At 62.1% G+C, this 56451-nt stretch carries 53 protein-coding genes (1 of these 53 running past the window's edge); 26 read left to right on the plus strand and 27 right to left on the minus strand.

Annotation, left to right across the window (positions count from 1 at the left end; translation table 11 throughout):
• The first annotated feature begins 147 nt into the window (after nucleotides 1-147).
• Nucleotides 148-1839, plus strand: a complete 1692-nt coding sequence (gene dauA / locus CYR32_RS02835; RefSeq protein WP_101822382.1) for a C4-dicarboxylic acid transporter DauA — start codon at nucleotides 148-150, stop codon at nucleotides 1837-1839.
• Between the two features lie 81 nt (nucleotides 1840-1920).
• On the opposite strand, the gene kdsA is transcribed toward dauA, so the two are convergent.
• Genes kdsA through hemA form a run of 6 tightly spaced genes read right to left on the minus strand, consistent with a single transcriptional unit; the run spans nucleotide 1921 to nucleotide 7295 of the window.
• A complete protein-coding gene (gene kdsA, locus CYR32_RS02840; protein WP_101822386.1) occupies nucleotides 1921-2775 on the minus strand; it encodes a 3-deoxy-8-phosphooctulonate synthase in 855 nt (284 codons plus the stop codon).
• Between the two features lie 50 nt (nucleotides 2776-2825).
• Nucleotides 2826-3635, minus strand: coding sequence for an invasion regulator SirB1 (gene sirB1 / locus CYR32_RS02845; RefSeq protein WP_101822389.1), 810 nt, complete (start codon nucleotides 3633-3635; stop codon nucleotides 2826-2828).
• Nucleotides 3636-3638: 3 nt separating this feature from the next.
• The gene (locus tag CYR32_RS02850; RefSeq protein WP_101822392.1) at nucleotides 3639-4031 is read right to left on the minus strand and encodes a SirB2 family protein; all 393 of its coding nucleotides are present in this window, start codon (nucleotides 4029-4031) and stop codon (nucleotides 3639-3641) included.
• Between the two features lie 30 nt (nucleotides 4032-4061).
• Complete coding sequence (gene prmC / locus CYR32_RS02855) at nucleotides 4062-4895, minus strand: peptide chain release factor N(5)-glutamine methyltransferase (RefSeq protein ID WP_101822395.1); 834 nt, start codon at nucleotides 4893-4895, stop codon at nucleotides 4062-4064.
• Nucleotides 4895-5977, minus strand: coding sequence for a peptide chain release factor 1 (gene prfA, locus CYR32_RS02860; RefSeq protein ID WP_101822398.1), 1083 nt, complete (start codon nucleotides 5975-5977; stop codon nucleotides 4895-4897). The genes prmC and prfA overlap by 1 nt, the downstream gene beginning before the upstream one ends.
• Nucleotides 5978-6032: 55 nt before the next feature.
• A complete protein-coding gene (hemA, locus tag CYR32_RS02865; RefSeq protein ID WP_101822400.1) occupies nucleotides 6033-7295 on the minus strand; it encodes a glutamyl-tRNA reductase in 1263 nt (420 codons plus the stop codon).
• Nucleotides 7296-7523: 228 nt separating this feature from the next.
• On the opposite strand from hemA, the gene lolB reads away from it, so the two are divergent.
• The 3 genes from lolB to prs all read left to right on the plus strand — a co-directional run bounded on the left by lolB (nucleotide 7524) and on the right by prs (nucleotide 10115).
• Nucleotides 7524-8162, plus strand: coding sequence for a lipoprotein insertase outer membrane protein LolB (lolB, locus tag CYR32_RS02870; RefSeq protein WP_101822402.1), 639 nt, complete (start codon nucleotides 7524-7526; stop codon nucleotides 8160-8162).
• Between the two features lies 1 nt (nucleotide 8163).
• A complete protein-coding gene (ispE, locus tag CYR32_RS02875; RefSeq protein WP_101822405.1) occupies nucleotides 8164-9033 on the plus strand; it encodes a 4-(cytidine 5'-diphospho)-2-C-methyl-D-erythritol kinase in 870 nt (289 codons plus the stop codon).
• A gap of 134 nt (nucleotides 9034-9167) precedes the next feature.
• Nucleotides 9168-10115, plus strand: coding sequence for a ribose-phosphate diphosphokinase (gene prs, locus CYR32_RS02880; RefSeq protein ID WP_101816112.1), 948 nt, complete (start codon nucleotides 9168-9170; stop codon nucleotides 10113-10115).
• 114 nt (nucleotides 10116-10229) lie between these two features.
• Here the strand turns inward: prs and ychH are convergent, their stop codons facing one another.
• Nucleotides 10230-10502, minus strand: a complete 273-nt coding sequence (ychH, locus tag CYR32_RS02885) for a stress-induced protein YchH (protein WP_101822411.1) — start codon at nucleotides 10500-10502, stop codon at nucleotides 10230-10232.
• Nucleotides 10503-10776: 274 nt separating this feature from the next.
• Between ychH and pth the strand changes: the two genes are divergently transcribed.
• On the plus strand, nucleotides 10777-11361 hold the full coding sequence (gene pth / locus CYR32_RS02890; protein ID WP_101822413.1) for an aminoacyl-tRNA hydrolase: 585 nt from the start codon (nucleotides 10777-10779) through the stop codon (nucleotides 11359-11361).
• A gap of 32 nt (nucleotides 11362-11393) precedes the next feature.
• Here pth and CYR32_RS02895 read toward each other — a convergent pair whose 3' ends face one another.
• Nucleotides 11394-12920 (minus strand): SulP family inorganic anion transporter, encoded by a 1527-nt coding sequence (locus CYR32_RS02895; RefSeq protein ID WP_101822416.1) that lies wholly within the window; start codon nucleotides 12918-12920, stop codon nucleotides 11394-11396.
• Nucleotides 12921-13253: 333 nt separating this feature from the next.
• Between CYR32_RS02895 and ychF the strand changes: the two genes are divergently transcribed.
• From ychF to CYR32_RS02915, 4 genes are all read left to right on the plus strand, one after another.
• Nucleotides 13254-14345: a redox-regulated ATPase YchF gene (gene ychF, locus CYR32_RS02900; RefSeq protein ID WP_101822418.1), complete on the plus strand. Its 1092-nt coding sequence runs from the start codon at nucleotides 13254-13256 to the stop codon at nucleotides 14343-14345.
• A 465-nt stretch (nucleotides 14346-14810) separates the two neighbouring features.
• Entirely contained in the window at nucleotides 14811-15719 is a 909-nt protein-coding gene (locus tag CYR32_RS02905; protein WP_101822420.1) for a dihydrodipicolinate synthase family protein, read from the plus strand.
• A gap of 216 nt (nucleotides 15720-15935) precedes the next feature.
• Nucleotides 15936-16673 (plus strand): siderophore-iron reductase FhuF, encoded by a 738-nt coding sequence (fhuF, locus tag CYR32_RS02910; protein WP_241523738.1) that lies wholly within the window; start codon nucleotides 15936-15938, stop codon nucleotides 16671-16673.
• Between the two features lie 157 nt (nucleotides 16674-16830).
• Complete coding sequence (locus CYR32_RS02915; RefSeq protein WP_146000661.1) at nucleotides 16831-17190, plus strand: hypothetical protein; 360 nt, start codon at nucleotides 16831-16833, stop codon at nucleotides 17188-17190.
• 54 nt (nucleotides 17191-17244) lie between these two features.
• On the opposite strand, the gene CYR32_RS02920 is transcribed toward CYR32_RS02915, so the two are convergent.
• Together CYR32_RS02920 and CYR32_RS02925 are read right to left on the minus strand one after the other, a co-directional pair.
• A complete protein-coding gene (locus CYR32_RS02920; RefSeq protein ID WP_101822426.1) occupies nucleotides 17245-18216 on the minus strand; it encodes a GGDEF domain-containing protein in 972 nt (323 codons plus the stop codon).
• A gap of 212 nt (nucleotides 18217-18428) precedes the next feature.
• Nucleotides 18429-19484: an NAD(P)-dependent alcohol dehydrogenase gene (locus tag CYR32_RS02925; protein ID WP_101822428.1), complete on the minus strand. Its 1056-nt coding sequence runs from the start codon at nucleotides 19482-19484 to the stop codon at nucleotides 18429-18431.
• Nucleotides 19485-19934: 450 nt separating this feature from the next.
• On the opposite strand from CYR32_RS02925, the gene CYR32_RS02930 reads away from it, so the two are divergent.
• The 3 genes from CYR32_RS02930 (at nucleotide 19935) to CYR32_RS02940 (ending at nucleotide 22186) form a co-directional block, all read left to right on the plus strand.
• The gene (locus CYR32_RS02930) at nucleotides 19935-21146 is read left to right on the plus strand and encodes an FAD-dependent oxidoreductase (protein ID WP_101822954.1); all 1212 of its coding nucleotides are present in this window, start codon (nucleotides 19935-19937) and stop codon (nucleotides 21144-21146) included.
• A 171-nt stretch (nucleotides 21147-21317) separates the two neighbouring features.
• Nucleotides 21318-21686, plus strand: a complete 369-nt coding sequence (locus CYR32_RS02935) for an NlpC/P60 family protein (protein WP_101822430.1) — start codon at nucleotides 21318-21320, stop codon at nucleotides 21684-21686.
• Nucleotides 21686-22186: a YqhG/Tai3 family protein gene (locus CYR32_RS02940; protein ID WP_101822432.1), complete on the plus strand. Its 501-nt coding sequence runs from the start codon at nucleotides 21686-21688 to the stop codon at nucleotides 22184-22186. Before CYR32_RS02935 ends, CYR32_RS02940 begins: the two co-directional genes overlap by 1 nt.
• Nucleotides 22187-22800: 614 nt before the next feature.
• On the opposite strand, the gene CYR32_RS02945 is transcribed toward CYR32_RS02940, so the two are convergent.
• The 5 genes from CYR32_RS02945 to CYR32_RS02965 are packed head-to-tail and all read right to left on the minus strand — an operon-like array spanning nucleotide 22801 to nucleotide 27203.
• Nucleotides 22801-23829: a LacI family DNA-binding transcriptional regulator gene (locus CYR32_RS02945; RefSeq protein ID WP_101822434.1), complete on the minus strand. Its 1029-nt coding sequence runs from the start codon at nucleotides 23827-23829 to the stop codon at nucleotides 22801-22803.
• The gene (locus CYR32_RS02950; RefSeq protein WP_241523739.1) at nucleotides 23826-24665 is read right to left on the minus strand and encodes an ABC transporter permease; all 840 of its coding nucleotides are present in this window, start codon (nucleotides 24663-24665) and stop codon (nucleotides 23826-23828) included. The genes CYR32_RS02945 and CYR32_RS02950 overlap by 4 nt, the downstream gene beginning before the upstream one ends.
• Nucleotides 24655-25443, minus strand: a complete 789-nt coding sequence (locus CYR32_RS02955) for an ABC transporter ATP-binding protein (RefSeq protein ID WP_101822438.1) — start codon at nucleotides 25441-25443, stop codon at nucleotides 24655-24657. Before CYR32_RS02955 ends, CYR32_RS02950 begins: the two co-directional genes overlap by 11 nt.
• Nucleotides 25444-25470: 27 nt before the next feature.
• The gene (locus tag CYR32_RS02960; protein WP_101822440.1) at nucleotides 25471-26187 is read right to left on the minus strand and encodes a M24 family metallopeptidase; all 717 of its coding nucleotides are present in this window, start codon (nucleotides 26185-26187) and stop codon (nucleotides 25471-25473) included.
• 2 nt (nucleotides 26188-26189) lie between these two features.
• Nucleotides 26190-27203, minus strand: coding sequence for an ABC transporter substrate-binding protein (locus CYR32_RS02965; protein WP_101822443.1), 1014 nt, complete (start codon nucleotides 27201-27203; stop codon nucleotides 26190-26192).
• A gap of 286 nt (nucleotides 27204-27489) precedes the next feature.
• Between CYR32_RS02965 and CYR32_RS02970 the strand changes: the two genes are divergently transcribed.
• Together CYR32_RS02970 and CYR32_RS02975 are read left to right on the plus strand one after the other, a co-directional pair.
• Nucleotides 27490-28266, plus strand: coding sequence for a glutamine amidotransferase (locus CYR32_RS02970; RefSeq protein ID WP_101822445.1), 777 nt, complete (start codon nucleotides 27490-27492; stop codon nucleotides 28264-28266).
• Nucleotides 28267-28331: 65 nt separating this feature from the next.
• Complete coding sequence (locus tag CYR32_RS02975; RefSeq protein WP_101822447.1) at nucleotides 28332-28865, plus strand: hypothetical protein; 534 nt, start codon at nucleotides 28332-28334, stop codon at nucleotides 28863-28865.
• 5 nt (nucleotides 28866-28870) lie between these two features.
• Here CYR32_RS02975 and CYR32_RS02980 read toward each other — a convergent pair whose 3' ends face one another.
• Nucleotides 28871-29893, minus strand: coding sequence for a zinc-binding alcohol dehydrogenase family protein (locus CYR32_RS02980; RefSeq protein ID WP_101822449.1), 1023 nt, complete (start codon nucleotides 29891-29893; stop codon nucleotides 28871-28873).
• A 152-nt stretch (nucleotides 29894-30045) separates the two neighbouring features.
• Here CYR32_RS02980 and CYR32_RS02985 point away from each other — a divergent pair, with 152 nt between their 5' ends.
• Nucleotides 30046-30954: a GntR family transcriptional regulator gene (locus CYR32_RS02985; protein ID WP_101822451.1), complete on the plus strand. Its 909-nt coding sequence runs from the start codon at nucleotides 30046-30048 to the stop codon at nucleotides 30952-30954.
• Between the two features lie 272 nt (nucleotides 30955-31226).
• Nucleotides 31227-32459 carry an MFS transporter gene (locus CYR32_RS02990; RefSeq protein WP_338152913.1) on the plus strand — a complete coding sequence of 411 codons (1233 nt, stop codon included), beginning with the start codon at nucleotides 31227-31229 and terminating at the stop codon, nucleotides 32457-32459.
• On the opposite strand, the gene CYR32_RS02995 is transcribed toward CYR32_RS02990, so the two are convergent.
• A complete protein-coding gene (locus tag CYR32_RS02995; RefSeq protein WP_241523740.1) occupies nucleotides 32456-33184 on the minus strand; it encodes an ArsR/SmtB family transcription factor in 729 nt (242 codons plus the stop codon). The two genes, CYR32_RS02990 and CYR32_RS02995, sit on opposite strands and share 4 nt — an antisense overlap.
• Before the next feature lie 77 nt (nucleotides 33185-33261).
• Between CYR32_RS02995 and CYR32_RS03000 the strand changes: the two genes are divergently transcribed.
• Nucleotides 33262-34341 (plus strand): cytochrome P450 family protein, encoded by a 1080-nt coding sequence (locus tag CYR32_RS03000; protein ID WP_146000662.1) that lies wholly within the window; start codon nucleotides 33262-33264, stop codon nucleotides 34339-34341.
• Nucleotides 34338-34682 carry an antibiotic biosynthesis monooxygenase family protein gene (locus CYR32_RS03005; protein WP_101822457.1) on the plus strand — a complete coding sequence of 115 codons (345 nt, stop codon included), beginning with the start codon at nucleotides 34338-34340 and terminating at the stop codon, nucleotides 34680-34682. The genes CYR32_RS03000 and CYR32_RS03005 overlap by 4 nt, the downstream gene beginning before the upstream one ends.
• A gap of 55 nt (nucleotides 34683-34737) precedes the next feature.
• Here the strand turns inward: CYR32_RS03005 and CYR32_RS03010 are convergent, their stop codons facing one another.
• Nucleotides 34738-36141 carry an aminotransferase-like domain-containing protein gene (locus CYR32_RS03010; protein ID WP_101822460.1) on the minus strand — a complete coding sequence of 468 codons (1404 nt, stop codon included), beginning with the start codon at nucleotides 36139-36141 and terminating at the stop codon, nucleotides 34738-34740.
• 332 nt (nucleotides 36142-36473) lie between these two features.
• Between CYR32_RS03010 and CYR32_RS03015 the strand changes: the two genes are divergently transcribed.
• The 4 genes from CYR32_RS03015 to spy all read left to right on the plus strand — a co-directional run bounded on the left by CYR32_RS03015 (nucleotide 36474) and on the right by spy (nucleotide 39872).
• On the plus strand, nucleotides 36474-37913 hold the full coding sequence (locus CYR32_RS03015; protein ID WP_101822461.1) for a cytochrome ubiquinol oxidase subunit I: 1440 nt from the start codon (nucleotides 36474-36476) through the stop codon (nucleotides 37911-37913).
• Nucleotides 37913-38923 (plus strand): cytochrome d ubiquinol oxidase subunit II, encoded by a 1011-nt coding sequence (gene cydB, locus CYR32_RS03020; protein WP_101822463.1) that lies wholly within the window; start codon nucleotides 37913-37915, stop codon nucleotides 38921-38923. Before CYR32_RS03015 ends, cydB begins: the two co-directional genes overlap by 1 nt.
• 9 nt (nucleotides 38924-38932) lie before the next feature.
• Entirely contained in the window at nucleotides 38933-39094 is a 162-nt protein-coding gene (locus CYR32_RS03025; RefSeq protein WP_420912818.1) for a DUF2474 domain-containing protein, read from the plus strand.
• 262 nt (nucleotides 39095-39356) lie between these two features.
• Entirely contained in the window at nucleotides 39357-39872 is a 516-nt protein-coding gene (gene spy, locus CYR32_RS03030) for an ATP-independent periplasmic protein-refolding chaperone Spy (protein ID WP_101822465.1), read from the plus strand.
• A 184-nt stretch (nucleotides 39873-40056) separates the two neighbouring features.
• On the opposite strand, the gene CYR32_RS03035 is transcribed toward spy, so the two are convergent.
• The 7 genes from CYR32_RS03035 to CYR32_RS03060 all read right to left on the minus strand — a co-directional run bounded on the left by CYR32_RS03035 (nucleotide 40057) and on the right by CYR32_RS03060 (nucleotide 48635).
• Nucleotides 40057-40803: a glycosyltransferase family 2 protein gene (locus CYR32_RS03035; protein WP_101822468.1), complete on the minus strand. Its 747-nt coding sequence runs from the start codon at nucleotides 40801-40803 to the stop codon at nucleotides 40057-40059.
• A gap of 150 nt (nucleotides 40804-40953) precedes the next feature.
• Entirely contained in the window at nucleotides 40954-41637 is a 684-nt protein-coding gene (locus CYR32_RS03040; protein WP_338152912.1) for an ATP-grasp fold amidoligase family protein, read from the minus strand.
• Between the two features lie 145 nt (nucleotides 41638-41782).
• Nucleotides 41783-43084, minus strand: coding sequence for a flippase (locus tag CYR32_RS03045; protein WP_101822473.1), 1302 nt, complete (start codon nucleotides 43082-43084; stop codon nucleotides 41783-41785).
• 263 nt (nucleotides 43085-43347) lie between these two features.
• Nucleotides 43348-44310: a winged helix-turn-helix domain-containing protein gene (locus CYR32_RS03050; RefSeq protein WP_101822475.1), complete on the minus strand. Its 963-nt coding sequence runs from the start codon at nucleotides 44308-44310 to the stop codon at nucleotides 43348-43350.
• Nucleotides 44303-44527: a hypothetical protein gene (locus CYR32_RS21360; protein ID WP_146000663.1), complete on the minus strand. Its 225-nt coding sequence runs from the start codon at nucleotides 44525-44527 to the stop codon at nucleotides 44303-44305. Before CYR32_RS21360 ends, CYR32_RS03050 begins: the two co-directional genes overlap by 8 nt.
• Nucleotides 44528-45002: 475 nt before the next feature.
• Complete coding sequence (locus CYR32_RS03055; protein WP_101822476.1) at nucleotides 45003-46703, minus strand: chloride channel protein; 1701 nt, start codon at nucleotides 46701-46703, stop codon at nucleotides 45003-45005.
• Nucleotides 46704-47186: 483 nt separating this feature from the next.
• The gene (locus CYR32_RS03060) at nucleotides 47187-48635 is read right to left on the minus strand and encodes a YchO/YchP family invasin (RefSeq protein ID WP_101822479.1); all 1449 of its coding nucleotides are present in this window, start codon (nucleotides 48633-48635) and stop codon (nucleotides 47187-47189) included.
• Between the two features lie 363 nt (nucleotides 48636-48998).
• On the opposite strand from CYR32_RS03060, the gene CYR32_RS03065 reads away from it, so the two are divergent.
• The 4 genes from CYR32_RS03065 (at nucleotide 48999) to CYR32_RS03080 (ending at nucleotide 53445) form a co-directional block, all read left to right on the plus strand.
• Nucleotides 48999-49748 carry a gluconate 2-dehydrogenase subunit 3 family protein gene (locus CYR32_RS03065; protein ID WP_101822481.1) on the plus strand — a complete coding sequence of 250 codons (750 nt, stop codon included), beginning with the start codon at nucleotides 48999-49001 and terminating at the stop codon, nucleotides 49746-49748.
• Between the two features lie 13 nt (nucleotides 49749-49761).
• Nucleotides 49762-51528: a GMC family oxidoreductase gene (locus CYR32_RS03070; RefSeq protein ID WP_101822483.1), complete on the plus strand. Its 1767-nt coding sequence runs from the start codon at nucleotides 49762-49764 to the stop codon at nucleotides 51526-51528.
• The gene (locus CYR32_RS03075) at nucleotides 51525-52754 is read left to right on the plus strand and encodes a cytochrome c (RefSeq protein WP_101822485.1); all 1230 of its coding nucleotides are present in this window, start codon (nucleotides 51525-51527) and stop codon (nucleotides 52752-52754) included. The genes CYR32_RS03070 and CYR32_RS03075 overlap by 4 nt, the downstream gene beginning before the upstream one ends.
• A gap of 139 nt (nucleotides 52755-52893) precedes the next feature.
• Nucleotides 52894-53445 carry a YbhB/YbcL family Raf kinase inhibitor-like protein gene (locus tag CYR32_RS03080; RefSeq protein ID WP_101822961.1) on the plus strand — a complete coding sequence of 184 codons (552 nt, stop codon included), beginning with the start codon at nucleotides 52894-52896 and terminating at the stop codon, nucleotides 53443-53445.
• A 1-nt stretch (nucleotide 53446) separates the two neighbouring features.
• Here CYR32_RS03080 and cobA read toward each other — a convergent pair whose 3' ends face one another.
• Both cobA and CYR32_RS03090 read right to left on the minus strand, forming a co-directional pair.
• A complete protein-coding gene (cobA, locus tag CYR32_RS03085) occupies nucleotides 53447-54250 on the minus strand; it encodes a uroporphyrinogen-III C-methyltransferase (RefSeq protein ID WP_101822963.1) in 804 nt (267 codons plus the stop codon).
• Between the two features lie 46 nt (nucleotides 54251-54296).
• Nucleotides 54297-56451, minus strand: the 3' portion of a protein-coding gene (locus CYR32_RS03090) for a nitrate reductase (protein WP_101822487.1). Its footprint extends 470 nt past the window's final position; 2155 of the gene's 2625 nt are visible here — the last part of the coding sequence; the start codon falls outside the window, past its right edge; it ends in the stop codon at nucleotides 54297-54299.

Here is a 56451-nt window from a genome sequence, read left to right on the forward strand (position 1 = left end):
CACCTGCCCGCCGCCCGCCCGGCACAATCCCCGACAGAGTTTGACGTACATCTATAACCGCCGGGCGTGACCGGCGTATGGTATGCCGCGCTTATCCCGGCGGGCCCTCCCGGCCCGCGTTTCTTCTCTCTTTTGGGTTGTTCCGCAATGAAAATGCATGGATTCCGCGCCCTCCTTCCGGGCAGTGCGCTGGCAGAAGCCTGCCGGCATGAACCTTATTCGCTCCAGCGCCTGATGAAAGATGCCGTGGCGGGCATCACCGTCGGGATTATCGCCATCCCGCTGGCGATGGCCCTGGCGATCGCCAGCGGCGTGCCGCCGCAGTATGGCCTCTATACCTCGGCGATTGCCGGGCTGGTGATTGCGCTGTTCGGCGGCTCGCGCTTCAGCGTCTCTGGGCCAACCGCGGCGTTTGTGGTGATCCTCTTCCCGGTCTCACAGCAATTCGGCCTGGCCGGGCTGCTGGTGGCGACCCTGCTCTCCGGCGTGATGCTGGTGCTGATGGGCATCGCCCGCATCGGCAGGCTGATTGAGTACATCCCGCTGCCGGTGACGCTGGGCTTTACCTCCGGCATCGGCATTACCATCGGCACCCTGCAGGTTAAGGATCTGTTCGGGCTGGAGATGGCGGTGGTGCCGGAGCACTTCACCGACAAAGTGGTGGCGCTGGCACAGGCGCTGCCCAGCTTCAGCGCCGCCGAGGCGGTGGTCGGCTTCTCGACGCTGGCGGTGCTGATCCTCTGGCCGCGGCTCGGTGTGCGGCTGCCGGGCCACCTGCCGGCGCTGCTGCTCGGCACCGGCGTAATGGCGCTGCTGGCGATGCTGGGGTACCCGGTCGCCACCATCGGCTCGCGCTTCAGTTACCTGCTGGCGGACGGCACCCAGGGCATCGGCATCCCGCCGGTTTTGCCGCAGCTGGCGCTGCCCTGGACGTTAACGACCGGCGCTGCGCCCGCCGCCCCGCTGAGCTGGCCGCTGATCGCGGCGCTGCTGCCGGCCGCGTTTTCGATGGCGATGCTGGGGGCGATTGAGTCGCTGCTCTGCGCCGTGGTGCTGGACGGCATGACCGGCAGCAAACACCGTTCCAACCAGGAGCTGATTGGTCAGGGGATCGGCAATATCGTGGCACCGTTCTTTGGCGGCATAACTGCCACTGCGGCGATTGCCCGCTCTGCCGCCAACGTGCGCGCCGGCGCAACGTCGCCGATGGCGGCGATTATCCATGCGCTGCTGGTGCTGCTGGCGCTGCTGAGCCTCGCCCCGCTGCTTGCCTATTTGCCGATGGCAGCCATGGCGGCGCTGCTGCTGATGGTGGCCTGGAACATGAGTGAGGCGCACAAAGTGGTGGGCCTGCTGCGCCGCGCGCCGAAGGATGACATCATCGTGATGCTGCTCTGCATGAGCCTGACGGTGCTGTTTGATATGGTGCTGGCCATCAGCGTCGGGATTGTGCTGGCCTCGCTGCTGTTTATGCGCCGGGTGGCGCGCATGACCCGGCTCACCGAAGTCAGCGGCCAGCCGCACGGCACACAGCTGTTCCGCATCAGCGGCCCGCTGTTTTTCGCCGCCGCAGAACGGATTTTTGAGGAGCTGGCCGCGCGTACCCAACAGGCGGAGCGCATTGTGTTGCAGTGGGATGCGGTGGTGGTGCTGGATGCCGGTGGCCTGAACGCCCTTCAGCACTTTATCGACAGCCTGCCCGGCGGCAGGCAGCTCTATATCTGCGAGGTGCCCTACCAGCCGCTGAAGACGCTGGCGCGCGGCCGGGTGCAGCCGCTGCCGGGTCGCCTGACCTTCTGCGCCACCCTGCCGGATGCCCTGCGCGCCGCAGCGCACTGATCTACCGGCGTAAAAAAGGCGATAGTGCTATCGCCTTTTTCGTTTGCCTTTTCACGCCGTGACCCGGCATGCCTGAGGCCTTTACTTGCTGGTGTCGAGTTCCGGGAAGTTTTTCACCAGATCGTCGATGGCTTTCATCTGCATCAGGAACGGCTCGAGCTTGTCCAGCGGCAGTGCGGACGGGCCGTCACACTTGGCGTTGGCCGGGTCCGGGTGCGCTTCAATGAACAGGCCGGCCAGGCCGACAGCCATACCGGCACGCGCCAGCTCAGCGACCTGACCACGGCGGCCGCTGGAGGCGGCACCGAACGGGTCGCGGCACTGCAGCGCGTGGGTCACGTCGAAGATCACCGGGTGGCCGTTGGTGGCCTGGATCATGACGTTGATGCCCAGCATGTCCACCACCAGGTTGTCGTAGCCGAAGTTGCTGCCGCGGTCACACAGGATCACCTGATCGTTGCCGCCCTCTTTGAACTTCTCAACGATGTTGCCCATCTGGCCGGGGCTGACGAACTGCGGCTTCTTGACGTTGATCACTGCACCGGTTTTCGCCATCGCTTCAACCAGGTCAGTCTGGCGGGCCAGGAAGGCCGGCAGCTGGATCACGTCCACCACGTCCGCCACCGGCTGCGCCTGCCAGCTCTCATGCACGTCAGTGATGATTTTCACGCCGAAGGTCTGTTTCAGCTCCTGGAAGATCTTCATGCCTTCATCCAGGCCCGGGCCGCGGTAAGAGTGGATAGAAGAGCGGTTGGCTTTATCAAACGAGGCTTTAAACACGTACGGGATGCCGAGTTTCTGCGTCACGGTCACGTAGTGTTCGCACACCCGCATCGCCATGTCGCGGGATTCCAGCACGTTCATGCCGCCAAACAACACGAACGGCAGATCGTTCGCGACGTTGATATCACCAATGCTGACCACTTTTTGTTTCATGCTTTCGCCTTTATTCAGGGGAGATAAATTGACTATGTCACACCGCACGCTTAATGCAGCACGATCCGTTTCTCTTCCAGCGCCTCAAGTTGTGTCTTGAGCACCTGCGAAACCGGGTCGTCGGGACACTGCTCAATAAAATAGCGCAGATCGGCGTGGGCAATATGCTCACAGTCGAGGTGGGCATAAATCAGCCCGCGATCGCGCCGTTCATACGGGTCGTCCGGGTCGAACGCCAGAATGGCCTGGCTGGCGGCCAGCGCCAGCTCCATCTGCTGCTCTTCCATCAGCGACGCTTTGAGCGTGTCCAGCATCCGGCGTACCACCAGGGTATTGTCGCACTCATCAATGTCCTCATCTTCCAGTTGCGCGCCGAAACCCAGGTTGCCCTTGATCCAGGCCTGCAACGTCTGTTCGCTGAGGGTTTCCCCGTTCAGGGGGTTGATGAGCCACATTTCATCATCGAGCCAGTCCGCCCGCAGGATGAGCTGGGTCGGGAAAATCACCGGCGAGAGCGGCAGGCCGATCGCCCCGGCGATGTGTAAAAACAGGGTGCCGAGGGAGACCGGCGTGCCTTCGCGCGACGCCAGCACCTTATCCAGCCAGATGGCGTCGGAGAGGCGGTAGATGCCCCCTGCGCCGCCGAAGCCCCAGGTCTGGTAGAACAGCACAATCAGCGCCTCGAGCCGCTGCTCCTGATTGTCACCCGGCGGCACCGCCTCACGGGCCTCGGCCACCAGCGCGCGCAGTTGCCGCGCCACGTCGCCGCCCGGGAAATCAGCGCGGATCGCCTCGGAAATGCGGATCATCCCCGCACTTAACGGGACATCATCAAAAGCAAACTCAGCCACACTACTCATTCATTATCCTAACAACAGCGGCACTTTCGTGACCGCCAGTTTCACAATCATCACCAGGCAGATCAGCGCCAGAACAAAGGCGGCCCAGCGGGCGGGCTGGCTGCGCGGCTTTTTGCTCAGGGCCACGAAGCCCAGCGCAATATAGATAATAACGCCGAATAACTTTTCCGTCAGCCATGCGCCCTGCGGGCTGAAGGGATAAAAATGGGTGATCATCACCAGCGCGACGCCGCTGAGCAGCAATACCGTGTCATTGATATGCGGGACAATGCGCACCCAGCGCTGCTGCAGGCGCGGCGACTGGTGACAGAGCCAGAAAAAGCGCACCACCAGCAGCGTGACGCTGAGCAGTACCGTGAGGATATGCAGATCTTTTACCCATACATAAGCAGCCATGACGTTGTCCTTAATCGTGTGTCAGGTAAATCAGCCGGCCCAGCGGCCGAAGGTAATGCGGTCATTGCCGCCGTAATCCTGCCGGGTGGCCACATCACTAAAGCCGCGCGCCGCCAGGCAGGCGCGCACCGCGGCGGCCTGCTGCCAGCCATGCTCCAGCAGCAGCCAGCCGCCGGGCACCAGAAAGCCCGGCGCGTCGCCGATGATATGCCGCAGGTCCGCCATGCCCTGCTCTTCTGCCACCAGCGCCGACGCGGGTTCGAAGCGCACATCGCCTTCGGCCAGGTGCGGGTCGGCGGCATCAATATAGGGCGGGTTGCTGGCGATCAGGTCAAAACGCGCGCCCGCCACCGGCGCAAACCAGCTGCCGGTGAGGAACTGCACATTCGTTATGCCCAGGGTCGCGGCGTTCTGCTGTGCCAGCGCCACCGCCTCCGGCTGCCGGTCAACGCCGGTGACCTGGTCCTGCGGGCGCTCGCTGGCCAGCGCCAGGGCGATCGCCCCGGTGCCGGTGCCGAGGTCGAGCACACGGCAGGCGGTATGCGGCAGGCGCGCCAGCGCCTCTTCCACCAGACATTCGGTGTCGGGCCGGGGGATAAGGGTTGCGGGGGAGACCGCCAGCGGCAGTGACCAGAACTCACGGCGGCCGATCAAATAAGCGACCGGCTCGCCCTGCACGCGGCGCGCCAGCAGTGCCTCAAGGCGGGCATGCTCCGCGTCACTCAGCAGGGTCTCCCCGAAGGCGAGAATAAAGGTGCGCGCCCGGCCGGTGACATGGCCGAGCAGGATTTCAGCATCGCGGCGCGCGCTGTCACTCTGGGTGAGGCGCGCCGTGGCGTCAGCCAGCCAGCTGCGGAAATCCATTACTCTTGCTCAGACAGGGCAGCCAGCTGGTCAGCCTGATACTCCTGCACAATTGGCTGGATCAGCGCGTCGAGTTTGCCCTCCATCACCTCGTCGAGACGGTAGATGGTCAGGTTGATGCGGTGATCGGTCACGCGCCCCTGCGGGAAGTTGTAGGTGCGGTTACGGTCGGAGCGGTCGCCGCTGCCGAGCAGGTTACGGCGGGTAGAGGCTTCCGCCTGCTGGCGTTTCGCCATCTCGGCGGCGTGGATGCGCGCGCCCAGCACCGAGAGCGCCTTGGCTTTGTTTTTATGCTGGGAACGCTCATCCTGGCACTCCACCACGATGCCGGTTGGCAGGTGGGTAATACGGATGGCGGAATCGGTGGTGTTGACGTGCTGGCCGCCCGCGCCCGAGGAGCGGAAGGTGTCGATTTTCAGGTCACCGGCGTTGATCTCCGGCAGCTCCGCTTCCGGCACTTCCGGCATCACGGCCACGGTGCAGGCGGAGGTGTGGATGCGCCCCTGGGATTCGGTTTCCGGCACCCGCTGCACGCGGTGGCCGCCCGACTCAAATTTCAGCTGGCCATAAACGCCCTCGCCGGAAATTTTGGCGATCACCTCTTTGTAGCCGCCATGCTCGCCTTCGTTGGCGCTCATGATCTCGACCCGCCAGCGGCGGCCCTCGGCGTAACGGCTGTACATGCGGAACAGGTCACCGGCAAAGATCGCCGCCTCGTCACCGCCTGTCCCGGCGCGCACTTCCAGGAAGCAGCTGCGCTCATCATCCGGGTCTTTCGGCAACAGCAACAGCTGCAACTGCTGCTCCAGCGTCTCCAGGGCGGCCTTGCCCGCCTGGATCTCCTCCTGCGCCATGTCACGCATTTCCGGATCGTCGAGCATCATCTCAGCGGCCTGCAGGTCATCCTGCACCTGTCGCCACTGCTGGAAGCAGCGGGTCACATCGGCCAGCTGGGCATACTCGCGCGACAGGGCGCGGAAACGATCTTGATCGGCGATAACGCTGGCATCGCCAAGCATCGCCTGGACTTCTTCGTGGCGCTCTTGCAACGCGTCCAGTTTGGCAACAATAGAGGGCTTCATGCGTGCTGTTTAACCTTGTTTCTTGTAGCGGATGTCTGATGTTTTTCGTTGAAAATTATGGCTTTTCCAGCCCAAGGGTGTCACGCAGAATGTGCAGCTTTTCCACATCGCCCGACTGCGCGGCCTGCTGCAGCGACTTGGTCGGCGCATGGATCAGGCGGTTAGTGAGTTTATGCGCCAGCTCATGGATCACCGCCTGCACATCCGCGCCCTGCGCGATGGCGGCCAGCGCCCGCGCTTCCATCTCGTTGCGCACGTTGTCTGCCTGGGCGCGGTAGTCGCGGATCATCTCCACAGCCCCCTGCGAGCGCAGCCAGGCCATAAAGTTGGTGCTCTCCTGGGCGACGATGGTCTCCGCCTGGATGGCGGCAGCCTTACGCTGGGCCAGGTTGTTCTGGATGATGGAGTGCAGGTCGTCCACGCTGTAGAGGTAGGCGTTGGAGAGCTTGCCCACTTCCGGCTCGATGTCACGCGGGACGGCGATGTCCACCAGCAGCATAGGCTGGTTGCGGCGCGCCTTGAGCGCCCGCTCTACCATGCCTTTGCCGATGATCGGCAGCGGGCTGGCGGTGGAACTGATGATGATGTCGGCATCCGCCAGGCGGGCGTCGATCTCCGGCAGGGTGATCACCTCAGCGCCGACCTCATCCGCCAGGGCCTGGGCGCGTTCGCGCGTGCGGTTGGCGATCATCATATGTTTGACGCGGTGCTCGCGCAGGTGGCGCGCCACCAGCTCGATCGTCTCGCCCGCGCCGACCAGCAGCACGTTCAGGTCCGCCAGAGATTCGAAGATCTGCCGCGCCAGGGTACAGGCCGCAAACGCCACGGAGACCGCACTGGCGCCAATGTCGGTTTCAGTACGCACTCGCTTGGCGACAGAGAAGGATTTCTGGAACAAGCGCTCAAGCTCGCCCGACACCGAATGGCCGCGCTGCGACTCCGCAAAGGCTTTCTTCACCTGCCCCAGGATCTGCGGCTCGCCCAGCACCAGCGAATCCAGCCCGCTGGCCACGCGCATCAGGTGGCTGACCGCCTCATTATCATGGTGCCAGTAAAGGCTCTGGCGCACCTCTTCCTCGCTGAGCTGATGGTAATCACACAGCCAGGCGACCAGTTGCTCTTTGAGGTTCTCCTGCTCCTCCACACTGAGGTACAGCTCAGTACGGTTACAGGTAGACAGCACAACGCCCCCCTGCACCAGCGGTTGCCGGAGCAGGCTGTTCAACGCCTGATCGAGGGTATCCGGGGAGAAGGTCACCCGTTCACGCAACGACACCGGCGCGGTTTTATGATTTATACCTAATGCAAGCAGGGTCATGGGAATGGCTTTGAATAATACTTATCTTGATATGGGATTGGTCTGAGCGGCATTCTACTTGATGCGCGGGATCAATAAAAGTAACACCGCATTATCAGTGCAATTGATGAAAAGCCGTTTCCGGTCATTTTCAGGAACATAAGAATATTGACGCTCCCCGGCAAGCCCGTTAGCGTGGAGAGCTTGTGTTAGGATTAAAGACCATTTTAAAGGATATGACGATTTATTATGCCAAAGCCACCGCGTAACGTCCCACGCCTGCGCCTGCTGCGCCTGCTCCCGCTTGCCAGCGTGCTGCTGGCCGCCTGTACCCTGAACGCCCCGCGCGGCCCGGCCACCAGCCCGGACTCCCCGCAGTGGAAACAGCATCAGCAACAGGTTCAGCAACTCTCCACGTACCAGACCCGGGGGGCCTTCGCCTACCTCTCTGACCGGCAGAAGGTCTATGCCAACTTCTTCTGGCAGCAGTTCAGCCCCACCAGCTACCGCCTGCTGCTCACCAACCCGCTCGGCAGCACCGAGATGGAGCTGAAAGTGCAGAACGGCGTGGCGCAGCTGACCACCAAAGAGGGCAAGCAGTACGTCAGTGATAACCCGGAAGAGATGCTGCAGAAGCTTACCGGCATGGCGATTCCGCTTAACAGCCTGCGCCAGTGGATGCTGGGCCTGCCGGGTGACGCCACCGACTTCACGCTGGATGACCGCTACCGCCTGAACGCCCTGACCTACCGCCAGAACGGCACCGAGTGGAAGGTGGAATACGCCGGGTATGATGATGAGGTGCTGCCGGTTCTGCCGAGCAACCTGACGCTGACCCAGGGCGAACAACGCATCAAGCTGAAAATGAACCGCTGGACCCTGAAATAAGATGACGCACTACTGGCCCTCCCCGGCAAAACTGAATCTGTTCCTTTATATTACCGGCCGCCGCCCGGACGGCTACCACCTGTTGCAGACGCTGTTCCAGTTCCTCGACTACGGCGACACCATCAGCACTACCCTGCGTGATGACGGAAAAATCGTGCTGGCAACGCCGGTAGCGGGTGTGCCGGAGGCGCAGAATTTGATGGTGCGCGCTGCCCGCCTGCTGCAACAGCACTGCGAGGCGCATCAGATTGACAGCCTGCCGCGCGGTGCCACACTGAGTATTGAGAAAGTGTTGCCGATGGGCGGCGGGCTGGGGGGCGGCTCCTCCAATGCGGCCACGGTGCTGGTGGCGCTGAACCAGCTCTGGCAGTGCGGCCTGAGTGATGACACCCTGGCGGCGCTGGGCCTGCAGCTCGGCGCGGATGTGCCGGTGTTTGTGCGCGGCCACGCGGCCTTTGCTGAAGGCATCGGCGAGCAGTTGCAGCCCGCCTCACCGGAAGAGAAGTGGTATCTGGTGGCGCACCCGGGGGTCAGCATCCCGACGCCGCTGATTTTCGGCGATCCAGGCCTGACGCGTGACACCCCGGCGCGGCCGCTGGAGACCTTGTTGCGGACGCCCTACGCAAATGATTGCGAAGCGATTGCAAGAAAACGTTTTTACGAGGTTGAACAGCTTCTTTCATGGCTGTTAGAATACGCGCCGTCACGCCTGACTGGCACCGGAGCCTGTGTTTTTGCTGAATTCACCACAGAATCCGCTGCCCGGCAGGTGTTAAATCAAGCTCCTGAATGGGTAAACGGTTTTGTTGCGCGCGGTGTGAATGTTTCGCCGCTGCACCGTGCCCGCCGGGAGCGTGGAACCGCGAAGTAAACACAGCGTGCGCCGCTGCACCTGGGTTTACCGCCCTCCACTGATACACCGTATGTATATTGCGGCCTTGTCACACTTCGCCCGGTGATGAGGCCGACGATATCTTCTCTGGACGCAAGCCTGAGGTTCTTCTCGTGCCTGATATGAAGCTTTTTGCTGGTAACGCCACCCCGGAACTAGCACAACGTATTGCCAACCGTTTGTACACCAGTCTTGGTGACGCCGCTGTAAGTCGCTTCAGCGACGGCGAAGTCAGCGTGCAAATCAACGAAAATGTACGCGGTGGTGATATTTTCATCATCCAGTCCACCTGTGCACCTACCAATGACAACCTGATGGAGTTGGTTGTGATGGTTGATGCGCTGCGCCGCGCTTCTGCTGGCCGCATCACCGCGGTTATCCCTTACTTTGGTTATGCCCGTCAGGATCGCCGCGTGCGCTCTGCCCGTGTGCCGATCACCGCGAAAGTGGTGGCGGACTTCCTCTCCAGTGTTGGGGTTGACCGTGTGCTGACAGTGGATCTGCATGCTGAACAGATTCAAGGCTTCTTCGATGTGCCGGTAGACAACGTCTTTGGCAGCCCGATCCTGCTGGAAGATATGTTGCAGCAGAACCTGGAGAACCCGATTGTGGTCTCTCCGGACATCGGTGGTGTGGTACGCGCCCGCGCGATTGCCAAACTGCTGAATGATACCGATATGGCCATCATCGACAAACGCCGCCCGCGCGCCAACGTCTCCCAGGTGATGCATATCATCGGTGACGTCGCCGGCCGTGACTGTGTGCTGGTTGATGACATGATCGACACCGGCGGTACCCTGTGCAAAGCAGCCGAAGCGCTGAAAGAGCGCGGTGCCAAACGTGTATTTGCCTACGCGACCCACCCGATCTTCTCAGGCAACGCCGTTGAGAACATCAAAAACTCTGTGATTGACGAAGTGATCATCTGCGACACCATTCCGCTGTCGCCGGAGATCCGCGCCCTGAGCAAAGTGCGTACGCTGACGCTGTCCGGCATGCTGGCTGAAGCCATCCGCCGTATCAGTAATGAAGAGTCCATCTCTGCGATGTTCGAGCATTAATCCTGTGTGGCCGTTACCGGCCACCAGGCAGTGCACGACGCCCTAAAAAAAACCGCCGGTTCTGCCGGCGGTTTTTTTATGCGTAAGCTGCACAATGATTAATGCGTTTAATGATTAGTGGGGGTGATGTGACCGGCTGCAGCGTTTGTCAAAATGCTTGACCCACCAGTAACGGTCGCACACCTGTTCGCGGCCGCCGATACGCGCCCCGGCCAGCCACAGCAGCGCGCCGATGAAGATGCTCATAATGGCACCGTGGGCGAAATATTGTGGCAGATTAAGCTGCGGCATCTGGTTAAGGATAGAGTAGCCGACGCCGCCCACCATGGTCAGCAGGCCCAGCCCCATCAGCAGGTTACCCGCCAGCGTTGCATGTTTACGTCTCATTTCACACCTCCCTGAAGTCACCCGATCGGTTATCGGAGCTAATTGATGAAAGTATAGGCAGAGCTTATGACCGGAGTTGCGGAGGGGATCACAGAAGGCGAAGAACTTTTGACAAATCTTTACGGAAATCGCGTTTTTTAATTAACATTAACAATAATTTATAAAGTTCATTATTCAAGTTTTGAGGTATTTGCCGCTGCCCTGCCCCCGCTTTTGTCATCACGCCCTTCCACAGGTAAACTAGCCGGCTCTATTTCCTGTTAAGTGAACTCCCGTGAGCAGCATAAAACTCATCGTTGGCCTGGCGAACCCAGGTGCCGAGTATGCCCAGACCCGCCATAACGCCGGGGCCTGGTACGTCGACCTGCTGGCGCGCCAGCACAATGTCTCCCTGAAAGAAGAGAGCAAATTCTTCGGTTACACCGGCCGCCTGACCCTCGCCGGGCAGGATGTGCGCCTGCTGGTGCCTACTACCTTTATGAACCTGAGCGGCAAAGCGGTGGCCGCGATGGCGACCTTCTACCGCCTCAACCCGGATGAGATCCTGGTGGCCCATGATGAGCTCGACATCCCGCCGGGCGTGGCGAAGGTAAAACTGGGCGGCGGCAACGGCGGCCATAACGGCCTGAAGGATATTCAGAGCAAACTGGGCAATAAACCGAACTTCTACCGCCTGCGCATCGGCATCGGCCATCCGGGTGATAAGAATAAAGTAGTGGGGTTTGTGCTCGGCAAGCCACCCGCCAGCGAACAGCAGCTGATTGACAGTGCGATTGATGAATCCCTGCGCTGCACCGAGATCCTGATGAAAGAGGGTCTGGAGAGAGCCGTGCAGCGGCTGCACGGCTTCAAAGCGTAAACAGAGCGGGCCGGGTGCCCGCTCTTGCTTTATCAGGTGCGGCGGACCTCGCCTGCGCCTGCCTCGCCCGCTTCCGGCTGGTAATCCTCTTCCGCGACAAAATAGCGTGGGTCATCCAGCTCATGGCTACAGAACGGCCCGGCCTTCGCCAGCAGCCGCACGCAGTCCGGGCTGAGGTGGCGCAGGCGGATGCGCTTGCCCGCCTCCAGGTAACGGCCGGTGAGTTTGTCGATCGCTTCCACGCCGCTGGCGTCCATCACACGGGTGCCGGCAAAGTCGAGAACCACCTGATCCGGGTCGTTGGCCGGGTCAAACAGCTCAGCAAAGGAGGCGGCGGAGCCGAAGAACAGCGGCCCCTCAAGCTGGTACACCGCCAGATCCCCTTTCTGCTGGCGGCGGCGCACGCTGATGCGCGCATGTTGCCAGGCAAAGACCAGCGCGGAGATAATCACGCCGCTGATCACCGCCATCGCCAGATCGGTAAAGATGGTAATCAGCGTCACCACCAGCATCACCAGCACGTCCGCTTTCGGCATCCGGCGCAGGCGGCGCAGCGAGCTCCACTCAAAGGTGTTATAGCAGACCACCAGCATAATCCCGGCCAGCGCCGCCACCGGCAGCAGGCCGATATAGCCTGACAAACTCACCACGAACAGGATCAGCAGCAGCGCGCCGACAGTGCCGGAGAGCCGCCCGCGGCCGCCGGAGGTGAAGTTAATGATCGACTGGCCGATCATCGCGCAGCCGGCAAAGCAGCCGAACATGCCGCACAGGGCGTTGCCTGCCCCCTGGGCGATGCTTTCACGATTACCGTTGCCTTTCTTGTTGCCCATTTCGTCCAGCACGGTCATGGTCAGCAGCGACTCAATCAGCCCCACCAGCGCAATCACCACCGCATAAGGCAGCACAATGCGCAGCGTTTCCAGATTCAGCGGCGCGGCCGGCAGGTGGAAGCTCGGCAGCGTGCCGGAGATGTCCGCCATGTCGCCTACCCGCAGGGTGTGCAGGTTAAAGCCGATGGCCACCGCCGATACCACAATCAGCGCTGCCAGCGAGGAGGGAATCACTTTGGTGAGTTTCGGGAACAGGCAGACCACCAGGATCGCCAGCAGCACCAGGGCGTACATCATCGGCCCCTGCCCGGCGATCATATGCAGCTGCGCCAGCATAATCACAATCGCCAGCCCGTTCACAAAGCCGTGTACCGCCGGCAGCGGCACCAACCGGATAAACTTGCCCAGGCGCAGCACACCGATGGCGATCTGGATAACCCCGGCGAAAATCGTCGCCCACAGCACGTAATCCATGCCGTGCTCACTGGCGAGGCTCATCAGCACCACCACAATCGACCCGGCCGCGCCGGAGACCATGCCCGGCTTGCCGCCGAACAGCGCCGTCACCAGCCCGATAATAAAGGCGGTATGCAGGCCGACAATCGGTGACAGCCCCGCCACCAGTGAAAACCCGACCGCTTCCGGCACCATAGACACCGCCACGACACAGCCGGCCAGCACGTCATTTTTGACGCCGGCCAGCCTGGCGTTATTCATTCCAGACATAAGGAATTCCATCTTTTATTTTGAACAGCACAACCGCTTCCCTCAGGGGGAATATGAGATCACCGCAGGCACGGTGGAGTGCAGCGCATCAGGCTGCGGAGGAGGGGTAAAGCTCAGGGTGGACTAGGCAGAAAATACATCCGGCGCGTTTCCTGTCAGTTAAAAAGTGGTAGCAGTATCGGTAAAGCCTGCGTGAAAGGCAAGCCGCAAGGCAACGGCCAGATGCGGATCGAGATAAACACGCTTTCCGTGTATAATAAGGGATAAGTGTGCAATTCATTCATGCGGCCCAGATTAACCGCATGATATTTAAGCGATTAAGGTGAGAAAAACATGGGATTCAAATGCGGTATCGTCGGCCTGCCGAACGTGGGTAAATCTACGCTGTTCAACGCCCTGACCAAAGCGGGCATTGAGGCGGCGAACTTTCCGTTCTGCACCATAGAACCCAACACCGGTGTGGTGCCGATGCCGGATCCGCGTCTGGACCAGCTGTGCGAGATCGTCAAGCCTCAGCGTGTGGTGCCGACCACCATGGAATTCGTCGACATTGCCGGCCTGGTGAAAGGCGCGTCCAAAGGTGAAGGCCTGGGCAACCAGTTCCTGACCAACATCCGTGAGACCGAGGCGATCGGCCACGTGGTGCGCTGCTTCGAGAATGACAATATCATCCACGTGAACAACAAAGTTGACCCGGCCGATGACATTGACGTGATCAACACCGAGCTGGCGCTCTCTGACCTCGACACCTGCGAACGCGCCATTCAGCGTGTGCAGAAGAAAGCCAAAGGCGGCGACAAAGACGCCAAGGCCGAGCTGGCAGCGCTGGAGAAATGCCTGCCGCAGCTGGAAAACGCCGGTATGCTGCGCGCGCTTGACCTGAGCGCCGAAGACAAGGCCGCGATCCGTTACCTGAGCTTCCTGACGCTGAAGCCGACCATGTACATCGCCAACGTCAATGAAGACGGTTTCGAAAACAACCCGTACCTCGACAAAGTGCGTGAAATCGCCGCGGCCGAAGGCTCCGTGGTGGTGGCCGTGTGTGCGGCGGTGGAGTCGGACATCGCTGAGCTGGAAGATGAAGACCGCGCCGAGTTCATGGCGGAGCTGGGCCTGGAAGAGCCGGGCCTGAATCGCGTGATCCGCGCCGGTTACCAGCTGCTGAACCTGCAGACCTACTTCACCGCCGGTGTGAAAGAAGTGCGCGCCTGGACGATTCCGGTGGGTGCCACCGCCCCGCAGGCGGCCGGTAAAATCCACACCGATTTCGAAAAAGGCTTTATCCGCGCCCAGACCATCGCCTTTGATGACTTCATCACCTACAAAGGTGAGCAAGGTGCCAAAGAAGCCGGCAAAATGCGCTCCGAAGGCAAAGACTACATCGTGAAAGATGGCGATGTGATGAACTTCCTGTTCAACGTCTGATTTTCCCGCCGTACTGAGAAGCAGGGCGAATGCCCTGCTTTTCCTCCAGCCCGTGCGTGACTGCTTTCCGTTTTCTGCTTCTCCTCTCTGCCTGCACCCGTTTTCCGCTTTCCAATTTCTGCTCCTCCTCCCTCCTGCGCCCTGTTTCCCGCTTTCCAATTTCTGCTCCTCCTCCCTGCCTGCGCCCTGTTTCCCGCTTTCCAATTTCTGCTCCTCCTCCCTGCCTGCGCCCTTTTCCCTTTGCCGATGCTTTCCCCGCCGTGCTGCCCTTTAAGTATGTTGTAACAAAAAGCCGTTCAGCGGATTCCCCGCCTCCTGCCGGATGTGACCGCGCCGCCACTTTTCAGCGTAAGTTACTGCAATGTTAAACAGCGCGCAGGTTTTCGCCGCCACATCGCTTATAACTAAAACGCTGTTCCGACTTTTCTGCCGCCCGCGGCCCGCCCTTTGACATGGAGACTTCCAATGGCTACCCCGATCTTTTCCGGCGTCATCCCCCCGGTGCCCACGATTTTAACCGCCGATGAACAACTCGACCGCCCCGGGATGGCGCGGCTGATTGACCATGTCATCGAAGGCGGCGTGAACGGCGTGTTCTTTCTCGGCAGCGCCGGGGAGTTCGCGCACATGGGCAGCGCCTTACGGCATGAGGTGGCGGAGTTCTGCACCGCGCATGTGGCCGGCCGGGTGCCGGTGCTGATTGGCGCGGCGCACCCCGGCACGCGTGAAACGCAGGCGCTGATTACCCACGCCCACGGCTGCGGCGCGGATGGCGTGGTGGTGGTGAACCCCTATTACAACCCGCTCTCGGAGGAGAATCTCGGCCGCTACTACCAGACCCTGGCCGACGCCTCGCCGCTGCCGATTCTGCTCTACAACTTCCCGGCGCTGACCGGCCAGAACATCCCGGTCTCACTGATTAAAACCCTGGCGGAGCGCTGCCCGAACATCGTCGGCCTGAAAGACACGGTGGACACCCTCAGCCACCTGCGGGAAACCATCCAGGCGGTGAAACCGGTGCGGCCGGATTTCGCGGTGTTCGCCGGGTATGACGAGTACCTGTTCGGCACCCTGATCCTGGGCGGTGACGGCTGCATCCCGGCCAGCGCCAACTTCGCCCCGGAACTGACCTGCGGCATCTACCGCGCGTGGCAGGCGCAGGAATTTGGAACCATCATCGGCCTGCAGCAGCGGCTGTCGCACATTCCCCAGCTCTACAGCCTGGATTTGCCCTTCTATAACGTGGTGAAAGAGGCGATCAGCCAGGTGGGCGTGGACATCCCCGTCCACTCCCTGCAACCGGCACAGCCATTGAGTGAGGAGAAGCGCCAGGTGGTACGGGAGGTGCTGCGCCTGAGCGGCATGATTGGCTGATCACACACCCAGTGACGCCCTGTTCCGTTGAGCAGGGCGTGCGCGTTAGTCATCCGCGCAGACAGGCACCTCCCCCTCCCGCGCACGTTTAGATCATAATACAAATCGAAATCATTACCATTTCCTATCATGCTCGCTTACACTGAGTCACAGAGGCCGTGCCGGAATCTTTACCCGGGCGGGAGGACTGATGACAAGATTTCTGGTGCCAGACGCATGACGATGCTGACAATTTTAGACTCCTTTGCCGATGGCCCGCTGGACTGGGTCAAAACCATGTTCGTCCCTTACGATGCGGATGCAGAACGGGTGGTGCCTGCCGGCCGCCTGCTGACGCCGGAAGGTGCGCGTGACCTGCTCTCCGCTTATCTCGCCGCCCATGACGCCGCCGAGCACCGCGCCCGCGTCTCGATGTGGTCACAGTGGTATTTTGCCCGCCTGCTGCCGGTGTGGGTGATTGTGAACCTCTCCCACCAGTGGCAACTGCCGATCAGCGCTGACCGCGTCTGGTTCCAGCTCAATGAGGATGGCCTGCCGCTGCAATTTATGTTGCAGGGCGACGGCGAGCCGGTCACCGAGACCGACCCGCTGGTGCGTTTTGCCGGCATGGTGCAGCACATTGCGCCGGTCTGCCAGATCCTGGCGGACCTCGCCGGGCTGAAGCCGGGCATCTTCTGGAACAATGCCGCCGTACGTATCCAGTGGGGCATTGAGCAGGCGGAACTGATCAACGCCGATGTCACCCCCGGCCAGGCGCTGCTGACCGCCCGCACCCTGTGCGACGGCAGCAAAAACGCGCTGTTCGAACCGACGCGCCGTGAAATCCCGACCGATGCTGCCAGCCCCTCGTTCCGCCGCCAGTGCTGCCTGCGGTATGAACTGTGCGACCATGAGATGTGCCCCTCCTGCCCGCTGCTGCTGGCGGAAAAACGCCGCCGCCCCGCCACCGTCTGAGCAGAAAAAAAGCGTTAGCCCTCAGCGGGCTGCGCTTTTGCATTTGCTTATACAGAAAAAGAGTTTGATCTTACCCGGTTATAACTATAAATATGGAGCCGACCCCGCAAACGATTTCCCTGTGATGCGGGCTGACTTTGACCACGAGGTAACGATCATGAAAACGAGCACGTCTGCCCGCGTCTCTGCGTCGTTGAAGGGCCTGGCCGCACAGGTTACGCTGTTCTCCGCCACGCTGCGCGCCTCCCTGCTGGTGCCGGTCTCCCAGACCTGGCGCACCCTGACGGGGCAACAGGCCCCGCTGGATGCCCGGGTCGTCCGCCGTTATGCCCTGCCCTCCTCGCGGACGTTCAGCGTGGCGGAAGGCTTCTTCGGCTTTATCCCGATTGAGTCGTTTGAGTGCGAGCGCTACGTGCTGGAAGTGACGCATAACGGCCGCTGCTACCAGGTGGAAGTGCCGCAGCAGGTCTACCATCAGGTGGCGGTGGGCGAGCAGATCGCGATTCACACCCACTGATCGCCGCCCATAAAAAAAGAGCCGGGATGGCTCTTTTTTTATGGCTGGGCAGACTCAGACAGCGGGCGAACGGCTGCTGCGCTTCTGCGCGTACATCAGCGCGTCCGCCTGCGCCAGCAACGCCGCCACCTCCACCGGTTGCGCGCCGTCATAATCTATCTGCCCTACGCTGTAACAGAGCGCGTAGCCGCGCCCGCTCTCCGCATTGTGGGCTGCCACCCGCGCCAGCAACCGTGCCACCGCCTGCTGCGTCTCGTGTTTCCCGGCATTGGTCAGCAGCACCGCGAACTCATCGCCCCCCAGCCGCGCCACCACATCGCTGTCACGCAGGCTCTCGCGGATCAGCGCCGCAAAGGTTTTCAGCGCCCGGTCGCCCTCGGCATGGCCGAAAGTGTCATTGATCTCTTTAAAGCCGTTCATGTCGAAAAACAGCAGCGAGGCGGGCAGCCCCAGCCGGTGGCACACCTCCAGCGCGTGCTGGCCCAGCGCCTCAAACCCGCGGCGGTTGGAGATCTGCGTCAGCGCATCCATGGTCGCCAGTTGCATGGCGGTGATCTCCTGCTCCGCCATCGCGGCCAGGTCACGCAGCAGCATCCGGTCTTCCTCATTCAGCCGGTGCGGCACCGTGTCCAGCAAACAGAGCGTGCCGAGTTTGACACCGTCCGGCACCACCAGCGGGCAACCGGCATAAAACCGGATGCCCGGCTCACCCACGACCAGCGGATTGTCGTGGAAGCGGGCGTCATGCTGCGCATCCGGCACCTCCATGATGCCGTCTTCCAGAATGGCGTGGCCGCAGAAGGAGACATCCCGCGGCGTTTCCTGCACCGCCAGCCCCTGGCAGGACTTGAACCACTGGCGGTTCATGTCCACCAGCGACACCACGGCAATCGGCACATTGAACAGCCGCCGTGCCAGCCGGGTCAGGCGGTCAAAGCGCTCTTCCGGCAGGGTATCGAGGATATTGTAGGCGCGGAGGGTAGACAGGCGGTGTTGCTCATCGGAAGGTTTGGCAGGCGGTTGCATAACACTCTCATTTCCTGGTGGGGCCAACTATGGGCAAAAAGGGGGCAATGTGCTGACATTGCCGCCGAGGCCACTATTCAAACATGGTTAAAAACGAAAGTCACTCTTGGAAAAACAGGGCATTGCGTACGGAAAGGGGGAATCAGCAACCGTCCGCCTGTCCGCCCCGGCATTGCACCGGAGGCGGGAGGGCTACGACGGAGTGGGCAGAGTTACTCTGCCCGGAGGGAGTTCATATCGATCACAAAACGGTATTTGACGTCGCCGCGGCTCATGCGGGCGAACGCCTGCTCAATTTCATCCATGCGAATTACTTCGACATCAGCAGTGATGCCATGTTCCCCACAAAAATCGAGCATTTCCTGTGTTTCTTTCATGCTGCCGATCGAGGTGCCGGCAATGCTCAGGCGTTTGAACACCATCGGGGTGATGTCCGGGGCCTGATGCGGTTGGTCAGGGATGCCGACCAGGATCAGTTTGCCGTTGCTTTTCAGCGTCGACAGATAGGGGTTGAGGTCATGCGGAGCCGCCACACAGTTGAGGATCAGGTCCAGGCGGTTCGCCTGCGCCGCCATCTGTGCGGCATCGGTGGAGACCACCACCTCTTTTGCGCCGAGGCGCAGCGCGTCTTCGCCTTTGCCCGGCGAGGTGGTAAACAGCACCACCTCCGCGCCCATGGCGGTGGCGAGTTTCACCGCCATATGGCCCAGCCCGCCGAGGCCGACCACGCCGACGCGCTGGCCCGGCTGCACCTGCCAGTGTTTCAGCGGTGACCAGGTGGTGACACCGGCACAGAGCAGCGGGGCCACGGCGGCCGGGTCGAGCTGTTCGGGCACGCGCACCACAAAGTCCTGCGCGACCACGATGTCGGTGGCGTAGCCGCCAAAGGTGGTGGTGCCGGTAGCCGGTTCGTCGCCGTTATAGGTGGCGGTGAAGCCCTCGTCACAGTACTGCTCGTCTCCTTCACGGCAGGCGCTGCACTGCCCGCAGGAGCCAACCATCACACCAACGCCGACGCGCTGGCCGACCTGGAAACGGCTGACGTTCGCGCCGGTTTCGGTGACGTGGCCGATAATCTCATGGCCCGGCACCAGCGGGTAGCGGCTCATGTTCCACTCATTACGGGCCATATGCAGATCGGAGTGGCAGACGCCACAAAACGCGATCTCAATCCGGACGTCATCCGGGCCGGTGTCCCGGCGGTCAAAGTGGAAAGGTGCCAGCGCAGTCTGCGCGCTCTGGGCGGCGTAGCCAAAAGATCGTTTCATTGGAATCCCCGTTTTTGAAGGGGGCGAACCCTAAAGCCTGCGGCACCTCACATCAAGTTTTCAGCGCAGGGAAATGTGCCAAAATGTGGCAGCGCCCCGCCCGCCTGCGGCTTGCCTGCACACGCCTTATGCAACGCGCAGGCGCACGGCTCACCCGCCCTGAGCGGTGGCCGGTGCATTGCGCCGTCTGAACATCCGGACGGCTGGAGGCGTTACATTATTTTACAACCTTGTTGTTTAATCACCCAGAAAACCCGCGACCGGCGGCCTGGTTTTCCGTAACGTTTTTGCCTTATTTTTCAACTGTCGGCCTGCCTGTTCCCCCGCTTTCCGGCTGCCTTTCAGGCCGGTTTACCGCCGTAAAAAAGCTCAGATAGCAGCGATAGTTTGACTCCCCCGCTGCGTAGATGATAATCGTTATCACTTTTATTGACTCGATAAGGGATGCTGATGACAGATACCCCTACCCTGCGCCGGGTGCAATGCTGCATCGCCGGCGGCGGCCCGGCGGGCATGATGCTCGGTTACCTGCTGGCGCGCCGCGGCATTGAGGTTGTGGTGCTGGAGAAACACGCGGATTTCCTGCGCGACTTCCGGGGCGACACGCTGCACCCTTCGACGCTGGAGATAATCCACCAGCTCGGCTGGCTGGAGGAGTTCCTGCAACTGCCACACCAGCGGATGGAGCGGCTCCAGGCGGAGATGGGCGGCCGGGAGATGACAATTGCCGATTTCACCCGCCTGCCGACCCGCTGCAAATTTATGGCGTTTATGCCGCAGTGGGATTTCCTCGATTTTCTCCAGCGCAAGGCGCTGCTGCTGCCGAACTTTACGCTGCTGATGGAGACGCGCGTCACCGCCCTGCGGATGGATACCGCGCAACGCGTGACCGGTGTGGAGGCGATGACGCCGCAGGGCGCGTTACAGATTGAGAGCGATCTGGTAGTGGGCTGTGACGGCCGCCACTCCACGGTGCGGGCGCTGGCCGGGCTGAGCAGCCGGAGTTTCGGCGCGCCGCGTGATGTGCTATGGCTGAAGATCCCGAAACAGCCCGATGACCCGGCGTGGTCGACCGGCCACCGCGGGCCGCGCAAGAACTTCATCATGATCGATCGCGGCGACTACTGGCAGTGCGGCGTGTCGATCGACAAGGGCACCCTGCCCGCGTTGCAGGCGGCGGGGCTGCCGGCCTTTTTGCAGCAGGTGGCGGCCAGCGCCCCCTTTGACGCCGCCCGGCTCGCCTCGGCCATCACGGACTGGGATCAGGTGAAGCTGCTGAGTATCCGCATCGACCGGCTCGACCACTGGGCGCGGCCGGGGCTGCTCTGTATCGGCGACGCGGCACACGCCATGTCACCGATTGGCGGCGTCGGGGTAAACCTGGCGATTCAGGACGCCGTTGCCACCGCCAACCTGCTGGCCGCGCCGTTACAGCAGGGCGTGCCGACCCTGCGCCAGCTCACCCGCGTGCAGCGCCGCCGCACCTTCCCCACCCGGGCCACGCAATTTTTGCAGGTGATGATGACGCGCCGCGCCGGCGGCAACAAACGCCCCCCGGCCCCGATCCGCGCCCTCGGCCGCTGGCTGCGCGACCGCCCCTGGCTCCCCTTCCTGTTCGGCCGTTTGATCGGCGTCGGCTTCCGGCAGGAGCTGCCGAAGTAAGCGAGCCTCCCGGATGCTGCGGTTCATGCAGCATCCGCCCCGCCAGCCATCAATAATTTATCTTTTAAATCAGTAAACTATATCAATTTTCTATAGCCCATTTTGTCTACCCGCCTCCTCTCCCACGTGCTGGAATAGCCGCCGCCACGTATTTACTTAAAGGAAAACACAATGGGATGGAATAAACATGCCGCGGCGATCTACGCCAGGCAACATGCGGGGTCAACGTCACAAAGAAGGTGTGCGGCCTTTACCCGCCGCGCTATCAATGCAGGCGGTATAGACATTGGTCAGACGTTACATGCAAAAGAGTATGGCCGCTTACTCAATAACGCAGGTTTCACGGTTATTGGTACAGGGGAAGCCCCGCAAGAGGGTGATGTTGTGGTTATCCAGCCTTACCGGGGCGGTAACGAAAGTGGGCATATGGCGATATATGACGGGCAACACTGGTATTCCGATTTTCGTCAGCGCGACATGTGGGGCGGGCCGGGTTACCGTTCAGCTCAGCCCGCGTATAAAATTTACAGGAAGCACTGATGCGCATACTTTTCCTGTTCGTTTTGCTGTTATCCGGCTGTGCTGCGTCTACGGCCACGCCTGAGCAGCAGGTTGATGCGTTTTACCGTTTCTATCTGAACGCGTTTGTCAGCGACAGCGGCGAGGACGCCTATAACTCCCCCATTATGCGCCGCTACGTGGCGGCAGAGACATTGAGCCGGTTGATCACCATTGAAAAGATCGGGGAGCAGCAGATCGTCGGTTCCGATTATTTTATCTATGGTCAGGACTACGTCCCGGAATGGATCGCCGGATTACAGGTGGGGCCGGCCACTGACTATCTGGGCGGCAAAATGCTGGACGTCCGGCTCGGCCGGGAAGCTGGCAACACGCAGCACCTGCGCGTCTACCTCCGGCACGAACAGGGCCGCTGGAAACTCTACCGGGTCAGAAACCTCAGCGATGGCTATGAACAGCCGATTTTCGATGATAACGCCCTCGCCGCCGCCCAAGCCCACGCCGCGACACTCGTGCAATAAAATATCCCCTGCTCTTTCCTTATATATTCAAAGGATTGCAGAGGTAACAGAGGTAGCAGAGGCATAAAAATCATTACCGAACGGAGACGCAGGCCATCACCCTCCGCCTTCAGCGAAATGAATCACCCCTACCATTTCCTTACATACCCACAAATTTGCAGAAATGGCGGGGGCATAAAAATCATTACCGAGTGGAGACGCAGGCCATCACCCTCCGCCTTCAGCGAAATGAATCACCCCTACCATTTCCTTACATACTCACAAATTTGCAGAGATGGTGGGGGCGTAAAAATCATTGCCGAGTGGAGACGCAGGGCCGGGTGAGCGGACATGGATGTCCGCGAAAGACGCCCATGACAGGGACTGTCATTAGCGGCGGCCCGAAAAGCCCGGAGGCGGAGCGAGGGGACACGCGAGAGCGTGCAATGATTCAGCCGGGGCACCAGGGCGCGGGGATGCAAGGGGCGCGCGCCTACGCGCCCCTTGCGCGGTGGCGGCAGCGGGGCCGCAGAAAGACGCCGGGCGTATGCCAACGCAACTTACCTCGTTCTCCTTTAAACACCGCTTGCGCCAGTAGTCGCTCTGGCCCCACGGCCTAATCCCCCCGCCGGGGATCAAATCTCCCTGACACTTCCCCTCACCTTCACCGTCGCCGGGAACGCCTCCTGCGCCGGCGGCGCAGCCAGATAGCCGAGCCGGTGCAGCAGCAGGTGGGCGGCGGCGGCCCCCATATCGTGCCCCGGCTGGCGCACGGTGGTGAGCGGCGGCGAAATACGGGCAGCGGCCGGAATGTCGTCGAAGCCGGTGACGCTGAGATCCCCCGGCACCGCGACGCCCTGCTGCTGGCAGGCGCGGATAAGCCCAATGGCCATCAGGTCATTGGCGCAGAGCACCGCCGTCGGCCGCTGGCGGCGCGGCAGCGCCAGGATCTGCTGCGCCGCCCGCTCACCGCTGCGCTCGGTATAATCCCCCTCGATCAGCGGCAACTGCGCCGGCTCCAGCCCCTGTTCACGGCAGGCGTCATGGTAACCGGCCAGCCGCTGTTCGCTGGTCCACAGCCCCGGCGGGCCGCCGAGCAGCAGCAGTTGCCGGTGGCCGCAGGCCAGCACATGGCGCGCCACCGCCGCCGCGCCCTGCCGGTTCTGCGCGCTGATAAACGGGGCGGAAATGGTCGGCAGGCACTCATCCACAAACACCATCGCGCCGCGGCTCGCCAGCGCCTGCAACGACGGGCTGGGGCGGCCGGTGCCGGAGAGGTAGATCACGCCATCCAGCCGCTGCGTGCGCAGCACCTGCGCGTAGTGCTCCTCGCGGGCGGTATCTGACCAGGTCAGGCAGAGCACCAGCAGGAAATCGGCCTGATCGAGCACCAGCTGGATGCCCTCAGCGACGTCGGCAAAAAAGGCGTTGCCGAGATCCGGCACGATAAACCCAATCGAGGAGATGCGGCGGCTCTTGAGGCTGCGGGCGGCGTTGCTCGGCTCAAAGCCGAGATCGGCAATCACCTGCAACACCCGTTCGCGGGTGCGGGCCGCCACCGGCCGCCCGCTGTTGTTGATCACCGCGCTGACGGTGCCGATCGACACCTCAGCGCGGCGCGCCACATCCCGGATGGTCGGGCGTGGTGACGCTTTGGGACTCATGGCTTCCGGCCGGGAGCGGCATCATCACGCCAGTAGCGGCGTGACCAGCGGCGCGCCTTCGACCCGCTGCGCCACGGCGTCATCAGGTACTCGGCTGCTACCACCAGCAGGAAACTGACTACCCCCAGCAGTGCCAGGAACACAATCGCCGAGAAGGTGCCGGCGGTGTTGAGGCGGGAGTTGGCCTGCAACAGGTAGGCCCCCAACCCGCCGCTGGTGGAGGCGGTCCACTCGCCGATCACCGCGCCGGTGACGCTGAAGGTCGCGGAGAGTTTGAGTGCTGAAAACAGCGGCGTGTAGGTCGCGGGCAGCTTCACATAGCGGAAGATTTTGGCGCGCGATGCGCCCATCGACTTCACCAGGTTGAGCATGTCGCGGTCCACCGAGTTGAGGCCGTCGAGCACGTTCACCACCACCGGGAAGAAGACCACCAGCGCCACGATCACCAGTTTCGGGGCCAGCCCGAAGCCGAGCCAGATGGTCAGCGCCGCTGAGATGGCGATCACCGGCACCGCCTGGCTGGCGATCAGGATCGGGTAGAGCACGCTGCGCACCCAGCCGGACATATCCATCAGCACCGCGAAGGCGAAGCCGCTGACCGCACCCAGCAGAAAGCCCATCAGGAAGGTCAGGAAGGTGATGCGGAACCCTTCCCACAGGGTGTCCCAGTCGGAGAGCGTGTGTTCCAGGGTGCGCTCCGGCGAGGGCAGCACATAGGCGGGGATGTCGAACCAGCGCACCGCCAGATCCCAGGCGAGGATCACCAGCACCAGCGCCACCACCGGGCCGCCTAAACGCAGCAGCCAGCCGCGCCAGCCAAAAGGTTCAGTGTACATGGGCCTTCTCCGCCGCCGAGAGTTGCGCGTCATCCTGATAAATCAGGCTGAGGATCTGCTGTTTCAGCGCCATAAACGGCGCGCTGGTCAGGCAGGAGAGCGGGCGCGGGCGCGCCAGCTCCACCGGGAAGATGGCATTGACCCGGCCGGGGCGCGGGGTCATCACCACCACGCGGTCAGCCAGGAAGATCGCCTCGTCGATGTCGTGGGTCACGAACACCACGGTGCGCTTCTGCTCCTGCCACACCGTGAGCAGCCACTGCTGCATCGACAGGCGGGTCTGGGAGTCGAGCGCGCCGAACGGTTCATCCAGCAGCATCACGTCATGCTGCATCGCCAGCGTGCGCATCAGCGCCACGCGCTGGCGCATCCCGCCCGAGAGCGCCGCCGGGTAGTGGTTGATAAACTCACCGATGCCGTAACGGCGCGCCAGTTCGACCCCGGCGCGGCGCTGTTCGGCGGTGGCACGCCCTTTGAGGGTCGCCCCCAGCACGATGTTGTCGATCACCGTGAGCCACGGCAACAGCAGATCTTTTTGCAGCATATAGCCGACGTGCCCGGTCTGGCCGGTCACGTCGGTGTTGTCGATCAGGATGCGGCCTGAACTCGGCGCAAGCACGCCGGAGATGAGGTTAAACAAGGTACTTTTGCCGCAGCCGGACGGGCCGACCACAGAAATGAACTCCCCTTCGGCGACCTGAAGATCGGTGGGGGCCAGCGCGGTCAGATCACCAAACCGGCGCGAGACCTGCTCGATCCTGAGTTTTGCTTGAGACATCGGGTATTCCTTTCATCAACGCGGGCGTTACAGGATTTCGCACCGCTCGCGGCCAAACCAGACCAGATCTTCTACTTTCACGGCGATATCCCCGCGCGCGGCGAACGGTTCCACCGCCCAGGCGCCCCACATCGGCGTGTCGTTACCGGCATCAATAAACTTGTGCAGGTAGGCCGCGCCGGGGGTCAGGGAGTGGCCGATGTTCGCCAGCAGGTCGAGCAGCACAAAGCCCTCGGCCTCCAGGCGGTCATGGCAGAGGCCGAACAGCTCGTTGGCGGGCATGCCGGGGCGGCACTTCGCCAGCACCTCGTAGTGAAGCGCCTCGAGGTCGCGCAGCGCCTCGGTGGCGAGCGGATGGTCGCCGATCACTTTGCAGCGGGTGACGTCGCCCCAGAAGCCCTGCCGGGTAATCGGGTGGACATCAATCATCAGCACATCCTGCGCGGCGGCCGCGCGGGTGGTCGGCGCGTGGGTCGGGAAGCAGATGCGGGCATTCTCCCCCAGCCCCACGGTGGTGATGGTCCAGATGCCTGCCGCGCCCTGCTGCTCCAGCGCGTCACACACTGCCAGCTCAATCTGCTGCTCGGTGACGCCCGGCGCAGCGGCGGCCAGCCCGGCGGCGGCGACGGCTTTCGCCATCGCCTGCGCCTCGCGAAGCCCGGCCGGTGCCTCATAGGCGACGTCCGGGCCGGGTTTGTAGCTCCACTCCGGCACCCAGCGGGTGCCCGGTTCGCGTGCGCTCATCCTCAGTTCCCCTGCGGCAGGTAATCGTTGGTGTAGTACTGGTTCGCCGGCAGGGTCTGTTTCACAATCCCTTCCGCTTTCACGGCGTTCAGCAGGTCATTCCAGGCGGTGTCGCTGAGTTTCAGCTGATCGGCACTCGGGTTGCCCAGCAGGGTGATGGTGTCGGCCCACTGCTGTTTGATAAAGGCCGGGTCATAGGCCTTGCTGTAGAGTTTGGTGAAGGCCGCGGTGCCTTCGTCCGGGTGGGCGATGGCGTAGGCGATGCTCTTCTGAGTGGCGCGCATAAAGGCTTTGGCCTTCTCCGGGTTGGCTTTCAGCCAGCGCTCATTCCCGGCCAGCATAAAGATCGGGGTGTTCGGCACGCCGTGCTCCACGGCAGGCAGGAATTCCGGCTTCTGTTTGCCGGTGGTGACCACCCCGGTGCCTTCGGCGTTGGTGATGCCGGTGATGGCGTCAACGCGTTTTTGCAGCAGCAGCGGCACGGTGTCATCGGCTGCGGCCACCATGGTGATGTCTTTCAGCGTCAGGTTGGCGCTTTTCAGCATCAGTGCCAGCTGCGCTTTGGTCCAGGCGTCGTTGTAGATGCCGATGGTTTTGCCTTTCAGCTCCGCGACGGTGAATTTCTCCCCCTGGCGGGAGACGATGCCCCAGTTGTTGCCCTGGCCGTAACGGCCGATGGCGGTGACCGGCGCGCCCTGCTCTTTGGCGAAGATGATGTCCATCACGGTGGTGAAGGCGAGGTCAGCGCGGCCGGTGCCGAGGAATTTCATGGTGTCGGCCACGGTCGGCGGTGCCACGATGTTCAGGTCAATGCCCTCAGCGGCGTAGAAGCCCTTCTCTTTCCCCAGGATCCACGGAATCCAGAAGCCGTCCGCCACCGGCCACTCCTGAACAAAGGTAATTTTGGTCAGTTCGGCAGCCTGTGCCTGCGGGGTCACCATACCGGCACCCAGCCAGGGTGCCAGTGCCACAGCACCGGCCAGCAGTGCCCCTTTCAGGATTGAACGTCGTTGCATCATATTCTCCATTTGCCTAAGTGAATAAAAGGGGCATCACCCCGTGTTTTTCCGCCACGCGCGAAGCCAACTCCACCGCACGAATTATCAGCAATCCGCAGATAGTGAAACGGTTTGATGAATTATGTCAATAAGTTACATAAATATTATTTATTTGTTGAATGCATAGGCGATTAATGACACATTTTTTCCCGTTGAAACGGTTCAACTTTGTCTATTATTTACCCTGTCAAGCAATGTGCATTATTCAGACACTTGGCCGGGCGATCCCGGAGGGAGAGAAAGGGTGGAAAAAACCAAACAGGTATTGCTGGTCGGTGAAACGTGGGTCAGTGCGGCCACGCACTATAAAGGATTTGATCAGTTCGGCAGCGTGACCTTTCACAGCGGCGCGGGGCCATTGACCGCTGCGCTGGCAGAGACCGAGTTCCAGCTTACGCACCTGCCCGCCCACCAGGCGGTGGAGGCGCTGCCGTTCACGGCAGAGGGGTTAGCGGCCTATGACGCGATCCTGCTGTCAGACATCGGGGCCAGCTCGCTGCAACTTCACCCCGACGTCTGGCTGCACGGTAAACCGGTTGCTGACCGGCTGAAACTGCTGCGCGGCTACGTGGAACAGGGCGGCGCGCTGGCGATGTTCGGCGGCTATTTGAGCTTCCAGGGCATCGACGGCAAAGCGCGCTGGCGGCGCACCCCGGTGGAGGAGGTGTTGCCGGTGACCTGCCTGCCCTATGACGACCGGCTGGAAGTGCCCGAAGGCTTTGTTGCGGTGCCGGTACCGGGTGCGGAAGACCACCCGATCCTGGCGGGCCTGCCTGCTGAGTGGCCGCTGCTGCTGGGGGCCAATGAGGTTGAGGTGAAGCCGGGCGCAGAGGTGCTGGCACGCCTGCCGGACGATCAGGGCGGCCACCCGCTGCTGGTGACCGGCCATTACGGACAGGGCCGCACCCTGGCCTGGACGTCGGACGTCAGCCCGCACTGGCTGCCGCAGTCGTTCATTGACTGGCCCGGTTATGCGCCGCTGTTCACCAATATGCTGCGCTGGCTGACCGCCGCTGACTAACCGAAGCGGCAGAAATTCAACTACTCTTGATCCGGTGGATGTGACACTTATCAGGAGTGGGATAAATGAATATTGCCTGTCTGGGTTGGGGATCGCTGATATGGAAACCGGGCCCGCTGCCGGTCGCAGGCGAGTGGTACGCCGATGGCCCGTGCGTGCCGGTTGAGTTTTCACGGGTGGGGGATGGCGGCGAACTGGCGACGGCGATCTGTTTTAACGCCCCGCCGGTGCCGGTGTTCTGGGCGCTGCTCGCCACCCCGTCGCTGACAGAGGCGTGCGAGGCGCTGAAACAACGGGAGCAGATCCCGCCTGAGCGGCACGACGGCATCGGGCTGATGCTGACCGCCGGGGACGCGGAGGGGCTGCTGCCCGCCTGGGCGGCAGCGCGCGGCATCGACGCGGTGATCTGGACGGCGCTGCCGCCGAAAGTGGAGAACAGCGAGGGGCGCATCCCGTCGCAGCAGGAGGCGCTCGCCTACCTCAGCAGCCTGACGGGCGAAACGCGCGACCACGCCATGAACTACATCGAGCAGGTGCCGCCGCAGATCGACACCCCTTACCGGCGGGCGATCCGGCAGCAGCTCGGCTGGGGCGGCTAGCCCGCCTAAAAGCGCACGATGCCTTTAATCAACGCGCGGTTATTGATCACCCGCGCCTCAAACTCGTCGGCCAGCGTCGAAAACTGAAAATGGTGGGTCAGCATGATGCCGGGGTGCAGCGTGCCGGCCGCCATCAGCGCACTGACTTTGGCGAAATCCTCCCGCGTGGCGTTGCGGCTGCCCATCACCGTCGCTTCCCGCTTATGGAATTCCGGGTCGGCGATCTCCAGCATCCCCTTATGTAACCCGACAAACACCACGGTGCCGCCGTGGCGCAGCAGCGTCACGGCCGCGTTCATCGCTTGGGCGTTGCCGGTGGCATCGATCACCGTCTCCGGCAGCAGGCCGCCAAACGCAGCGCGTAACTGCTCACCAAAGCCCGGCGCGGCCGGGTCGAGTGCCGGCAGGCCGAGCACCTGCGTAACGTGCGCCCGTCGCCCGGCACTGGTGTCACTCACCACCACCTGCGCGCCGTCGGCGTCGGCAATCGCCGCTACCCCCAGCCCTATCGGCCCCGCCCCGCTGACCAGCACCGCCTGCCCCGGTTGCAGGGCCGCGCGGCGCACCGCGTGGGCGCTGATGGCGAATGGCTCCAGCAGCGCCGCCGCTTCCGGGTCGAGGTCGCCCACCGGCAGCAGGTTGCTCACCGGCACACGCAGAAATTCACAGAACGCGCCGTCCTGATGCACCCCGATCACCGAGATGTGCTCGCAGCAGTTGGGTTTGCCGCTGTCACACGCCGGGCAGGCACCGCAAGCGAGGTAAGGGATCAGCGCCACACGCTGGCCGACGGCAAATTCTGTGACGTTGTCACCCAGGGCAGCGATCTCCCCGCACACCTCATGGCCCAGCACCCGCGGGTAGCTGAAAAACGGCTGGTTGCCCGCCCAGGCATGGATGTCCGTGCCGCAGATCCCCACGGCCTGTACCCGCAGCAGCGCCTCATGGGGCGCGGGGTGCGGCACGTCCCGCGTGATGGTACGTAACGCCCGCGGCTCCGGGCAAATTAGGGTGGTCATCTGGCGCATGGTCTCTCTCTCCGTTACAACGTTTTATGTAACTTTCTAGTTAAAAACAGAACAATTTTGTTACATAAGCGCTGCAAATGTGAATTAGCGCCGACTATTGTGTTTTAAAGTGGGTTTTAATGGGCAGCCGTACCCTGCACAGAGGTGCCGCCATGAGCCGACCCCAACACCTGCGACAGAGTGTCATCAACCAGATGCTAGACGGCATCACCAAGGGCCACCTGCCCTCCCCGCTGCCTTCCCAGGCGGCGCTGGCCGAACTCTACAACATCAGCCGCACCACCGTGCGCCACACGCTGGACTACCTGCAACAGCGCGGCATTCTGGCGCGCCGCGCCGGGCAGTTCTGCATTGCGCGCGCCCCGGCCGGGGATGAGGGCTTCTTACCGGGGCCGCTGCCCGATGCGGCGCAGGCCGGGCAGGTGGAGACCGCATTCCATGAGCTGATCCGCCAGCGGCAGTTGCGGCCGGGGGACGCCTTCAGCGAGGTGCAGCTGGCGAAAAACGCCGGGGTGAGCGCCGGGGCGGTGCACGATTTTCTGCTGCGGTTCAGCCGCTACGGGCTGCTGGAGGCTGCCGGGCGCGGCGAGTGGCTGATGAAGCCATTTGATGAGGTCTATGCGGAGAACCTGTTTGAACTGCGGGAGATGCTGGAGACCCATGCGCTGCAACGCTTCCTGACTTTACCGGCCGACGACCCGCGCTGGGTCAGGGCGCGCGACCTGCTGACCCGCCACCGCCAGCTCCACACCATGATGGACGACCACTACCGCCGCTTTGCCGGGCTGGACCGCGAACTGCATGCGCTGATCATGTCCGCTGCCGATAACCCCTTCTTTAACCAGACGCTGGAGATCATCTCGGTGATTTTCCACTTCCACTACCAGTGGGATGAGCACCACCTGAAGCAGCGCAATATCGTCGCCACCGAGGAGCATATGGCGCTGCTGCTGGCGCTGATCTGCCGCAATGACCAGGAAGCGATGCGTGAGCTGCGCGCCCACCTCGCCACTGCCCGCCGCACCATGAACGAGGCGATCCGCGGCCAGCGGGAGAAGTGACCTCAGGGTGGATAAAACCCAATTAAATGCCGAAAACGTTTACCCGCCGCACGGTTTGGCACCAAACCGCAGCGGCCTGTGCGCGGCGCTGGCTAGGCTGAGGAGGTCTGCTGCCTGACCGGGCAGCGTTTCCCCAGGAGCCTGCAATGGAAAAAACCCGTGAGTTTACCGGTGAGACGGCGCGCGGTGCGCGCCCGGTGATCACCCTGCCGCCGCTGGATGCCGCCGCCCCGCCGCGCAGCACCCGCATTAAACGCATCCAGACCACCGCGATGGTGCTGCTGTTTCTGGCCGCGGTGATCAACTACCTCGACCGCAGCTCCCTGTCGGTGGCGAACATGACCATCCGTGGCGAGATGGGGCTGAGCGGCACCGAGATCGGCATCCTGCTCTCCGCCTTTTCGCTGGCGTACGGGCTGGCGCAACTGCCGTGCGGCCCGCTGCTGGATCGCAAAGGGCCGCGCATTATGCTGGGGCTGGGGATGTTTGTCTGGTCGCTGTTTCAGGCGCTCTCCGGGCTGGTCAACAGCTTCACCCACTTTGTGCTGGTGCGCATCGGGCTGGGGATCGGTGAAGCGCCGATGAACCCGTGCGGCGTAAAAGTGATCAATGACTGGTTCAACATCCGCCACCGCGGCACGCCGATGGGCATCTTTAACGCCGCCTCCACCATCGGGCTGGCGATAAGCCCGCCGATCCTCGCCGCGATGATGTTGCTGATCGGCTGGCGCGGGATGTTTATCACCATCGGCGTGCTGGGGATTGCGCTCTCCGTGGGCTGGTACATGCTCTACCGCAACCGCCCGTCGGTGTCCCTCACGGCTGACGAGCAGGCGTACCTCAATGACGGCAGCGTCAGCGCCCGGCAGGACCCGCTGAGCATGGCCGAGTGGCGCGGGCTGTTCCGCAACCGCACCATGTGGGGCATGATGCTCGGCTTCAGCGGCATCAACTACACCGCCTGGCTCTACCTCGCCTGGCTGCCGGGCTACCTGCAGAACACCTACCAGCTCGATTTGAAAAGCACCGGGTTGTATGCCGCCATTCCGTTCCTGTTCGGCGCGGCCGGGATGCTATGCAACGGCGTGGTCACCGATTTTCTGGTGCGGCGCGGCATGGCCCCGGTGAAGAGCCGGAAAATCTGCATCGCCTCCGGCATGTTCCTCTCCGCCGCGTTTACGGCGGTGGTGGTACAGGCGGAGACCACCGGCGTGGCGGTGGTGCTGATCGGCATGGCGCTGTTCTGCATCCACTTCGCCGGCACTTCCTGCTGGGGGCTGATCCATGTCGCGGTCTCCTCGCGCATGACCGCCTCGGTGGGCAGCATCCAGAACTTCGCCAGCTTTATCTTCGCCTCGTTTGCCCCGGTGGTGACCGGCTGGATCCTCGACACCACCCACTCCTTCAGCCTGGCCCTCAGCATCTGCGCCGGGGTCACGGTGCTCGGTGCGCTCTCCTACTTGTTTATCGTGCGCGACCCGATCACGGATAACCAGGCGGGTTAACGGCGCTCCGCCGGCGGCAGTGCGCCCAGGTGGCGTGCCACCGCCTGCCGCCCGGCGGGAGTCAGCGTCAGCGCCCGGCTGTCGAGGTGGCGTTCGACCCAGTGGCGGCGCTCAAAAAGTTGCAGTAATTGCGCACCTAATGCGCCCGCCAGGTGGCCGCGGCGCTCACTCCAGTCCAGGCAGTAACAGCCCGCCGCGGGTTGGGCGGGCGTCAGGCTGAGGCCCATCTGCTGTAACCCGGTCTGCCCGGCCCCGCTCAGCTGATAGTGCCCCTCCCCGGTCAGCCAGCCCAGCGCCAGAAACCGATCGTGCAGATGCACCGCCAGGGTGCCGGCCATATGGTTGTAACAGGTGCGGGCAAAGCGCAGCGCGGGCGGCGTTGAGGAGCGCACTGCCGTGCCGCCGCGGGTCAGCCCCATCAGCCCCTCCAGCATCTGCGCTACCGGTGCACCGGCCAGCCGGAAATAGCGGTAACGCCCCTGCTTTATCATGACGACCAGTTGCTGTTCCGTGAGCCGCGCCAGGTGTGCGCTGGCGGTAGAGGCTGCCACCCCGGCCACGGTGCCGAGCTCGGTTGCGGTGTAAGCGCGGCCATCCATCAGCAGGCAGAGCATCGCGGCACGGCCGCGGTCGGCCACGGCAGCGGCCAGCGACGCCAAATGGTGTTCCAGCGGCGGCGCCTCATCCGGCGGGGCAGAAAGGCAAGGCAACATGTCATGGGGCATAGTTCGGTTCCTGACGAAGTATGGTGAGGAGGCTTACTTTACGCTGGTCACCTCTCTGCTGACCAATGGAAATCATCATGTTATGTTGCCCTTTCTCCTCACCCGATCCGGTTGCGGCGGTAACACTGCCGGACCCGCGCCTTGTCTACCGGCAACTCGCCGTGGCAGGGCCCTTGATCGCCCTGCCGCCCTATGCCGCGGTGACACTGTCACCCGCACTGGCCGCGGCGGCCCTGAACCACCCGCTGCTTGGCGTGCGCCCGCCGGAAGCGCCGGTGCCGCCCGCTTTACAGGGCACCGCAGCCGGTACGGTGTTTGCGGCCTTAGTCAGAATGCGCGACGGCGTTGCTCACCGCCCTTTAAAATCGGCGCTGCGTACCGCGCTGGAGAGTCTCCCGCCGTCACAGGTCACGGCCACGGCGGCCCGGCTGGCCAATCAACTGGCCGCCGATCGCCCGTTGCTGCCCGCGGCCCTGACCCGGTTCTGTTATGCCCTGCCGATCTGTGTGATTGCGGATTTTATCGGCCTGCCGCCGGAACACCGGCCGGTGCTGGTGGATGAGGTGCTGGCGCTGGTGCGCTGCATTGCGCCGGGCGGCACGCCAGCGCAACTAACAGCAGGAAGCCGGGCGGCGGAGACGCTGCTGGCGCGTGTTGAACGTGCCACGCCCGGCCCGCTGTGGCGGGCGCTGGACGCCGCCTGTGAACAGGAGGGGCTCACAGACAAATCACTGGTTCCGCTTAACCTGATCGGGCTGCTGTTTCAGGCATGCGAAGGCACCGCCGGGCTGATTGGCCAGAGCCTTCTGGCAGAGGGCGCACCCGCCGCACGGGTGGCACAGGTGCTGCGGGAGACCCCGCCGATCCAGAACACCCGGCGGGTGGCGCAGGCTGATACTGACCTCGGCGGCTGCCCGCTGGCAAAAGGCGGGCAGGTGCTGGTGGTGCTGGGCGCACCGGACGCCGCAGGCACCCTGGCATTTGGTGCAGGGCCGCACGCCTGCCCCGGCAGACAATGGGCGGTGGCGATCGCAGAGGTGGCGGTGGCACATCTGCTGGCCTGCCCGGCACAGCAGTCACATACAACGGCGTATCGCTGGCGGGTTTCCGCCAATGCGCGGGTGCCGGAATTTATTTCACCAGGAGATGAACCATGATTGCCGTGATCTTTGAACTCTACGCCATGCCGGGCAAGGCTGATGCCTACCTGCAGCGGGCCGCCGCACTGAAACCCCTGCTGGCGGAGATTGACGGGTTTATCTCTATCGAACGGTTCCAGAGCCTTGCTGACCCTGACAAACTGCTGGCGCTCTCATTCTGGCGGGATGAGGAGGCGGTGCGGCAGTGGCGTAATCTTGAGGCGCACCGGCAGGCGCAGGCCGCCGGGCGGCACTCGCTGCTGGCCGATTACCGGCTGCGTGTGGCGGAGGTACAGCGCGACTACGGCAAGACGGCGCGCGCTCAGGCCCCCACGGACAGCCGCGGCCGCCACGGCTGAGCCGGGGTGCCCCCCGCGCGCCTGGCGTTCCAGCCACCGGCAAGCGGCCCAGCGGTCAAAGCCCGCGCACTAATTCCCCCAGCGTCTCGATCGCCTGCTGGTGGCGGGCGTCCCAGGGGAAGGAGCTGTTGAGGCGCACGCCGTCGCGGAACTGGTCACCGGTGGTGAACATATGCCCCGGGGCGATGCTGATGCCCTGTGCCAGCGCCCGGCGGTAGAGGGTGCGGGCGTCGCGGCCTTGGCCGAGCGTCAGCCAGAGGAAGTAACCGCCCTCCGGGCGGCTGATGCTCACCCCGGCCGGGAACGCCTGCTGGATGCCGCGGTACATCGCCAGCTGGCGCAGCTCCAGTTGCCGCCGCAGCCGCCGCAGGTGGGGTTCAAAACCGCTCTGGTGCAGGTAGTCCGCCAGCGCCAGCTGGGTCGGCACGCTGGCGGAGAGCGTGCTCATCAGTTGCAGCCGCTGGATTTTGGCGGCATAAGGCCCGGCCGCCACCCAGCCGACGCGGAAACCGGGTGCCAGGCACTTGGAGAAGGAGGAGCAGTGCAGCACCGTGCTGCCGTCGCGGTCGAAGGCGCGCAGCGCGGGCGGGCGCGCCGGGCCGAAGTAAAGTTCGCTGTAGACATCATCCTCAATCAGCGCGATGCCCCGTGCCGCCAGCATCGCCACCAGCTGCTGCTTCCTGGCGCGCGGCAGGGTCGCCCCCAGCGGGTTCTGGAAATTGGACATCAGCCAGCAGGCGCGGATCGGGTAACGCGCCAGCGCATCCGCCAGCGCGTCGAGGTCGATGCCGGTCTGCACATCCGTCGGGATCGCCACCGCTTTCAGCTGCCGCCGCTCAATCGCCTGCAAGACGCCGTAAAACGCCGGTGACTCAATCGCCACCCAGTCACCCGGCTCGGTCACCGCCTGCAAACTCAGCCCCAGCGACTCCATCGCCCCGGACGTGATCACAATGTCATCCGGGGCCACCGCAATCCCCTGCTGGGCGTAGCGCTGGGCGATGCTGCGGCGCAGATCCTCATTGCCGGGCGGCAGGTTGGCGACGGCGCTGGAGGCGGACATGCGGCGCACCGCGCTGGCCAGCGAGCGTGCCAGCCGCGGCTGCGGGAAGAGCGAGGCATCCGGGAAGGCGGAGCCGAACGGCACGATGGTCGGGTCTTTCGCTGCCTGCAGGATGTCGAAAATCGCGTCATTAATGTCGACCTGCTCGGAGAGGTGCAGCGCCCCGCCGCTCTCCGGCAGCGCGCTCGGGCTGTTCGCCACGTAATAGCCGGACTGCGGCCGTGCCACCACCCAGCCCTGGCTCTCCAGCAACTGGTACGCCTGCAGCACCGTCATCAGGCTCAGGCCGGACTGTTTGCAGCTCTCGCGCAGTGAGGGGAGTTTGTCACCCGGCAGCCAGACCTGGGACTGGATCTGGCGGCGCAGGCGTTGGGCGAGCTCTTCATAGCGGGTCATGGCGGCATCCTGGGAACGGGACAGGCAAACTGTTATAGGATCATGTTATCAAACTGTGACTATTATAGTTACCCCTGTTCTGTTTTACTGCCTTTACCGCGATCACAGCCGGTAGCCCGCTTTACCGCAAAAACCCATTTGGTGTGCTATACCTTTTGCAGGTTAGCGGAGATTAACTATGCCATTTGCGGGGAGATCGCCCCGTTTTCACATGTTTTTGCACTCTCACGCCGGTTATCACGCCGGACGGTTTGCCGGTGCGCCGCACAGCCCCCTTGCACGGGCAGCGGTTCCGGTTTTCAGGCATTGTTGTTGGGCAATATGAGGTGGCTATGTTGGGTTTAGATGCATTTGAACTGGCCCGGATCCAGTTCGCGTTCACCGTATCATTCCATATAATTTTTCCGGCGATCACCATCGGGCTGGCCAGTTTCCTGGCTGTGCTGGAAGCCTGCTGGCTGAAGACCCATAACACGACCTACCGCGATCTTTACCACTTCTGGCTGAAGATTTTTGCCGTTAACTTCGGCATGGGCGTGGTCTCGGGGCTGGTGATGGCCTACCAGTTCGGTACCAACTGGAGCGGCTTCTCGGCGTTTGCCGGCAGCATCACCGGGCCGCTGCTCACCTATGAGGTGCTCACCGCCTTCTTCCTGGAAGCGGGCTTCCTCGGGGTGATGATGTTCGGCTGGAACCGCGTCGGCCCGGGGCTGCACTTCTTCTCCACCTGCATGGTGGCGCTCGGCACGCTGATGTCCACGTTCTGGATCCTCGCCTCCAACAGCTTTATGCATACGCCACAGGGCTATGAGATTGTGGACGGCCAGCTGATCCCGGTGGACTGGTTCAAAGTGGTGTTCAACCCGTCGTTCCCTTACCGTCTGCTGCATATGGCGACGGCGGCCTTCCTCGCCTCGGCGTTCTTTGTCGGCGCGTCCGGCGCGTGGCACCTGCTGCGCGGCAACAACACCCCCACAGTGCGCAAAATGTTCTCGATGGCGATGTGGATGGCGCTGATCGTCGCGCCAATCCAGGCGGTGATCGGGGATGCCCACGGGCTGAATACCCTGGAGCACCAGCCGGCGAAAATCGCCGCGATTGAGGGGCACTGGGAGAACCCGAAAGATGAGGCAACGCCGCTGATCCTGTTCGGCCTGCCGGACATGGAAGAGGAACGCACCAAATATGCGGTGGAGATCCCCTACCTCGGCAGCCTGATTTTGACCCATAGCCTGACCGAGCAGATCCCGGCGCTGAAATCCTTCCCGCCTGACCTGCGCCCCAACTCCACCATTATTTTCTGGTCATTCCGCATCATGGTGGCGATGGGGCTGCTGATGATCACCGCCGGGGTCTGGAGCCTCTGGCTGCGCTGGCGCGGCAAGCTGTTCCTTAACCGCATGTTCCACCGCTTTGCGCTGCTGCTGGGGCCGTCGGGGCTGATTGCGATTATCGCCGGCTGGTTTACCACCGAGATCGGCCGCCAGCCGTGGGTGGTGTATGGCCTGCTGCGCACCCGTGATGCCGTCTCCAACCACGGCACGCTGCATATGTCCCTGAGCCTGCTGGCCTTCCTGCTGGTCTACTGTTCGGTGTTCGGCATCGGGCTGGTCTACCTGATGAAGCTGATTGCCCGCGGGCCGCAGCCGTTTGTTGCCCATACACCGCCCGAAGGCGGCCCGGGCCAGCCGCGTACCCCGGCACGCCCGTTGTCAGCAGCGGATGAGTCACTGGAACACCCTACCAAAGACGCCCTGCGGAGGAACAAATAATGGGTATCGATCTCTCTTTGATCTGGTTTGTGATCATCGTCTTCAGCATCCTGATGTATGTGGTGATGGATGGGTTTGACCTCGGCATCGGCCTGCTCTACCCGATGGTGCCGGCCAGCCATGACCGGGACGTGATGATGAACACCGTGGCCCCGGTGTGGGACGGCAACGAAACCTGGCTGGTGATGGGCGGTGCCGGGCTGTTCGGCGCGTTCCCGCTGGCCTATGCGGTGATCCTGGATGCGCTGGCGATTCCGCTGACGATTATGCTGATCGGGCTGATTTTCCGCGGCGTGGCGTTTGAGTTCCGCTTTAAGGCGTCAGAATCACACCGCGCCTTCTGGGACAAATCCTTTATCGCCGGCTCCTTTATCGCCACCTTCTCACAGGGGGTGGTGCTGGGGGCGTTCCTGAACGGCTTCCCGGTGGAGAACCGCACCTGGGTCGGCAGCGTGTTTGACTGGATCACCCCCTTCTCGCTGTTCTGCGGCGTGGGGCTGGTGGTGGCCTATGCGCTGCTGGGGTGCAGCTGGCTGATTATCAAAACCGAGGGGCCGCTGCTCGGCACCATGCGCCGCCTCTCCAGGCCGCTGCTGGTGGCGCTGCTGGTGGTGATCGCGATTGTCAGTATCTGGACGCCGCTGAGCTACCCGGCCATCTCCGAACGCTGGTTCACGCTGCCGGATCTCTTCTTCTTCCTGCCGGTGCCGGTGCTGGTGGTGCTGGCGGCCTGGGGGCTGTGGCACACCGCCCACAACCCGGACGCCCACTACGCGCCCTTTATCCTGACGCTGGCGCTGGTGTTCATCGGCTTCAGCGGCCTTGGCATCAGCATCTGGCCGAACCTGATCCCGCCGGCCATCAGTTTCCGCGAGGCGGCCTCCCCGCCGCAGAGCCAGGGCTTTATGCTGGTGGGGGCGCTGTTTATTATCCCGCTGATCCTGGTGTACACCTTCTGGAGCTACTACGTGTTCCGCGGCAAGATCAAACCGGAACATGGCTATCACTGAGGAGCGTTTATGCCGAGAATTGAACGCATGACCGAAAAAAGCCCGCCGCAGCCGCTGTGGCGGCGGGTAATGTGGCTGGTGCTGATCTGGGGCGGCAGTGTGCTGGCGCTGTTTGTGGTGGCGTCGCTGTTCCGGCTGCTGATGACGGCCGCCGGGATGCGCAGCCACTGATTGCCCTTCCTGCCCGGCGGCGCACGTGGTAAAGTTGCGCCGCCCTTCTCCACGCTTTCTCCATAATCACGCCGCCCGGCCCGCGTTCTTCACACTCTGTTAGCGCTTCCTCCATAATCCCTTCATTTTCGTTCACTTTTTGCCTTTTCCGCTTTAACAGTTTTACAGTAACTCGCAGTACTATGCATTCAGGCGCGTAGACTTACCTTCGTCAACACAACGGCGCTGACCCGCCGACCGAACAATAAATGAGGTATAAATTATGCGTAAACTTACTGCCCTGGCATTAGCGTCTACCCTGGCTTTTGGCTCTGTTTCCCTGGCATTCGCGGCTGACACAACCACCGCCCCGGCCGCTCCGGTGGAGCACGGTAAGATGTTGCAGCATAAAGGCCCGGGCCGCCACGCTGACCCGTTTGCCGGCCTGAACCTGACCGAGCAGCAGCGCACCCAGATGCGTGACCTGATGAAGCAGGAGCGCGCGGCGCACCCACGCGGTGAAGGCAAAGAACACAGAGAGCAGCTGCATAAGCTGGTGGCCTCTGACAGCTTCGACGAAGCCAAAGCCAAAGCGGAAGTCGACGCCCTGACCAAAGCGCACGCTGACCAGATGCTGTCGCGGATGCGCGTTGAGAACCAGATGTACAACCTGCTGACCCCGGAGCAGAAAAAGCAGTTCAATGAGAACTACCAGAAACGCGCTGAAAAAATGGCTGAACGCCACGCCCAGCGCGCCGCAGCACACGACCAGGCAAAGACTCACACCACAGCAGAGTAAGCGGTTTAACGGGGCGGCCGTGTTGGCGGCCCCTTCCGCGCGCCGGGCATGGCAACATGCCCGGTTTTTTTATGCCTGCGTGCCGGGCCTGCGCCGCGCCCGGCCGCGCCGCGCCATAAAAAACGCCCCGGAGGTATCAGCCTGCGGGGCGTTTTTTGCGGCAGCCGGGCTGCCGGTCAGGCAGTCAGACGCTGCGCTTCATGGCATGAGCCAGAGAAGAGAGGTAGTAATAAAAAGACTTATAATAAGGCAGACGCAGGTAGTCACGGTAAATCCGCCATTGCCAGCCAGTAAACGTGCTTTTGCTGAGAAAGCTCTGGCGCGGTGAAATACGGCAATAGGCCAGGGTTTCCGGCACGCAGTAGGCCATGGTGCCCTTGGCACGTTTCAGCAGGGAGAGCCACATCAGGTACTCCTGGTGCGGAACGTTCTCCAGATAGACTTTACCCAGTTTGGCCTGGTTATACATGCCGGTAATGTCGGCAATGCGGTGGCCCCGCAGCAGGTCGCGGTAGGTAATAATCTCCTGGCTTTTATAGGTTTTGGCCAGTTTGGTCACGCTGGTGAGGAAGGTGGCGTAGTGTGAGCACACCATGTCATAGCGTTTGGTCTGCAGGATATTGACCTGGGTGAACAGCTTGTTCTTTTCCCACAGGGCATCGCTGTCGCAGAAGGCGATAAATTCCCCTGCGGCCATATCAATACCCATATTAATCGTTTCAGCACGGCCAAGGCGGCGCTCATTCCGGTAATACGTGACGCGTGGATCGTCGGTAAAACGCTGAACTATCTCCCCGGTCGCGTCAGTCGACGCATCATCAATAATATAAAGATGAAAATTGGTATAAGTCTGGGACAATACGCTGGCGATCGCGTATTCAATATAATCTGCTGTGTTAAAGGCAGGCATTACCACTGATACTTTTTCCATATATCCTCACTTTTGACCTGATAACGACACCAACCTGCCCCCGGGCGGGCGTCACAGTCACCCTGCCCTTGGTTATACGCCGTCAGTTATCTGGTTTAATTTGAAACGGTTTTTTGTTATCTGTTATGTTTCAACCCCCCACACCTCTTTTTAATCAGTGAAATAACTCCCCCATTCACGTTGGACTGTGCGCGGCCAGATACGGCACAGGCCCGCCCCCGGTGTAAACGTCAGCTCGCCGAAATAGATCTTGCTGCCGACGGAATAGAAATCGATACGGACATAAGAGAACTGGCTGGCGATGGTTTTGGCCAGCACCAGCATCTCATCGAGCTTCTCCGGGCGCGGCATCGGCTCCGGGTTGTTTTTCAGCCCCATGCGGATCTCGGTGCGGTTCCACTCGGCGTCAAACACATCGCGGCGGTGCAGGCCGTAGCGCTGGTAATCCACCTGGATGAAGATGCGCATCTCGCCATCTTTATTGAAGCAGTGGAACTTCAGGTCGTTCGGCACCTGGCCGTCCACCTGTAACAGCTCCTCGAAGATCAGCCCCGGCTTGATGCCCTGGTAGTGGCGCTCTTTGTTGGAGAGATACCAGTTGGAATCCATCCAGGTTGAGGCCTGCTCATACAGGGTTTCGTAGGTGATCTTGCTTTTGTCGAACACGATACTGTTGAAGCCGCAGCCGTGGTTCGCTTTCATCACAAAGGAGTTCGGCAGGCTTTTATACAGCTCGTACGTCATCTCTGTGGTGGTGGCATAGACCGGGATCAGGTACTGCTCCCCCAATACCGCGGAGATATAATCACGCACCTTAATTTTGTCGGCCAGCAAGGTATAAATCTTCTTCGGCCAGATATTCCGAATCAGAATCTTTTCACTAAACAGTTCCGGACGCGTTATGTTGGCCTGCTTCTTAAACACCCGCGCATAATTCAGCTGGTGAAAAATCGGGTCAGGCAGATTGCGATAAATTCTCTTAGCTAAATTTCTTAACATAACTTTTCACCTTTCTGTTTACTACAGGAATACTTTGGTAGCACGTCAGCTGCAGTACAGTAATTTTCCCTTTACGGAAGAAGATATTAAACAAAAAGAACGATAAAAATTCCGCAACCAGCGTCGACATCGCCGCCCCGGCGATGCCATAACGTGGAATCAGCATCCAGTTGAGTACAATATTGACCAGCGCTACCAGCGGCATCTTAAACGCGATAAAACGGTAACCCGAATAAAGCACCATGACCCGCATCGACAAGGTCCCCAGTACCGAGCAGAGCGCGGTAAACGTACAGAGCGGCACAATGGCGGAGGCCTCGCTGAAGCCCGCGCCGAACAGCATGGTCAGCAGCTGCCCGCCGAAGAGTAAATAGAACCCGACAATCGGCAGCATGACGATCAGAATAATCAGGAAAAGCATCCGGATCATGTCCGCCTGCTCATCCGCATTGCGCGCACCCACCACCGTTGCCATCAGCGAGGTGATCAGCGCCATCGGCACGAAGGTCCAGGCGTAGCAGAGGGTGGTCGCCGCGCTGTAGAGGCCCACGGCGTGCGCCCCCACCATGTTCTCCAGCATCACCTGGTCAATCCGGGTATAGATGACAATCGACAGCGCCGACAGCGACAGCGGCAGCCCCACCACCATCAGGTAGCGGGAGTAGCGGTCAGTGAGCGCACGTGAGGCCGGCATCTGCGCCGGGGCCGGGTGTTCACGCATAAACATCCGGCGGCGGATCAGGTACGGCACCGCGCTGCTGAGGATGTAAGGCATCACGAACCACACCAGCGACATCTCAAACTTCACCATCGCCACCCGCACCAGAATCGCCAGCAGCAGCACACCGTTATTGATAAAGGTATTGCGTTTGGAGTTCAGCGTGGCGTCGTAGTAGATCTTAAAGACGTCCTGAATCTGGAAATAGGAGCTTATCAGCACCAGTACCAGCATGATGAAAGGGGTCGTTTCCAGGTACCACCAGCCCCACACCAGCAGGATGGCGCTGGTGACGGTAAACCAGCGTGCGCGCAGGCGTGCTGAGGCCAGCATCAGCCGGATGCCGCTTTGCGGGTTACGCGCAATGCGGTTAAAGAGGATATTGTCGGCACCCATCTGAATCAGGGGAACGGTAATGGCGACAATAGAGAGTAAATAACTGATTGTCCCAAATTGTGCCGGTTGCAAATAACGCGCCACATAAATGGAAATAAATACACCCGAGAAGCCAAACAACACTCGTTCCGCGATTAGCCAACACGCATTAATGATTACAGGCTTCATGTCTTTTCCTAACGGAAGTCACGCCACGCCAATTATTGGCAGTCACTTGATTTAGCGAAAGATATTATCCGGCGGGATGGGCCGGATAATATCCAGAGTCATCGCTATTTTTCCAGCCGGCATCCATTCCTGAGAGGCCGAAAACCCGTAGGGTTATCTGCCTCTTAACGCAAATTCATCATCAACAGGTCATACCTTCATTGCAAATAACAATTAATAAAACAACCAGGTGAAAAAATGAAATCCGTTATGGTGCCTTCAGGTTACAGCGGAATGCCCGGATCCACGGTCAGGGCCGAGGATTCCTGGTTCATCAGGCACCCTTTTTTTACATGATCCATCAGCCAGACCGGGGTCAGGGAGTGCTGGTCAGGAATATTGACCATGCAGATCACACTGCCCGGGTGGGCGGGCTGGCGGAGGCTGTGCGCCTGGTTCGCCTCGCGGTTCACCAGTAACCCGATGGTGGACGGGTTCATGCGCAAAATCAGAACAACATTTTTACCGTTACTTTCAGATCCGGACGTGTGTGTAGTTTCATAAAAAAGCTGACCAACAATGATCAAAGACAACGCAACCAGCGTGAGGTATCTCCAGCTTGCGCCGAAGTTAATCAAATCACGCATCCGGGTAAACGGCCCTTTTTTGACATCCGGCGCAGCGTCGGCAGCGGCGGTGTGTGCTTGTTGCACATCAGGCTCATTGTTCCCGGTGTTCTCAACCGGCGATTCCACATGCGCTTCAACAGGCGGTGCGGTCGCCGGAACCGGCTCGTTAATAACAGGTAACCCGGTTTCATAGCCATTTTCAGCCGCTTTTTGGGCCGTTTTCTCTGTTACGGAAATAACAGCCGGCTGCACCGCCGGGGCGTCTTTTTTATTGGTAACCGGTTTAGTATTAAAATCCAGCGCTTCATCTTCATTCAGGAAGTGAAATAACTCTTTCCGATCTATCTTATAACCAACCCGTGGGATGGTCTTGATCAATACGTGATCATCATCACCGATTTTCTGGCGGATCGACTTAATGGTCTGGTTAATGGTGGAGTCAGAGCAGTAGGTCCCTTTCCAAATATTTTCAATGATTTCCGTGCGGGTAACCAGTTCCGGAGATCGGGAAAATAATAGTGAAAGGATCTGGTATTCTTTCCAGCGCAAATGAGAAATTTCATTCGGCGGGATGAATACATCCAGATTCTTTATGGTTAATTTATTATAGTCACTCATGTTCTCTTCCTTCATCTTTGCTCAAATCCTGTAAGCTTAAGAAATATAGTGTCATTTCCGTACCCAATCCCTTGTGGGCTCTGGTGTGTGTCGAAATAAAATGGTTAGCGGCGCTGCTGTTTTCTGCTTCCTTTTTGAGCGTTTTCACCCGAATTACTGATAATTCATTAAAATAGTTATATGCAACAGTAATAGCGTACTGATAATTATCTGACATGGGAAAAGTCGCATTCTGTCTGCGCATTTACCAATATCGGAATTTATGACGTGCTGGAAACAACAATCTGTTCACAAATCAGATACTATCCGAATGGTTCCTAATGTAAAACGCCCCTTTCATAAATAGGATTTATCCCACTAAGCGAAATCGCAATAATTTAAAATAATTAACCTCCGCAGCGGTTAGTTAACCGGGATTTATAAATCCAAAGTGTGGTTGATTGGCGGAACCTTGTTGTGAAACTTAAATGAAGTCATTACCTTAGCTTATGTTTCTTCTTGATTTACCTCACTTTTTTAATTCACTTCATAAGTGAAATAATTTTATTCAAGTGAAATCAGGTAAATTTGATTTCACATATTAGAAGATATTAGCCCCGCTAATTTTAGATATAGGCTACACCCGGCCCGTATACCCCCACACTAAATAGGCGAATGGTGTCAGGCCCTTGTAAAAGAGAGTAATTATCAATTCAGAGAAATTCTTTCGCTTTGTGCAGCAGTGACGCTTTGGTAATTACGCCTAATAAGTGGCGATTATCGGCATTGTCCAGAACCGGCAGCCGTTCCAGCGGGGAAGAGGACAAGACCTCCCACGCCTGCTCATAGGGCGCATCCTGATAGACGGTGGCGAACTCCGTGGTGATAAACGGCGTAATGGCCGCCCCGGCAGCGAGCTGCCCATTGATAATCCCGGATGCCAGATCGTTGGTGGCAACCACCCCGAGGAAGCGCCCCTCCCCGTTCACCACATACACAAAGCGCGTCCGCTGTTTCAGCCCTTCCTGCATCGCTTCCGCTGCGGTGGCGCGGTCAGTGACGTAGGAGCAGTTGCGTATAATCAGCGGCGCGATGGTACCGGTCTCAAACTCATTTTTCGCCACAAAGCGCGCCTGGTGCCGGTTCAGCACCGGGTAGGTCCCTGCCGCCTTAAACGTGCTGGCGACCACATAAGAGATGGCGGTGGCCAGCATCAGCGGGAACAGCAGCGAACTGTTCAGCGTCATCTCAAAGGCCATCATGATTGACATCAGCGGCGCATGGCTGGTGGCGGCCAGCATGGCGCTCATGCCGAGGGCGGCATACAGCCCCACCGGGCCGGGGTCCAGCCCCATCGCCTGCAGACAGGTACAGACCAGTGCACCGGCGGCCGCGCCCACCAATAAAGAGGGGGTAAACAGCCCGCCCACCGCGCCGGAGCCGACGGTCAGCGCCGTGGCCAGCACCTTCAGCAGCAACAACACAACTAAAGAGGTGTGCAGGTCGCCGTTGTTCAGCAGCAGGTCAATCACCTCAAACCCGTTCCCCAGCACCAGCGGCGAGACCATCGCCACCAGGCCTACCAGCACCCCGCCCAGCCCCAGCCGCCACGCCGGGTGCGTAATAGGGCTGAAGGCGCGCCGTGCCAGGGCGATCGCCTGCAGAAACAGCGGCCCGGCGATGCCGGCCGCAATGCCGATCAGCAGCACCGTGGCCAGCGCCCCGGCCCCCGGCGTAAAGGTGGCGTCGGCATAAAGGTAGAGCGGCGCGTCCCCGCTGATGGAGCGTACTGTCAACACCGCCACCGCCGCCGAGATAAACAGCGGGATCAGCCGCTGCACTGCCGTGACGCCAAAGGCGATCTCCGCGACAAACAGCGCCCCGGCCAGCGGCGCATGGTAGACGGCGGCCAGCCCCCCGGCAGCGGCCATGGCGATAATGTCGCCGCGCCGCACGGTGGGCAGGCGTGCGCCCTGCGCCAGCAGGCTGCCGCTCAGGGCGGAGAGCTGCACCATCGCCCCTTCGCGGCCGATGGAGCCGCCGCTGGCAATACTTGCCAGGGACGACAGCCCGCGCAACAGGGTGCTGCCCGGCGGAATGCCCGGCAGCCGTTTGTCGATCACGTCCAGGTAGTCCGGCGCCGCGCCCCGGCGCGCCTCCACCCGCTGCGCCTGCCACAGCAGTACCCCGGCCACCACCCCGCCGGTGCCGGTAATCAGCGGCCAGACCCAGCGCGGGTACGCCAGAAAAGCGCGGGTGATATCGGTACCATTGGTAAACAGCATACCGTCGATGGCGGCGATAGCCTCACGGAACAGAACAGTTACCAGTGCCGCGACAACCCCGGCCGGGATCGCCAGCGCCAGATTGACCACATCACCCTTCTTCCACGAATCAAAGACTTTAGCTGTCATAGATGCCCGTCGGATTTAGGATTTTTAGTAGGTTTCGTCCGGCATAATGCCATAAAAAACAGCAGGAATGTGTATCGCAATCCGGCGTTGTATAACTTTCGGATTTGGGGAAGACGGGCTTGCGCGGGCATGTCCGGCCCCTTTGTATCCGCTCAGATACACACATTCACTGTTTTTGGTGTGACCAGCCGGACGGCTATGTCACACAGCGCCCTTACAGGGTAATGCGATTATTCCGGAAGTAAAATAGCTGACCGCAGTTCAAAACAGACTCACGTCTTGCCCGAAACTTAAAGGGTAAATTCCATGCAACTTCACTTAAGACGGGATGAAATAGTGGTGAAATGAGAGATTTCATTTTGGAATTTCACCTGTTCACCTCTGCTTTATGCTGAAAAAAGCCCTATAAAAAACAGGTGATTGCGGAAAGGCGGCGTGGGCTGTCAGCCCACGCGCGTGTCAGAAGCCCATCAGGGGGGAAGATCAGAAGGTGGGAAACGTCGGGGGTGCCGCGTTGGCGGTCAGCGGCGGGGCCACGGTCAGGGTGATCCAGTTCGAGGTGACGCGCTGCTGCTTCTCATCCTGTAACGTCACGGAGAGGCGGTAGCTGTTGGTCGCCCCGGGGGTGTTGTCCCAGGCGGGCATAATGAGGCTCCAGCCGTGCGGGTCATCATTGTCTGCCGGGGGCGTCAGGCTCAGCGCCTGGGTATCGCCCTGCCAGCTCAGCCCGGTGATGCGATAGTCCGCGCGGATCTGCAGTTTCAGCGGCAGGGTTTCGCCGGGATGCAGCGTCCAGGGCGGCGTGGCGAGGAACACACTCAGGGTTTTGCGCTGCTCGAACTCCAGCACCGGCGTGCTGTTACGCTCTACCGCATCAAACCGGCTGCCGCGCAGCGAGTGCGCCTCGTCCACATAGGCCGGTGAGAGCTGCTGTTTCAGCGGCACGCCCAGCCGGTAGTTCAGCGACAGCCCGACCTGATCCTGATTTTCACCGCTTTCGCCCTCTTTATGGGAGGCGGTCAGGGTCACCAGCGGCACCGGCGTGTAGTTCACGCCCACGGAGACCGCCACCGGGTTGGACTGCCGCGCGCCGTCGCCCAGCAGATCCACATTGTCGCCGAGGTACTGCTCATAGCTCAGGGAGGCCCCAAGCTGGCGGTAGAACGGCAGGTAGCCTTTGGTGGTGATGTCATAGCCGCGCGCCATGCCGCGGAACTCGGTGGCGCTGTCCGCCACGGCCACCATGCTGGAGAGCGGGTGGTAGTAGTTGGCCGAGAGGTGCAGGTAATCCGTCCAGGCCTCGGCCCCGACGCTGGCGCGCATCTGGTCCTGCTCGAAATCGCGGTCCAGGAAGGCGTTGTAGCCGAACAGCCAGCGGCCTCTGGCCCAGCGCTGCCCGACTCCGATATTGCCCAGCGTGAGGTCGGGCTGGTCGATCACCCCGACCTGGCTGTAGGTAAGCCGGTCGCCGCTCTCATTCAGCGGGCTGAAGAGCTGGCTGTTGGTGCCGGTAAAGCGGCCGTCGCTGACCGTCAGGCCGATATTGGCGGTGCCGAGGGGCGACAGCATACTCTGCGCATCTTTCTGCACCAGCTTGGCCGCCTGCGTCAGCGCCAGGTTACCCGCCTGCTCGCCCAGCGACTGGTTGCTGCTGTCGCTGTACTGCTCGCCGAAGGTTTTGGCCAGCGTGGCCAGCTGTTTTTCGGTGTAGCGCGGCGTGGAGGCTGCGCTGCCCAGCTCCGGCAGGTTGCTCTCCATCGAGGTGGCCGGCAGGGTATTAAAAGGTGAGTTGCTCTCCCCGGCCGGGGCCGTCTCATCGGCATGGGCAGCGGGCTGCTGGGACGTTACCGTCAGCGCAGCGGCGCTTCCGGCATAAGTCAGGAGCAACAGGGCCAGGTAACGGCCAGAGAGGGGGGCAGGCAGGAAATTCATTGCAGTCTTCATCATCAACACGCTAAGTATCCTACCGTAAGTGAGCAAAAAAACAACTATTGCTGTGACAGTCATCACAGTTCTTTACAGGGGGCTGTTGTGTCAAAAAGTGTCAATTTTCAGTCAAGATGTGTATAAATAACGCAATTAAAACAATTAATTAACAATTCCCTTAACATTTGTTAAGAATTTTTTAATTTCAACCCTGCCTGTTCTGTGGCTACTCTCAGGGGGCGCGTCGCCGGGTGCCCTGCTCCCTGCGGCCTGCTTTTTGCCTTTTTGCGTCTGCCTCCGCCCCGCCTCTCTACCCCCGGCATGACGCCTGCGCCCGCACACTTGCTGTGCTTATAAAAGGGAACCTTGATGAGCAAGAAAACCTTGCCCGGCGTCACGCGCCGGCAACTCCTCACCTTTACTGCTGCCTCCGCCGGGCTGGCGGCCGCCCGGGTCGCCGGGGCCGTGACCTTACAGGACACGCCTGCCTGGTCGCCGTTTGATGACAGCCCCCCGCCCACCATTGACACCCAGGGCTGGGCCTTTTTCACCGATGACGAAGCCGCCACTGTGGAAGCGATAGCCGACCGCCTGATCCCGGCCGATGCCCTGAGCATCGGCGGCAAAGAGGCGGGCTGCGCGGTATTTATCGACCGCCAGCTGGCAGGCTTCTACGGCACCTTTGCCCGCCTCTACATGCAGGGGCCGTTCCAGCCGGGCACGCCGGAACAGGGCGACCAGTCGCCGCTGGTGCCGCAGCAGCGCTACCGCCTCGGGCTGGCGGCGCTGGACGCCCACTGCCGGGCGCAGCACCAGAAGCCGTTCCGCGCGCTGGAGGCCGCCCAACAGGATGCCGTGCTGCACGATCTGGAGGGCGGGAAAATCACCCTCGACGGCATCGACGCCACGCTGTTTTTCACTACGGTGCTGCAAAACACCATGGAGGGCTTCTTTGCCGACCCGATCTACGGCGGCAACCGCGACATGGTGTCGTGGAAGATGCTCGGCTTCCCCGGCGCGCGTTACGACTACCGCGATTACGTCAGCAAACATAATCAGAAGCTGGATCTGGTGCCGTTGAGCATTCAGGGCAGTGCCGCATGGAAAATAAAAAGCTAAGGGACAGGTGAGTATGGCAAAGAAATTACCCAGGACAGATGTGGTAGTGATCGGGCTTGGCTGGGCGGGGGCCATTATCGCCAATGAGCTGGTGGACGAAGGGCTGAACGTGGTGGGCATTGAACGCGGCCCGTGGCGTGACACCGCCCGCGACTTTAACGTCGCCACCGTGCCCGATGAGCTGCGTTACGTCTCACGTCAGGAGCTGATGCTGCGCACCGCGCAGAACACCATCACCATCCGCAACAACCCCTCCCAGACGGCGCTGCCGATGCGCAGCTGGGGCTCTTTCCACCCCGGCAACGGCACCGGCGGGGCCGGTAACCACTGGGCGGGCATCACCTTCCGCTTCCAGCCGCACGAGTTCCGCCTGCGCAGCCACCTGCTGGAGCGTTACGGCGCAGACGCGATGCCGCCGGAGCTGACGTTACAGGACTGGGGCACCGACTGGGCGGAGATGGAGCCGCACTACGCCGCGTTTGAGCGGCTGGCGGGGATCTCCGGCAAGGCTGCCAATGTGAACGGCGAGCACCACGAGGGCGGCAACCCGTTCGAGGGGATGCGCTCCACCGAATACCCGACGCCGCCGATGGCGCAGCCCTACGCGCCGACGCTGTTTGCCGGGGCGGCACGCAACCTCGGCTACAAACCCTTCCCGGTGCCTTCCGCCCTGCTCTCGCAGGCTTACACCAACCCGCTCGGCGTCACTATGGGGCCATGCACCTTCTGCGGCTTCTGCACCAACTTCGGCTGCGCCAACTACTCCAAAGCCAGCGCCATCACCACCGTGTTGCCGGCGCTGATCCGCAAAGAGGGGTTTGAGGCGCGCACCAGCTGCGAAGTGCTGGAAGTGCTGACCGACAGCAGCGGCGGCCGCGCCACCGGCGTGCGCTATATCGACTCCTCCGGCGACGAGTGGGAGCAACCGGCCGATCTGGTGATTGTCAGCGCCTTCACCTTTGAGAATGTGCGCCTGATGCTGCTGTCGCGCATCGGCACGCCGTATGACCCGGTGACCCGCCAGGGCACCACCGGCCGCAACTACGCCTACCAGACCGCCAACAGCGTGCAGATGTTTTTCAATGACAAAAACTTCAACACCTTTATCGGAGCCGGGGCGGTCGGCATGGGGATCGACGAGTACAACAACGACAACTTCGACCACAGCGGCCTCGGCTTCTTCGGCGGCGGCAGCATCCGCGTCACGCCGATTGGCGCGGCACCGATCAACTCGCGCCCGGTGCCGCCCGGCACGCCGAAATGGGGCAGCGCCTGGAAGAAAGCCACGGTGGAGAACTACCTCAGCACCATGTCGATCGGCTGCGAGGCGAGCAGCTATGCCACCCGCACCAACTACCTCTCCCTCGACCCGACCTACAAAGACCGGCTGGGGCGGCCGCTGCTGCGCGTCACCTTCGACTTCCCGGCCAACGATCTGAAGATGGCGCAATACTGCACCGGCAAGGTGGCGGAGATCGCCCGCAGCATGAACCCACGCCAGCTGGTCGAACAGCCGATGCACGGCCACTGGAACGGCACGCCTTACCAGTCCTCACACGTGGTGGGCGGCTTTGTGATGGGCGCAGACCCAACCACCAGCTCGGTAAACAAACATCTGCAGGTGTGGGGCGTCCCGAACCTGTTTGTGGTCGGTGCCTCGGCCTTCCCGCAGAACCCCGGCTATAACCCCACCGGCACCGTGGGCGCGCTGGCCTTCAAGGCGGCACACGCCATCCGCCACTACTACCTGAAAAAACCCGGGGAGATGATCACCGCATGAAAACCTTACTCTCCCTCTGCACCGGCCTCAGCCTGCTGGGTGCCGGGGCATGCCACGCCGCCGGTGACGGCTCCTTTGAAACCGTGGAAAAAGGGCGCTACCTGGCGGTGCTGGGTGACTGCGCCGCCTGCCACACCGCCAAAGCTGACCAGCCCTACGCCGGGGGCGTGCCGATCGAGACGCCGTTCGGGCGGCTGGTGGGGGCCAACATCACGCCGGATCGCGAGACCGGCATCGGCACCTGGACGTTCGAGGAGTTTGACCGCGCCATGTCGGAGGGCATCGGCAAGGGCGGCGTCCACCTCTACGGCGCGATGCCGTTTACCGCCTTTACCCGCGTCACGCGTGACGACAACCGGGCGCTCTGGGCCTACCTCCAGACGCTGCAACCGATCCACAGTGAGGTAGAAACCAACCAGCTCCCCTTCCCGTTTAACCAGCGCGCCAGCCTGATTGGCTGGAACTGGCTGAATTTCGACAAGGGCGAATACCGCCCGCGGCTGGATAAATCGGCGGAGTGGAACCGCGGGGCCTATATCGTCGAGGGGCTGGGGCACTGCGGCACCTGCCACACGCCGAAGAACCTGATCGGCGGCGATAAAACTGACCGGGCATTGCAGGGCGCGGTGGTGCAGGAGTGGATGGCACCGGACATCACCCCCGACCCGCGCACCGGCATCGGCCGCTGGACGGAGCAGGAGCTGATGGACTACCTGAAAACCGGAGCCAACCGTTATGACATCGCCTCCGGGCCGATGGCCGAAGAAGTGGATCACTCGTCGCGCCACTGGACAGAGGCAGACCTGAAAGCGGTGGCGGTCTACCTGAAACAGAGCGGGCTGAAGAGCAGCCGGGAGAAGGCCCCCGCGCCGCTGAAACCGGACGACGCGCGCATGGTGGCGGGCCGGGCGATCTACGCAGATCGCTGCTCCGCCTGCCACACGCCGGACGGCCAGGGCATCCCCGGCCTCTTCCCGCGGCTGGCGGATGCGCCGCTGGTCAACAGCGACAACGCCACCTCGATGATCCGCGTGGTGCTGGCCGGGTCACGCGCCGGGGCGACCGGCGCGGCACCGACCGCGCCGTCGATGCCGTCGTTTGACCGCTACCTCAGCGATCAGGACATCGCCAACGTGCTGACCTACGTGCGTAACAGCTGGAACAACGCTGCCGCGCCGGTCGGGCCGGATGATGTCAAAGACCTGCGCGAACCGCTGCGCCGGTAACCCTGCCGCCGCGGCCCCGGCCGCGGCGTTTTCCGGTGCCCGCCTTTTCCGTCCCCCGCTTCCCGCCAATCTCGCCTATGCTTTTGATGCGTACCTGATTTTTTTCCCAGCCCTGATGTAAGGAGAGACTATGCCTGTGATGTTCCGGCGCGGCCTGCTGGCCGGGTTGTTTGTGGCGGCGGTGGCCGCTGTGCCTGCGGTAGCAGCCCCCTTTGCCCTGACCTCCCCGGATTTTGATGATAACCGGCTGCTGGCGAAGAAATTTGCCGGTGCGATGCAGGGCAACGCCGCCTGCACCGGTGAAAATCTCTCCCCCACGCTGCGCTGGCGCAACGTGCCGCCCGGCACCAAAAGCCTGGTGCTGCTGGTGTTTGACCCGGAAGGCCGCAAAGGGCTGGGGGTGAGCCACCTAGTGGCTTATAACATCCCGCCGACCGCCACCGGCTTTGCGCAGGGCGACCTGTCGCAGGGCAAAGGGTTCACCGGCGGCAAAAACAGCCCTGGCACGCAGATGTGGCACGGCCCCTGCCCGCCGCCCGGCTCCGGTTACCACCACTACACCTTCACCCTGATCGCCACCGATCTCCCGCCCGACGCCCTGCCCGCCGGGCTGACGCGCGAAGCGCTGCTGGAAAAACTCGAAGGCCACGCCATCTCGGCCGCCGGGCTTATCGGCCGTTTCGGGCAGTAAACTACGCCACCGGCAGCGCTTGCTGCCGGCTCATTTCTGTGCTGTCAGCGCGGTAAAACTGCACCACCTCGCCGATGATCAGCAGGCTGGGGGCGGCCGGTTTTTCACGGGCGACGGTGTCAGCCAGCGTCGCCAGCGTACAGGGGAAAACCTGCTGGTCGGCGCGGGTGCCGCGGGCGATCACCGCCGCAGGCATCGAGGCCGCCATGCCGTGGGCGATAAGCTGTTGGCTCAGCGCGGCGCAGTGGGTCAGCCCCATGTAGAACACCAGTGTCTGGCCGTCGGCCACCAGCGCGGGCCAGTCGAGATCCGGCTCGCCGTTCCGGCTATGGCCGGTCACCAGCCGCACCGACTGGGCGCAGGCGCGGTGGGTCAGCGGGATGCCGGTTGCGGCGGCGCAGCCCAGCGCGGCGGTGATGCCGGGCACCACCCGGCAGGGCAGCCCCGCCTGCTGCAACGCCTGCTGCTCCTCGCCGCCGCGGCCGAACACAAAGGGGTCGCCGCCCTTGAGCCGCACCACCCGCTGCCCGGCCTGCGCCAGTGCCACCAGCAGGGCGTTGATCTCCGGCTGCGGCAGGGTGTGGTGGTGCGGCGTTTTGCCGACGTCGATCTTCAGCGCCCCCGGCGGCACCAGCGCCATGATCTCGTCCGAGACCAGCCGGTCATACACCACCACCTCCGCCTGTTGCAGCACCCGCACCGCTTTCAGCGTCAGCAGCTCCACATCCCCCGGCCCGGCCCCTACCAGCCACACCTCACCCGCCTCTGCCCGGCTGCGGCACACCGCGCCCAACAGGGCGGCCATACGGGCCGCGTTATCGGTCATCTTTGCATAGCTCATGGTCAGGCTCCTACGCGGGCTGTTGCGCCGCAGAGTGGATCAGTTTTTTCAGCTCCGGGCGGCAGGAGCCGCACTGGGTGCCGCATTTCAGCGCTGTGCCCAGCGCCTCAACGGAATCACAGCCGCCCGCCACCGCCCGCTGGATCTCCAGCTCGCCGATGCCGAAACAGCTGCAGATAAGGGTGCCGCGCGCCACCTGTTCCCCGGCGGCGCGCCCGGCCAGCAGCGCCCGCCGGGCAGCGGCATCCGGCGGTGGTGAGGTGAAGGCAGCGACAATCGCTTCGCGATCGAGCACCGGCACCCGCTGCGGGTGCAGGTAGAGCGCCGCCTGCAATGCGCCGTCGCGCCAGCCGAGCAGGTGGTGCGCCGCGCCCATCATCGCCTGCTGGATGAGCAGCCCGCCGCCGCACAGGCGTTGCAGCCAGGCCTCCGCCTCCGCCAGCGGGGTGCGGTCAGCCAGGATAAAGTCACTGACGCCCGGCTGAGTCACGCGGCTCCAGTAACCCACCGCGGGCGGTGCGGCCTCTGTGCCGCGCAGAAACAGCTCGCCCTGCCAGGCGGCGGGCCAGCGCGCGACGCGCACCGGCGTCTGTTTGCTCTGCGGCTGGCCGGAAACCGGGTCGACCCGCGCCTCCACCAGCGCATTGACCCGCGCCTGCGCGCTGAACTGCGCATTCCAGTGCATCGGCACAAACACCGTGCCGCACGGCTGGCCGGGGTCAGCTTTCGCCCGCGCCAGCAGCCAGCCGCGCGGCGAGGTGACGCAGACGATGTCGCCCTCCGCCATCTCCCCCATATCCGCCGGGTGGAGCACGCAGACCGGCTCCGGCGTGTGGCGCATCAGCGCGGCGGCTTTGCCGGTGCGGGTCATGGTGTGCCACTGGTCGCGGATACGCCCGCTGTTCATGGTCAGCGGGTAGCCTGCCGCCTCTGGCAAGACCGGCGGGTTAACCGCCAGCAGCCGCGCTTTGTTGTCCGGGTGCCAGAAGGCGCGTTCACTGCGCGGCACCGCGGGCAGCGGCCAGCGCTGCGGGGTGAGCTGTTGATACTGCTCTTGCGTCAGCGTCGCCAGCGCGCTGATGTCAAAGGCGCGTTGGCCGTGGTTCTCAAAACCGGAGAGCGCCGCATGTTCGCAGAAAATCTGATGCGGGTGGGCGTAATCAAAGGCCGCGCCAACGCCGAGCCGCTGCGCCACCTGGCTGATGATCCACCAGTCGCCGCGCGCCTCGCCCGGCGGCGGCAGAAACGCCCGCTGGCGGGAGATCATGCGTTCGGAGTTGGTCACGGTGCCCTCTTTCTCGCCCCAGGCCAGCGCCGGTAAGCGGATGTGCGCCAGCGCGGCGGTGTCGGTCTCCTGCATCACCTCGGAGACGATCACCAGCGGGCAGCGCGCCAGCGCCTGCCGCGCCCGGTCGGCATCCGGCAGGGAGACCAGCGGGTTGGTGCCCATGATCCAGAGGGCCTTGATGCGGCCGTCGGCCAGCGCGTCAAACAGGTCGGTGGCGTTCAGCCCCGGCGCGGGCGTGACGTTGTCACTGCCCCAGAAACGGCCGACGCGATCCACCTCCTCCGCGCTGAAACCCATGTGCGCCGCCAGCTGGTTCGCCAGCCCGCCGACTTCGCGCCCGCCCATCGCATTCGGCTGGCCGGTCAGGGAGAACGGCCCGTTGCCCGGCGTGTTGATGCGCCCGGTGGCGAGGTGCAGGTTGGTGATGGCATTGACCTGATCGGTGCCCGCCGAGGACTGGTTAATCCCCATCGAGAACAGCGTCATCATGCGCGGTGCCTGCGCCACCTGGTGGAAAAACGCCGTCAGGGTATCGCGGTCAATCCCGGTCTCTGCGCTGACCCGCGCCGGGTCCCAGCCCGCCGCCGCGGCCAGCGCCGCCTCTGCGCCGGTGGTGTGCTGCTGCAAAAACGCCTGATCCAGCGCGTTCTGCTGGTGCAGCCAGTGCAGCAGGCCGTTGAACAGCGCGATGTCGCTGCCCGGCCGCAGCGCCAGGTGGAGGTCAGCCAGATCGGCGCTGGCGGTGGCGCGCGGGTCAATCAGCACCACCTGCATCTGCGGCCGCTGCCGTTTCGCCTCAGCCAGCCGCTGGTAGAGCACCGGGTGCGCCCAGGCAGCGTTGGAGCCCACCAGCAGCACCAGATCGGTCTGCTCCAGG

It is taken from the genome of Chimaeribacter coloradensis (genome assembly GCF_002858715.1).
GTDB lineage: Bacteria > Pseudomonadota > Gammaproteobacteria > Enterobacterales > Enterobacteriaceae > Chimaeribacter > Chimaeribacter coloradensis.

Bases quoted from the DNA above. Each gene is read 5' to 3' on its own strand.
- dauA (WP_101822382.1), top strand. From the start codon at position 148: ATGAAAATGCATGGATTCCGCGCCCTCCTTCCGGGCAGTGCGCTGGCA.
- kdsA (WP_101822386.1), bottom strand. From the start codon at position 2,775: ATGAAACAAAAAGTGGTCAGCATTGGTGATATCAACGTCGCGAACGAT.
- sirB1 (WP_101822389.1), bottom strand. From the start codon at position 3,635: ATGAGTAGTGTGGCTGAGTTTGCTTTTGATGATGTCCCGTTAAGTGCG.
- CYR32_RS02850 (WP_101822392.1), bottom strand. From the start codon at position 4,031: ATGGCTGCTTATGTATGGGTAAAAGATCTGCATATCCTCACGGTACTG.
- prmC (WP_101822395.1), bottom strand. From the start codon at position 4,895: ATGGATTTCCGCAGCTGGCTGGCTGACGCCACGGCGCGCCTCACCCAG.
- prfA (WP_101822398.1), bottom strand. From the start codon at position 5,977: ATGAAGCCCTCTATTGTTGCCAAACTGGACGCGTTGCAAGAGCGCCAC.
- hemA (WP_101822400.1), bottom strand. From the start codon at position 7,295: ATGACCCTGCTTGCATTAGGTATAAATCATAAAACCGCGCCGGTGTCG.
- lolB (WP_101822402.1), top strand. From the start codon at position 7,524: ATGCCAAAGCCACCGCGTAACGTCCCACGCCTGCGCCTGCTGCGCCTG.
- ispE (WP_101822405.1), top strand. From the start codon at position 8,164: ATGACGCACTACTGGCCCTCCCCGGCAAAACTGAATCTGTTCCTTTAT.
- ychH (WP_101822411.1), bottom strand. From the start codon at position 10,502: ATGAGACGTAAACATGCAACGCTGGCGGGTAACCTGCTGATGGGGCTG.
- CYR32_RS02895 (WP_101822416.1), bottom strand. From the start codon at position 12,920: ATGTCTGGAATGAATAACGCCAGGCTGGCCGGCGTCAAAAATGACGTG.
- ychF (WP_101822418.1), top strand. From the start codon at position 13,254: ATGGGATTCAAATGCGGTATCGTCGGCCTGCCGAACGTGGGTAAATCT.
- CYR32_RS02905 (WP_101822420.1), top strand. From the start codon at position 14,811: ATGGCTACCCCGATCTTTTCCGGCGTCATCCCCCCGGTGCCCACGATT.
- fhuF (WP_241523738.1), top strand. From the start codon at position 15,936: ATGACGATGCTGACAATTTTAGACTCCTTTGCCGATGGCCCGCTGGAC.
- CYR32_RS02915 (WP_146000661.1), top strand. From the start codon at position 16,831: ATGAAAACGAGCACGTCTGCCCGCGTCTCTGCGTCGTTGAAGGGCCTG.
- CYR32_RS02920 (WP_101822426.1), bottom strand. From the start codon at position 18,216: ATGCAACCGCCTGCCAAACCTTCCGATGAGCAACACCGCCTGTCTACC.
- CYR32_RS02925 (WP_101822428.1), bottom strand. From the start codon at position 19,484: ATGAAACGATCTTTTGGCTACGCCGCCCAGAGCGCGCAGACTGCGCTG.
- CYR32_RS02930 (WP_101822954.1), top strand. From the start codon at position 19,935: ATGACAGATACCCCTACCCTGCGCCGGGTGCAATGCTGCATCGCCGGC.
- CYR32_RS02935 (WP_101822430.1), top strand. From the start codon at position 21,318: ATGGGATGGAATAAACATGCCGCGGCGATCTACGCCAGGCAACATGCG.
- CYR32_RS02940 (WP_101822432.1), top strand. From the start codon at position 21,686: ATGCGCATACTTTTCCTGTTCGTTTTGCTGTTATCCGGCTGTGCTGCG.
- CYR32_RS02945 (WP_101822434.1), bottom strand. From the start codon at position 23,829: ATGAGTCCCAAAGCGTCACCACGCCCGACCATCCGGGATGTGGCGCGC.
- CYR32_RS02950 (WP_241523739.1), bottom strand. From the start codon at position 24,665: ATGTACACTGAACCTTTTGGCTGGCGCGGCTGGCTGCTGCGTTTAGGC.
- CYR32_RS02955 (WP_101822438.1), bottom strand. From the start codon at position 25,443: ATGTCTCAAGCAAAACTCAGGATCGAGCAGGTCTCGCGCCGGTTTGGT.
- CYR32_RS02960 (WP_101822440.1), bottom strand. From the start codon at position 26,187: ATGAGCGCACGCGAACCGGGCACCCGCTGGGTGCCGGAGTGGAGCTAC.
- CYR32_RS02965 (WP_101822443.1), bottom strand. From the start codon at position 27,203: ATGCAACGACGTTCAATCCTGAAAGGGGCACTGCTGGCCGGTGCTGTG.
- CYR32_RS02975 (WP_101822447.1), top strand. From the start codon at position 28,332: ATGAATATTGCCTGTCTGGGTTGGGGATCGCTGATATGGAAACCGGGC.
- CYR32_RS02980 (WP_101822449.1), bottom strand. From the start codon at position 29,893: ATGCGCCAGATGACCACCCTAATTTGCCCGGAGCCGCGGGCGTTACGT.
- CYR32_RS02985 (WP_101822451.1), top strand. From the start codon at position 30,046: ATGAGCCGACCCCAACACCTGCGACAGAGTGTCATCAACCAGATGCTA.
- CYR32_RS02990 (WP_338152913.1), top strand. From the start codon at position 31,227: ATGGTGCTGCTGTTTCTGGCCGCGGTGATCAACTACCTCGACCGCAGC.
- CYR32_RS02995 (WP_241523740.1), bottom strand. From the start codon at position 33,184: ATGCCCCATGACATGTTGCCTTGCCTTTCTGCCCCGCCGGATGAGGCG.
- CYR32_RS03000 (WP_146000662.1), top strand. From the start codon at position 33,262: ATGTTATGTTGCCCTTTCTCCTCACCCGATCCGGTTGCGGCGGTAACA.
- CYR32_RS03005 (WP_101822457.1), top strand. From the start codon at position 34,338: ATGATTGCCGTGATCTTTGAACTCTACGCCATGCCGGGCAAGGCTGAT.
- CYR32_RS03010 (WP_101822460.1), bottom strand. From the start codon at position 36,141: ATGACCCGCTATGAAGAGCTCGCCCAACGCCTGCGCCGCCAGATCCAG.
- CYR32_RS03015 (WP_101822461.1), top strand. From the start codon at position 36,474: ATGTTGGGTTTAGATGCATTTGAACTGGCCCGGATCCAGTTCGCGTTC.
- cydB (WP_101822463.1), top strand. From the start codon at position 37,913: ATGGGTATCGATCTCTCTTTGATCTGGTTTGTGATCATCGTCTTCAGC.
- CYR32_RS03025 (WP_420912818.1), top strand. From the start codon at position 38,933: ATGCCGAGAATTGAACGCATGACCGAAAAAAGCCCGCCGCAGCCGCTG.
- spy (WP_101822465.1), top strand. From the start codon at position 39,357: ATGCGTAAACTTACTGCCCTGGCATTAGCGTCTACCCTGGCTTTTGGC.
- CYR32_RS03035 (WP_101822468.1), bottom strand. From the start codon at position 40,803: ATGGAAAAAGTATCAGTGGTAATGCCTGCCTTTAACACAGCAGATTAT.
- CYR32_RS03045 (WP_101822473.1), bottom strand. From the start codon at position 43,084: ATGAAGCCTGTAATCATTAATGCGTGTTGGCTAATCGCGGAACGAGTG.
- CYR32_RS03050 (WP_101822475.1), bottom strand. From the start codon at position 44,310: ATGAGTGACTATAATAAATTAACCATAAAGAATCTGGATGTATTCATC.
- CYR32_RS21360 (WP_146000663.1), bottom strand. From the start codon at position 44,527: ATGTCAGATAATTATCAGTACGCTATTACTGTTGCATATAACTATTTT.
- CYR32_RS03055 (WP_101822476.1), bottom strand. From the start codon at position 46,703: ATGACAGCTAAAGTCTTTGATTCGTGGAAGAAGGGTGATGTGGTCAAT.
- CYR32_RS03060 (WP_101822479.1), bottom strand. From the start codon at position 48,635: ATGAATTTCCTGCCTGCCCCCCTCTCTGGCCGTTACCTGGCCCTGTTG.
- CYR32_RS03065 (WP_101822481.1), top strand. From the start codon at position 48,999: ATGAGCAAGAAAACCTTGCCCGGCGTCACGCGCCGGCAACTCCTCACC.
- CYR32_RS03070 (WP_101822483.1), top strand. From the start codon at position 49,762: ATGGCAAAGAAATTACCCAGGACAGATGTGGTAGTGATCGGGCTTGGC.
- CYR32_RS03075 (WP_101822485.1), top strand. From the start codon at position 51,525: ATGAAAACCTTACTCTCCCTCTGCACCGGCCTCAGCCTGCTGGGTGCC.
- CYR32_RS03080 (WP_101822961.1), top strand. From the start codon at position 52,894: ATGTTCCGGCGCGGCCTGCTGGCCGGGTTGTTTGTGGCGGCGGTGGCC.
- cobA (WP_101822963.1), bottom strand. From the start codon at position 54,250: ATGGCCGCCCTGTTGGGCGCGGTGTGCCGCAGCCGGGCAGAGGCGGGT.